The sequence below is a fragment of the Flavobacteriales bacterium genome (genome assembly GCA_025210295.1).
GTDB lineage: Bacteria > Bacteroidota > Bacteroidia > Flavobacteriales_D > Parvicellaceae > S010-51.
Genome location: JAOASC010000016.1, coordinates 1 through 57,671 on the forward strand (window position 1 = coordinate 1; position 57,671 = coordinate 57,671).

Below are 57,671 nucleotides of genomic sequence, written 5' to 3' on the forward strand. Positions count from 1 at the left end.
AAATAGAATAGGGGAGTAACAAAAAAAGACAACCATTTCTGATTGTCTTTTCTTCTTTTTAGTAGCGGGAGCTGGACTCGAACCACGTCCGCCTCAGGCTGATAAGAGCCCGACGAGTTAGTATTCTAATATTTTAAAATTCGTTTAAGGCAAAAGATAGTTGTCTATCAAAATAGAATAGGGTAATAACAAAAAAAGACAACCATTTCTGATTGTCTTTCTGTTCTTAGTAGCGGGAGCTGGACTCGAACCAACGACCTTCGGGTTATGAGCCCGACGAGCTACCACTGCTCCATCCCGCAATATGCGTGCAAAGATAATAAACTTTATTGAAAGACCAAGATAAAACTTATAAAATATCAGCTAATTTAAAGGTTTGGTCCAATCGAACTCCCTTTTCTGTATGTTTTACCGTACAAACTTCATTAACACTGTCATGTTCTAAAAATAAATAGTATCCCTCATCAGCAGCTTTATTTAAAAACCATTCTTTTTCAGACATTGTCAACAAAGGACGAGTATCATAGCCCATAACATAAGGAAGTGGAATATGTCCTGTACTAGGTAATAAATCGGCCATAAAAACAATCGTTTTTCCTTTATATTGAATCATCGGAATAATTTGACTTTCAGTATGCCCATCTGCAAAAAAAGCATCAACATTATTAAAAATGTTGTTGGTAATAGTATTGGTACGCTTAATAAAATCTAGCTGTCCACTTTCTTTTAAAGGTTGAATATTCTCCGTTAAAAAAGAAGCTTTTTCTCTAGGATTAGGTACTGTTGCCCACTCCCAATGTTTGTCATTACTCCAATAGGTAGCATTTTTAAATACAGGAGTAGCATGGGTTCTCTCTTGGTTGGCCCACTTAACAGCTCCACCACAATGATCAAAATGTAGATGAGTTAACAGTACGTCCGTAATATCGTCAAATGAAAAACCTTTAGAGTTTAGAGATTTTTCCAGAGAATCATCCCCAGAAAGGTGGTAATGACTAAAAAACTTTTCTGATTGTTTATCTCCAATTCCAGTATCTATAAGTATGAGTTTATTCCCATCTTCAATTAAAAGACTTCGCATACTCCATGTGCATAAGTTTTTCTCATCAGCAGGGTTTGTTTTTTCCCATAGTTGTTTAGGAACAACTCCAAACATAGCTCCGCCATCTAATTTAAAGTCTCCAGTGGGTATTGTATGTAATTTCATAATTTATAATTGTAAATCTTTAAATTTCTTTAATGCTAAATTAATACCATCAAACTCAGCATAAGTATAGTGGTTTAACCAATCACCTGTGTTAACATATACACAGCCCTCAGCTATTTGATGTTGAATGGGTAAATGGCGATGTCCAAAAAGGAAGAAATCGATGTGATTATTAGCCTGTAATTTTCTTTTACAATAAGCAATCAACCATTCTTTATCTTCGCCAAGAAACACTTGAGGCTCTTTTCCTTTTCTTCTACTAGCTTTTGACCAATTATTGGCAACCATAAAGCTAAAATTAGGATGAACTCTAGCAAACAACCACTGACTAATAGGATTGGCAAAAACTTTTTTGATAATCTTATATTTTCCGTCACCAGGACCTAATCCATCTCCATGTCCCAAGAAGAAAGTTTTTGACCCAAATTTAAAAACACCTTGTTTCCGATGAATTGTTACGCCTAATTCTTTTTCCAAATAATCAAACATCCACATGTCATGGTTCCCGATAAAGAAATGAACAGGGATACCGCTGTCTACGATATTTGCAATAGTACCTAAAAAACGGGTAAAGCCTTTAGGAACTGTATATTTATATTCAAACCAAAAATCAAAAATATCCCCCATTAGGTAGATGGCACTAGCATCTTTTTTGACCGTATTTAACCACAAAACTATTTTACGTTCTCTTTCTAAACTTTCTTTAAAATTAGGCGTGCCTAAATGAAAGTCTGAAGCAAAATATATTTTTGTAGGCTTCTGTTCCATAAATTAATAGATAGATGGATTATAGTTTTTAGGAAACTTGGCAGTGTAATTTAAGTAGTAGTCCTGAATTTTCTGCATATCGTTTTCAAAAGAATCTGTTAATTCTATCACCTTATTGATTCCAGATGTTTTCGTTTTATAATCTAAAAAACCGAGAAGAACTGGAACTTTAGCTTTTTTAGCAATATGATAAAAACCAGTCTTCCATTTTTCAACTCTTTTTCGAGTTCCCTCAGCAGGAACAATAAAAATAATTTCTTTTTCTTGAAGGAGGTTTGTTGCATAATCGACCATGTTCTTTCCATTTTTTCGGTCAACTCCAACAGCTCCTAAAGCTTTAAAAAAGAACCCAAAGATAGATTTCGTATAACTATCCTTGATAAGAAACTTAACATCAATACCAATTTTCCAAAAAGTAGCTAATGCAAAAAGGAAATCCCAATTAGAAGTATGAGGAGCAGCAACAAGTACCCCTTTTCTAATTCTAAATTCTTTTTTATAATCTGATTTCCAACCAAACAATTTTAATACAAAACTTCCTATTGTTTTTTTCATTAAGATAGTTTATCTAAAACTGTTTTTATTCTCTTTAATGCTTCTTTGAGTTCCTCATCGCTAGCAGCATAGGAGATTCTTACACATTTAGGAGCACCAAATGCACTACCACTAACCAAAGCAACCAATGCTTCATTTAAAATATATAGAGTTAAATCGTCAGCGTCATTGATCTTATATATCCCATTTGATTTGCCAAAGAAAGAACTAATATCAGGGAATAAATAAAAAGCTCCCTCAGGTACATTCGTAACGACACCATCAATAGTGTTGAGTCCTTCTAAAACTAAATCTCTTCTTCTTCTAAAAGCCTCTCGCATTTCAAAAGTAACAGATGGTTCAGCTGCTACAGCCGCTAATGCCGCTCTTTGTGAAATCCCTGAAGTTCCTGAAGTAATTTGACCTTGCATTTTTGTACAAGCATCAGCAATCCATTGTGGAGCGCCAATAAAACCTAAACGCCAGCCTGTCATCGCAAATGCTTTAGAGACACCGTTAATCGTAACCACTTGATTGTAGACTTCAGGTATTTGAGCTAAACTATAATGTTGCCCGATAAAATTAATGTGTTCGTATATTTCATCACTAATGACAATCATTTTCGGATGCTTAATAATAACATCAGAAAGTGCTCTTAATTCTTGCTCACTGTATAAAGATCCAGTAGGGTTACAAGGAGAACTATAAATCATTAAACGTGTTTTGGACGTAATGGCTTGAGACAGTTCATAAGGTGTGATTTTAAAATCATTTTCTATAGACGTTTCAATAAAAACAGGAACCCCTTCGGCTAATTTTACAATCTCTTCATAAGTCACCCAATAAGGAGCAGGAATGATGACTTCATCTCCTGGATTGATCAAACTTAATACGACATTAGCGATAGATTGTTTGGCACCAGTTGAAACAACAATTTGACTAGCTTTATAGTCTAAATTATTATCACGTTTAAACTTTTCAGAAATAGCCGCTCTCAAATCAGCATAGCCATTTACAGCCATATACTTAGTGTAATTTTGGTCGATAGCTTCTTTTGCAGCATCCTTAATAAATTCAGGAGTATCAAAATCTGGTTCACCTAAACTTAAACCGATAATATCTAATCCTTTTTCTTTTAATTCTCTGGTTTTTCTTGCCATGGCAAGCGTTGCAGATTCAGCTAATCTATTGAGTCTATTGGAAACCTCTTTCATAAAAATTTACTACGTGATATTTTAACTAATATGTTCTATCACAAATCTAATAATATTTTATAGAAATGTTGTAAGTTTATTAGATGATTAACGTCTATTTTAGTGAATTTTAAAAAGTATTACAATTATGAAAGTTTTAATTACAAATTTAGTTTTAACACTCTTATTCATATCTTGTTCACATGCCCAGACTGTAGAAGCTGATACTAATTTCATTCAAAAAACGGATAAAGAATGGAAAGCACTACTTACGCCGCAAGAATACAATATCCTCAGAGAAAAAGGGACAGAAAGACCATTTACAGGGTTATATAACAAACATTATAAAGAGGGAACGTATCATTGTAAGGCCTGTCAACATCCATTGTTTACTTCAACTACTAAATTTGATTCTGGTTCTGGATGGCCATCATATTACGATTATATAAAAGGTAATGTAGAGGAAGTACCTGATTATTCTCATGGAATGAATAGAGTAGAAGTGGTCTGTAATCAATGTAAAGGACACCTGGGGCATGTTTTTAAAGATGGTCCAAAACCTACAGGATTAAGGTATTGCATTAATTCTTTATCATTAACCTTTAAAGAAGAGTAAAGGTTTGCCAATATTATTGATGGTGATTGATTAGGTATTCAATAAATTCTTCTTGTTGATCAATAAAAACATTGTGGGAACAATTTTCGAGTATTTTTAAGTTTTCAGTACCCAAAATTTTGGAATGGCGTTTCAATTGTTTTTTAGAAAATAAACCATCTTCACTCCCATATAATCCTGTGATCATGTTCCCATTATTAATAAGCTGAGTTAATTCAGAAGAAAGGTCTAACATTGTATAGTTTTCATTTTTCCAAAAACCAACAACTGGAGGTTGCGTCATTTTCATAGCTGTAGGAAACAATATCGAATCTTGTTTAAACAGTTGATTAATAGCAACTGCTTGTTCTGTAGCTTGTGTAGGGGAATAAAAACCATTACGCATTGCAAACATAAAGCAATAGCCGCTATATTGAAGCGATGAGGGATCCATTTTCTGTAAAGCTTTTAGGTATTCAAGAGAAGAAGCATCTTTTTTCTGTTTAAATATTTTTTCTGAGGACTCGATAATTGATTGAAAAGTTTCTTGAAAAGAAATAGGAGCACCAACGAGTATTAAATGTTTAATTTTGGTAGGATACTTTAGGAGGTATTTTGTTCCCACAACCCCTCCAAAACTATGGCCAATTAATGTTACTTTTTTAAGTGAATAAGTCTCAATGATGCTGTTCAAATCCTCCACCGTTTGTTCAAATGTGAATTTCGCAGATGTATCAACGCTTCTTCCTTCACCACGACGATCGTATAGAACAACAAAGAAGCCTTTTTGAGCTAATTTCTCAGCGGTAGTACTTTCAAAATTTGCTGCATTATAACCAGGTCCTCCGTGGAGAAACAAAATAGGAGGGTTAGTTTGATTACCAAATGTCTTTATGTACATCTCTTGAGAAACAACACTAAGAGTGGTAACCAATAAAATGGTGAATAGAAAACAACGGTAGAACATGAACCTATTTTTGTTGTTGCTGTTGTAAACTTTTATTCCAAATACCGTTTAAGTAGTTGTGATAATATTTATATTCATTTTTAGCAAAAAAGATCAAGTTCCCAATTAAAGCTTCTGGTTGTTTATATCCACTTAAAATAGTTACTCTCACAAAGTTTTCATCTAAGATCACATAACTAGGATAGGACAGTTTTCCATCTAATAAAGAATGTGCAAACCAATGCGTTCTACCTCTAGCATTGGGATGTTTTTTATTGAATGTTGGATCCGAATTAACAAAGGTCATGTTATTAAAAATGATGGTATCTTTCGTTTCTGCATCAAACTTAACCGGATAATAATTGGCGTTCATATACTGTACAATTGTTGGATCTAAAAAAGTAGATTTGTCCATCTTTTTACACCAACCACACCAACCAGTATAGAGGTCTATAAATACTTTTTTCTTTATACTATCTTCGGCTCTTTGCGCGACCATTTCATCCCAAGACATCCAATTAATTGTAGCAGGTTGTGCATTGACAAGATAACCTACAGTAAATAATGTAATTGTTAATATAAACTTTTTCATTTTAATTCAATTTATAATTTTGCGTATCAATAATTTGACCAGAATTATCATATTCAACCCATTTCCCACTTTTCTCACCAGCAGTGTATTGACCTTCGATCCAAATTTTTCCATTTTTCTTGTAGCTGCTATAAGTTCCATCATATAAGCCTTTGTCACATTCATAAACTTCTTTTAGTTCACCTGTTTGGTAATAAAGTTTGTATTCATTGGTCAACGTATCATTCACAAAAAAAGCTTCTGCTTCAATAGCCCCATTAATATTGTATAAAGTTGCTTTTCCTTGCTTCCTCCCTAATTCATAGGTGGTGATTTCAGAAATTTCACCTGTCTCAAAATACATCCTTAAAATACCATCCATATAACCTTGGATGTATTCAGCTTCTGAGCGAAGTTGTCCATTCTCGTAATATAGCTGTGAAAAACCATCAACAATTCCTTTTTTCCAATGGCTATGTTCTTCAATATTTCCATTGTTAAACCACCATTTCCATTCACCTTCACGATTGTTATCTTCATAAAAACCCTGGGCTAATCGATTACCATTATTATGGAAAGAAATTGTAGGTCCATTAAGCTTATCATTGGTCCAATAACTAGAATCCTTAATTGAGCCATCTTCATACCAAGTGATCCATAATCCATCTTTTTGATTATTGTTTACAAGGAGACCTTGCTCTTTTTTTGCTCCATTATTATAATAATTAGTGGTAACATTGTCTTTACATGAGTACAAAATTACACTCGCACCTAAAAGAGAAATTAAAGCTTTCATAGTGTAAAGATATTATTTTTCTATTTAGGAAATTAATGCCCATAATTTTTTGTCATTTTTTTAGAGGGATATAGGCAACTAGCTATTATCTTTGGCGTCAATTAAAAAAGCTCAGAACGAAACCAATGCGTTATTTATTCATCCCAATATTACTCTCTTCTAGTTTTATTTCAGCTCAAATGTATGTTGGGACTGATGTCGCTGTAGCTGATGGAGGAATAATCAAAGTGCAGGGAAATTCATTGCATGTTGGAGGAAATGGATTGTTAGAAAATGCTGGTACAGTTGATGTTGCTCACAATTATATTAATAACGGAATATCGACTGGTTTTGCAACAAATACTGGAGAATATATTGTTGGAGGAAATTGGGAAAATAACAATGTTTTTACAGCAGATTTTTCATTGGTTCATCTTTACAATTCAGATAAGTTAATCACAGGGACTTCAATTACTGATTTTTACACCTTAAAACTTTCAGGCGGAAGTAAACTCATGACTATTGATGCTTCGGCTATAGTCTTAGATTTAGGAACAGATCATTTAATGACTGATGGTAATGTCATGTTGGTGAATAACCCAGATCCCACAGCTTTGATATACTCTTCTGGGTATGTTAGTAGCAGAGAAGATGGCCATTTACAACGTAAAACGAATTCAACAGCGACTTATTCTTTTCCACTGGGATCAGATTTAGGTGACTTTAGATTACGTCCAATAGATTTTATTCCCAATGATAATTTGGAAAATACATTTGGAGCGCGATTAGCAAATAATGACGCAACTATAGACGGCTATGACCTGGAAGAAAAATCAATACTTACCGGAAATTTAAATCCGTTATACTACCATCATATCTATCATAATTCGGGATCTTCAAATGTTGATGTAAGGTTTTATTATGATCCAGCTGAGGATGAAGTTACGGAGACTATAGCAAATTGGAATAATGAATGGAACATCGAAGATGGTGTCAGTAATGGCGGAGCTAATGGAGGTTATGAATCTTTATTATTAGCTAATTTTAATGATTTTAGTACCAAGCCATTTATTTTAGCCAATCAAAATGAATTGATTTATATTCCTAATGCATTTACACCTAATAGTGATGGAGCTAATGATCTTTTTACTGTTGCTTATGATGAAGAGAAACTATTAAAGTTTGCATTTTTTATTTTTGATAGATGGGGAAATCCAATCTTAGAAGAGCATCACCCTAATTTTACATGGGATGGAACATCAAAAGGACAGAAGTTACCAAGTGATGCTTATGTTTGGAAAATGGATTATCAACTAAAGGGAAGTACAGAAATAGTTGAGAAAATAGGTCATGTTTTCTTGCTTAAATAGCCAATTACACGTTTTCTTTTATATTTTTGTGTTACCAAAAGCAAAAATATGGGGTGGTTTTCCAAAAAAGAAACAAGTGCAGAAACAACTATTAATTGGAAACAATTAAATACCGAGCAACAACTCAAACAAATAATAGAAGAGTCCTATACTATTCCAGTAGCATTGTTTAAGCATAGTACACGGTGTTCTATCAGCAGTATGGCTAAGACTAGACTAGAAAGAGCTTGGGATTTAGAGCTAGATCAAATCTCGATTTACTATCTTGATCTACTTGCTTACAGAAACGTGTCTGATGCAATAGCTGCTACATTCGATGTCGCGCACCAATCTCCACAACTAATTTTAGTTAAAAATGGTAAAGTTGTTTACCATGCTTCCCATTCATCAATTGCCGTAGAAAAAATTAAAACATTACTATGAACAATAAATCATTTTTGACAACCTTTAGAATGATAGCAATATTAGAAGGTGTTTCGTATATTTTAATATTGTTAGTGGCTTATGTATTTAAAATACATGAGTGGGTTAGACCTATCGGAATGGCACATGGAGTATTATTCATTGCCTATGTTATTTTTACTTTTTTAGGAAAAATGATTGAACGCTGGTCTATAAAAGATACTGCTATTATATTTTTAGCATCTTTAATTCCATTGGGAACTTTTTACGTAGAAAAAAAATATTTGAAATAAATTAAATCATAAAATCAAAACATGTCAGACGATAAGAAAATAATATTTTCGATGGTGAATGTAAGTAAACATACACCACAAGGAAAACAGATACTAAAGGATATTTATTTATCTTTTTATTATGGTGCTAAGATTGGAATCTTGGGTCTAAATGGAGCTGGTAAATCTACTGTAATGAAAATTATTGCTGGACTTGACGAACAATATCAAGGGGAAGTTGTGTTCTCACCAGGATATTCAGTGGGATATTTACCACAGGAACCTAAACTAGACGAAAATAAAACAGTCAAAGAAATTGTTCAAGAAGGGACGCAAGAAATTGTTGATGTTCTAGCTGAATATGAGGAGATTAATAATAAGTTCATGGATGAGGAGATTATGAATGATCCTGATAAAATGAATGAGTTAATCGAACGTCAAGGTAAAGTTCAGGAGCGTATCGATCAATTAGATGCATGGGATTTAGATTCTAAATTAGAATTAGCGATGAATGCTCTAAGAACACCTGATGGAGATACGCCTATCAAGAATTTGTCTGGAGGTGAAAGAAGAAGAGTTGCTTTATGTAGATTATTATTGCAAGAACCAGATATCTTATTGTTAGATGAGCCTACCAACCACTTAGATGCAGAGTCTGTTCATTGGTTAGAACAACATTTATCTCAATATAAAGGAACAATTATCGCTGTAACACACGATAGGTATTTCTTAGATAATGTAGCAGGTTGGATTCTTGAATTAGATAGAGGAGAAGGGATTCCATATAAAGGAAATTATTCATCTTGGTTGGAGCAAAAGTCAAATCGATTAGCTAAAGAAGAAAAGCAAGAATCGAAAAGGCAAAAAGCATTAAAAAGGGAGTTAGAATGGGTGAGAAAAGGGCCAAAAGGAAGGCAAAGTAAAGGTAAAGCTCGTTTGAATAACTATGAAGCAATGATGTCTGAGGATATCAAAGAAAAAGAAGCTAAAATTGAAATTCCAATTCCGAACGGACCACGTTTAGGGAATGAAGTAATTGAAGCGATAAATGTAGCTAAAGGATATGACGATCGTTTATTGTATGAAAATCTAAACTTTAAATTACCACCAGCTGGTATAGTGGGGGTTATTGGGCCTAACGGTGCAGGTAAGACCACTTTGTTTAGAATGATTATGGGGGAAGAAACGCCTAACGAAGGAGAGTTTAAAATTGGTTCTACAGTAAAAATAGGTTACGTAGATCAAACTCATAAAGATGTTGACCCTAATAAATCAGTTTATGAAGTAATTAGTGGAGGAAACGAAATTATTGAAGTTGGTGGAAAATCAATTAATGCTAGAGCTTATGTTAGCCGATTTAATTTTAATGGTTCTGACCAACAGAAGAAAGTCGGAGTGTTATCTGGAGGTGAAAGAAACCGTTTGCACTTAGCTATGACGTTAAAGTCTGAAGCTAATGTATTACTTTTAGATGAGCCTACTAATGATATAGATGTCAATACATTAAGAGCGTTAGAAGAGGGGGTGGAAAGTTTTGCAGGATGCGCTGTAGTGATCTCTCACGATAGATGGTTTTTAGATCGTATATGTACTCATATTTTAGCCTTTGAGGGAGATTCTTCAGTTTATTTCTTTGAAGGAAGTTTCTCAGAATACGAAGAAAATAGAAAGAAAAGACTTGGTGATATCATCCCTCAAAAAGTGAAATATAAAAAGCTTGTAAGATAGGTTATAAGCCGTTAATTATGTTAAAAATAAAAGGTTGCATCTAAAAAATGCAGCCTTTTTTTTGTTAAAAAAGGTAACTTATTAACAAAAAAGTACAACAGCGATGAATAATCGTATATTTGGATAAAGGCAACGTAAAATAAAAAATCACGTCTTTTTATTGGAATTAATTTTATATATGAAAAACATTTATTGGGCTTTTCTGCTTTTAATTACCTTACTCCCTCAAATAATTTCAGCTCAACTTGTTGATTACGAGATACGTTTGGTTGAAATAATGGCTACAGCCGACAATACTGATGGACTAGGTTTAGATCAAGATCCTACATGGTATTTATGGTTTAAAGATAATGGAACAAATGGCTCTGCGATTACAGCATGGGTTCCTACAGGATGTATTCACTTGGAAGACAATACTTATGGCTCATGGTTTAATGGAACACCAAATGATGGACCTGCCTTACCTTATAGTTGGCAAGTTGTAACAGGGACCGATGCCTCTCAAATTCAAACAGAGATGGAAGGTTATGAAAAAGATTGCCCAGATAACTGTGATTACGAAGATGAATGTTACTGTATTTTTGGACTTTGTGCAGAAGATGATGACAATCATGATACGAGAGCCAATTCAGGTAACATTGATTTTCAATTAGATCCACCTTGCCAGTGGAATCAATACAGTATTTCCAATGATGATTATTATGCCAGAATTGAAATATACTGGACATTTACAGCATTAGATCCAGGAGAAATTGATGGAGAACAATATGTTTGTCTTGGAGGAGATCCAACAGAATTAGGCTCAGTTTTAGGTGGAGATGCTGCTCTATCTTCATGGGTAACTTATCAATGGCAAGAATCTGTCGGGTGTACAGGAGCTTTTGTAGATGTTTTAGGAGCGACTAATGCGACGTATGATCCGCCACTAGGAATATTACAAAATACTTGTTATAGAAGAAAAGTAGTCAGTGCCTGTGGCGAAGCAATTTCAAATGAACAAGTTGTTGGTATTGAAGTCCCATCTGTAGCTGCTACATCTGTTACAGCTGCACCAACTTTACTATGTGGACCTGGTGATGTAACACTCTCGGTTAATGGAGGATCGCTAGGGTCTAATGCCGATTGGTATTGGTACGATGATGACCCCAATTCAAATGGAAACTTATTGGGAACGGGAGATCCTTTTACCATAAATATTTCAACAACGTCAACTTTTTATGTTCGAGCTGAGGGAAATTGTTCAGTAACAAATTCAGTAAGTAAAGAAGTTGTGGTTGAATTACCTTCAAATGCGCCAACAGCATTAACACCATCCAATGCTACAATTTGTCAAGGAGAGACTGTAAATTTAAGTGCTACAGGAGGGGTTTTAGGAACCAATGCTTTGTATGCTTGGTATGATGTAGACCCATTAATAGGAAATCCATTGCCCATTCATACTAGTTCAATTCCAACATATACTGGACTTACACCAGCAACTACAACTACTTATTATGTAAGAATAGAAGGGTGTAACATAACCAATCATGCATTTACAACCGTTACAGTAAATGAACCTTCTACTGATCCAACTGGAGTGAACTCTAATAACACGACTGTTTGTCCTAATGATGTGGTAACACTTACTGTTAATGGAGGAAGTCTAGGGACAGGGGCAGATTGGTATTGGTATGAATCAGGTTGTGGAGCAGGGACTTCTATAGGTAGTGGAGCTACAATTAACGTAACGCCAACTGTTACGACCAATTATTTTGTGAGAGCTGAGGGAACTTGTGGTATGTCAAATTGTGCCAACATCACAATTGTTGTTGACGAGGAATCTACACCACCTGTTTCGATTGTGGCAACAGCTTCAACAATATGTCCAGGTGATGCAACGATATTATCCGTAGTAGGAGGAAGTTTAGGAACAGGAGCAGACTGGAACTGGTATAGTGGAGCTTGTGGTGGTTTATTAGTAGGGACAGGAACAACAATAAGTGTTAATCCAGGAGTAACGACAGATTACTTTGTAAGAGCAGAGGGAGCGTGTAATACTACTCCTTGCGTAGCAACTACAATTACCACCAAAACAAGTTCGACTGATGCAACTGGGATAACGGTTTCTGCTAATAATATTTGTTCTGGCACACCAATTACACTTGCAATAAATGGAGGAACACTAGGAACGGGAGCAACCTGGGAATGGTATACAAGTTCATGTGGAGGAATTTATTTAGGGAGTGGAAATACCATGACGGTTTCACCAACAGCAACAACAACTTATTATGTTCGAGCGGAGGGTGATTGTAATATGTCTGGATGTGTGAATACTACTGTGATTGTACAACCAAGCTCGGTTTTACCTACATCAATCACTGTGACAAATCCTACTGTATGTCCTGGAGGATCGACGGATTTAACAGTAGTAGGAGGACAATTAGTACCTGGAGATAACTGGACTTGGTATGAGGGAGGTTGTGGAGCAGGAACATCTATTGGAACAGGGAATACTATTAATGTTAGCCCAACTGGAATAACAGAGTATTATGTTAGAGGAGAAGGTACTTGTGGAGCAACCAACTGTGCAAGTGTTACGGTAAACACAAGTACAGTTTCTATAGAACCAACTTCAATTGTAGCAACGAATACAGCTTTATGTGCTGGACAATCAACAGTATTATCGGTATCGGGAGGAATGCTAGGTACCAATGCGACTTGGAATTGGTATTCAGGATCATGTGGTTTAGGACCAGTAGGAACGGGGAATTCCATTAGTGTTTCGCCTAGCGCAACAACGACTTATTTTGTTAGAGGAGAAGGAACCTGTGGGAACTCTATATGTACAGCTATTACTATTACAGTTGGAGCGGGGGTGCCTGATCCTGTGTCTGCGAACTTAACATTTGATAACCTATGTCCAGGTGAAACGACGACATTGTCTGTTACTGGGAATCCATTGCCTCCTGATTATACTTGGGTATGGTATACTGGAGCTTGTGGAGCTGTGCCGGTTGGAGTTGGGGAACAAATAGATGTAGAACCAACGTCTACAGAAACTTATTATGTTAGAGCAGTAGGAACTTGTGGAGCAACAGTTTGTGAAAGTGTAACTGTCAATGTTCAAAATGGAAGTATTCCTCCAACTGGAATAACGGTATCGAATAATGATTTTTGTGCTGGCGAACCAACAACACTAACTGTACAAGGAGGGAATTTAGTTGCTGGAGCAGATTGGGTTTGGTATGAAAACAGTTGTGGAGGTACACCTGTAGCTACAGGAAGTCCGGTTACATTATCCCCAACAAATTCTGTAACCTATTATGTTCGGTCAGAAGGTGGAGTTTGTGGAAATACGCCTTGTACAAGTGCATTTGTGAGTGTAATTGAAACAATTGTACATTGTAATCCTTTTGATACCATTTGTGGTATAGGCAATTCGTTTGCATTACAAGGAGGGGAGCCTGATGGTGGATTTTATTCTGGAAATGGTGTTGATGATGGCGTTTTTTATCCTGAACTTGCTGGAGAAGGAACACATACCATAACGTATACTTACACATCTCCACTAAACGGGTGTACACAATCAGTGGATAAAGAATTAGTGATAACACCATCCGAATTAACAGCTCGAATTAAGGTAGAAGAACTTCCTTGTTCACAAGGAGGTGTTACTTTAAGTGTTACCAGCCAAAATACGCAAGGTTTCTTAGATTATTTATGGTCAAATGGTTCTTATGAACCTGAAATTAACTTTGTAGAAGAAGGTGAATATTCTGTTGTAATAGAAGATAGTGAAGGATGTTTAGCTAAATCAGACGAAGTGGCTGTAACAAGTGAAATGGAATGTATTGAAATTCCTAATACGTTTACTCCTAATGCAGATGGTAAAAACGATACTTGGAATTTATATTTTGATGGATACGCCGAAGCTGAATTAACAGTTCTTTCTAAATGGGGAAGAGTCGTATTTACCTCCAATGAATTGGAAGTTCATTGGGATGGAAAATCTAATGGAGGAGCGGAATTGCCAGCGGGGGTATATTATTATGTTCTAAAACTGAATCGTGGGGACAAAAAACAAAATGGAGTAGTAACCTTATTAAGATAAACAGATGAGAAATTGGTTTTATACAATATTGGTTCTGGTTTTGTTGTCTAATACATTTTTTAGTCAACAGATTGTACTGAATAGTCAATACATGATTAATAGTTTAGTTTTAAATCCTGCAGCTGCTGGAACAAAGACCTATGCACCTTTAGTAATAGGAGCCAGAAGACAATGGATGGGGATTCGTGAAGCTCCTGTTTCACAACATATATCTTATCATAATTCCTTGAGTAAATATATTGGAGTAGGAGGAATCTTATTCAATGATGTGGCAGGTCCTAGTAGGAGATCAGGAGTTATGGGGATACTTTCCACTCAAGTAGAAACATCTAAATATACTCGAGTTTCTTTTGCCCTAGCTGGTTCTGTAAATCAATACATGATCAATAGAGATCAGTTAATTACTGAAGAAAGTGATGATAATACAGTGTTAAATTATACCTCTAACCGCTTAATCCCAGATTTAGGTTTTGGAATGAAGTGGTATGGAGACCGCTATCAAGTTGGTCTTTCTGGATTTAATATGATTCAAACGAATGTTGATTTAACGAATATTATCACACCAGTGACCAATAATTTAGAACGTACTTTTTATTTGAATGGAAGTTATATCATTCCTTTAGGAAAATATAGTCCTTTAGTCACGTTAGAACCTTCAGCAGTAGCTCGAGTTATGATTAATGCACCTTTTCAATTTGATGTAAACTTGAGGGCGATTTATAATAAACGCCTTTGGTTTGGAACGTCTTATCGTTTTAGAGAGTCTATAGTTGCAATGGTAGGTTTTTCTACTGCTAAACTCGGAATTAGTTATTCGTATGATTACAGTACATCTCGATTGATGGAGTTTAACTCTGGTTCCCATGAGATAATGATCACACTTAGAAGTAAGAATAAGAGAGGGAATTCAACAGCTGCTGGTAAAAAGTTTAGCTCGTATGATTGTCCAACCTTTTAAACAAAGGTAATCTGGAATAAAATTTGTAGCTTTAACATTATGAAAAAAACAATGTTCATATTGCTGTTTTCTTTGAGCTATATCTTAACGTTGGCACAAGCTGAGATTGCATTGGATAAGAAAACGTTTAAATTTCCCAAAACTAAAGAAGGTGTTGAATTAAAACATACTTATCAATTAACCAATGTTGGTGATGCACCTTTATTGCTTCAAAAATATGATGTTGCTTGCCCGTGTACTCATTTAGAGTTTCCAAAAACACCTGTTTTACCTAATCAAACGATAGAATTAGTCGTTACTTTTGATACTAAAGATAAAATTGGTTGGCAAGACAGAATAATAACTTTGTATTCTAATGCCGAAAACTCACCAACTAAGCTCCGGTTTAAGGTGATGGTTGATAACAAGAAATAAAAAGATTTATAAATGAAGATATTAATGGTTTGCTTAGGTAATATTTGTCGTTCTCCATTGGCAGAAGGTATATTACAACATAAAGCGAATGAAGCAGGATTAAAGCTAAAGGTCGATTCTGCAGGAACAATAGCCTTGCATGAAGGGGAATTACCAGATTCAAGATCAATTGCAACTGCTCATGAGCATGGTATTGATATTACCAATCAACGCTCTAGACCACTAAAGCAACAAGACTTTGATACATTTGATTTGATTTATGTAATGGATGCCTCTAACTATTCTGATGTTTTGGCTTTAGCTAAAGATGAGGAGCAAAGAACCAAAGTAAAGATGATTTTAAATGAAAGTTATCCTGGTGAGAATAGAAGAGTCCCAGATCCATATTATGGAGGTGATGAAGGGTTTGAAAACGTATATCAGTTATTGGATCAGGCTTGTTCAATAATTATAGATAACTTGAAAGAATAACTGATGAAAGGTACAGTTTACATGCTCCCTATGACATTGGGAGATTCTTCTATTGAGAGTGTAATTCCACAAGAAGTTCAAGAACGCATCAAAACGTTAAAATATTTTATTGTTGAAAACATTAAAACGACTCGCCGTTACTTGAAGAAAATTGATCAATCAATTGATATTGATGAATTGACATTTTTTGAATTGAATAAACATACTGACCACAGTGAAATTGCTGATTTTATTGTCCCAGCTTTAAATGGTAACGATATTGGGATGATCAGTGAAGCTGGTTGCCCTGGAATTGCAGATCCTGGTAGTGAAATTGCGCGTATAGCACATTTAAAAGGTATTGTTGTAAAACCATTGGTTGGACCTTCTTCTATTTTAATGGCTTTAATTTCAAGTGGAATGAATGGTCAAGAGTTTAGTTTTAATGGCTATTTACCTTTTGATAAATCTAAGCGCAGTAAAAAAATCAAAGATTTGGAACGATTGGCTCAACGTAATTTCACTCAGTTATTTATGGAAACCCCATTTCGAAATAATGCACTGTTGGAAGAGGTCTTAAAAAATTGTAATGGAGGTTTAAAATTATGTATTGCAGCCGATATCTCATTAGAAACAGAATTTATTAAAACTAAAACGATCGCTGAATGGAAGAAAAATATTCCAAATCTTAAAAAGCGACCTGTAATGTTTGTTTTAGGAAAATAAAACAATAGGGATTCTAAATGATAAAATACCTAATATTTATATTACTTTTTACTTTTTTTTATTCTTGTACTGTTAATAAGCATACAAGTAAAAGCATTTTTTTTGATGATAATTCATCTTTAGAAGAACTATTTGATGAGTTTCCTGTAGGAGCTCAAATAGCTATTGGGTATATAGAAAATGATTCAACAATTTTTAAAGGATATATTAAAAATAATAACAGAATCGATGCTGTAAACAATAAGGATGGAATATTTGAAATAGGTTCTATATCTAAAGTTTTTACTTCATTATTACTAGCTAAATCTTTAGAAAAAAATAAATTAAGTCTAAATGATAAAGTTCAAACTTTTTTTGAATTTGAATTAAATGCAGGCGATTTAGGTTTTAACCCTAACGAGATTACTTTATTACAGTTATCTAATCATACTTCAGGACTTCCTAGAGTACCTATTGATTTAGTTTTTGGAGTAGATGTTGACAGAACCAATCCTTATGCTAATTATGATTCGATTAAATTAGAAACACATCTAAAAACTAATTTTTATAGACAAAGTAAAGCTGGGAAAAAGTATGCATATTCAAACTTAGGAGCAGGACTTTTAGGTTATATTTTAGAAAAAACTTACAATAATTCATACGAGGATTTATTAAATAAGAACATTTTTAATGAATTAAAAATGAAAAATTCTTCAATTTATGTAAGAGATTCATCAATGCTAATTAAAGGGATCGATAATAATGGAACTGTAAATAATTGGGAGTTTAAGTCTTTAGTGGGAGCAGGAGGAATAAAATCTTCCGTATATGATATGTCACGCTTTATTAAAAATAATATTGAAACATCAGAGAGGGAATATGTTCTAATGAGAGAAAAAACCTTCTCAGTAAATAAAGGTATGGAAATGGGGCTAGGTTGGCATATACTTAAACGAAATGGTAAAGAATTATTATTTCATAATGGTGCAACTGGAGGGTATACTTCTTCACTAGTAATTGATATTAAAAATAAAAAAGGGATAATTATTTTATGTAATGTTTCACCTAATATTACATTAGGGAGATTAGATGAATTATCATTAAAATGGATAGATAAAAAATGACAAAAGCAGAAAAAGTACAGTATGTAATCGATGAACTGGAACGTCTATACCCAGAGGTCCCAATACCATTAGATCATACCGATGAATACACCTTATTAGTAGCAGTTTTACTTTCTGCTCAATGTACGGATGAAAGAGTGAATAAAATCACACCATTATTGTATGCTAAGGCCAACAATCCATTTGATATGGTAAAACTGGAGGTAGATGAAATTCGAGAAATTATCCGCCCTTGTGGTTTGTCTCCACGAAAATCAAAAGCCATTCATGAACTATCTCAAATTTTAATTGAAAAATATGATGGTGTTGTTCCAGATAATATGGAGTTGTTAGAAGAGTTACCTGGAGTAGGGCATAAAACAGCATCAGTAGTTATTTCTCAAGCTTTTGGAGTCCCTGCATTCCCTGTAGACACGCATATTCACCGTTTGATGTATCGTTGGAATTTAACAAATGGAAAAAATGTACAGCAGACCGAAAAAGATGCCAAACGTCTATTTCCTAAAGAAATATGGAATAAGCTACATTTACAAATCATCTTTTATGGAAGAGAATATTCTCCAGCCAGAAGTCCTAAAAAAGCAGTAGATTATATTACCATGAAAATTGGAAGAAAATCAGAGATTGATAAAATGAAGTAGGAGGTAGCCGAACTTTCATTGAGTTAAACCAAATGATAAGTATTAATATGTAATACGCTTATTTCTTAATAGGTTTGTTTAAACAAACAATTACTTAAATGAAACTATTAGAACAACTAATAATTGGTTTACTCATTTTTATCCTCAATGGCTGTTCAATTGAAAATAATGAGAGTGCAAAACAATTAATAATAGAAGATGAAGCATCTTTAAAGTATTACGAAGACCTTATAGACGAATATCAAGGTCACTTTTTAGAATATTCTTTACCTAATTCTCAAGCTAGAATTGAAGGTTTTGATTTATCAGCTCATTTAGATTCTATAAAGAATAGAATGGACACAATAGCGCAACAGTTTTATACTGTTGATAAGCTTACCTTATTAGAAAGGTATATCGACAATGATACAGATTATGTAAATATTATTGGGATGTTAGTCATTTGTCACGATTCTGAATTACCTAAAGGGCAACAAATCATACATAAATATCGAAAATGTAGTCAAATCACAAAGAAAAGATTAAGTATTGCAGATTGTGAACTCCTAGCAGATTTAGTAGAAACTTGGTTTTATTCTGAATAATACTTTTTAAAGTTTGATAAAGCTCTCTAATTGTTCAATATAATTTTGATACCCTAAATTTTGAGGAACACCATTTGTTCCATGATTAGCATTTGGGACTCTTTCAAAATGCCCATAAACACCGCTGTAATTCTGGTAAATGATTTCTCCATTTGAAATCTTTAAATAATCATCTAATTCACCATGAAATAAATAGAAAGGTTGTTGAACTTGTTTTATTTTCTCAGCATTATCGAACTCTAAAGTTGAAAAGAATTCAGCACTCACATTCATAACCGTAGCTTCTTCAGCTAGATTGGCAGCAGATGCCATTGGGGCTTCTAAAATCAACTTACTAGGTTTAAACTCTTCAAAATTAGCAGCCATTTCAGTTGCTGGAACACTCCCTAAACTAAAACCATAAAATACGACATGATTAGCAGTTACGCCTTGGGCTTTTAACCATCTTAAAACAGTTCGTGTATCTTCATATAATGTTGCTTCTGTTGATGAACCCTTTGAGAGTCCATAACCTCTATAGTCATAGGTTAATACTCCATAATTATTTTTTCCTCCAATGTTTGCCAATAATTTTGTTCTAGGCCAATAAGCATCCATGTGTTTTGACTGTCCATGGCTATATACAATGATTGTATCTGTTGCTATAGTGTTGAGATCACCAATATACAAGGCGTAAATTTCTGTAGAAGATGCTTCAGTGTCAAGTTGAGAGTTTAGTGTAAACAAATGTAAGTGGTCTTCAGGAATATTAAAACTAGATGGGATGTCATCCATATCAGATTCTCCCTCATAGTTTTCAAGTAAATAGGCTTCAATTTCTTCACCTCTAAAAACCATAGGGTCAAGTTTTGCACAAGCTCCAAAAACAGCAACTAACATCAAAAGATGGAATAAATAGTTAAGCTTAATCATAATTAGAAGAGTTTAGTTATTCCGAAATAAAGTCCCATAGCACCTTTGTTATTAGCAATACTTTGATAGGGTACAAATACATCATGACTATTCTGTCCAAGTCCTAACAATTTGTACTCAATATTGAATTGTAAGGCTTTACTTTTTAAGGTCAATCCAGCATGGGGATTAGGAAGCCATCTTTGTAGTTGCTCTAAATCATGGGCTCTTTTAGCTCTAAGTTCAAACCAATTAGAAAGCCCCAGATACCAGAAGTGATTTCTTTTTGAAAAGTTCCAATAAGCATTGAAGTCTATACTTGGCCAATACCTTGTTGTTCCTGTTCTTAAACTGGTAACAATCGTATTGTTCAAAGAACTTGATAGGGCAGGGAAGTGATCTTTTTGTTTAAATAAACGATACGTTACCCCTAAGTCGCTGTGGAAATTATTAAAAACCAAAGCAGTAGTATGCAAGCCTCCAAATGCAGTTAAATTTGAATCTATGCCATATCCATATACTACAGAAGACATTGGAGTAGGAATGACAGCTCCTCCAAAATTAATAAGTGGACCTCCAATACTGGCTCCAACTGCATGTTGCTTTTTTGCAAGAGGTTCTACAAATCGTGAACTAGAACAGGAAGCTTGAACTAGAATTATTGTTATTATAAAAAGGTAAAGAAAATGCTTCATTACGATTAAAAGTAATGAATATATATGAAAAAAGCACCTTAATATAAAATTAAGATGCTTTTTATTATTTTTTAACGAAACTACTATTTAGCTTCAGCTTTTTCCTTTTTTTCAGGTTTAGGTAAAAGAGTTTTTCTAGAAATTTTTAGTTTTCCATTTTTAGGATCTTTCCCAATCACTTTTACATCTAAAACGTCACCTGTTTTTAAGTAATCGTCAACCTTTTCAACTCTTTCCCAAGCAATTTCACTAACGTGAAGTAAGGCATCAATACCAGGTAAAATTTCAACAAATGCTCCAAAGGCAACAATGTTTTTAACTTTTCCTGAGTAAGTTTCTCCAACTTCAGCAGTAGGAGGGAAAGCAATTGCTTTTACTCTAGCCATTGCTTCATCTAAACCAGCTTTATCGTCAGAATAGATTTCAACCATTGCCATTTTATCATCATCAGGATCACCAATAGAGATCGTTGTATTGGTCTCGGCTTGGATTGCTTGAATCGTTTCTCCACCTTTTCCGATAATTCCTCCAACAACTTCATCTGGAACTAAGATTGTTTCAATTCTTGGAACATGTGGTTTATAATCAACTCTTGGCTCAGCAATTGTCTCTTTAATTTTGTTTAAGATATGTAATCTACCATCTCTAGCTTGATCCAATGCTTCTTCAAGCATTTTATAGTCAAGTCCTTCGATTTTGATATCCATTTGACAAGCTGTAATACCATCTTCAGTTCCTGTGACTTTAAAGTCCATATCTCCTAAGTGATCTTCATCTCCTAGAATATCTGATAAGACAACATAATCTTTGTTATCAGTAATTAATCCCATTGCAATTCCAGATACAGGCTTTTTCATTTTAACACCACCATCTAATAGTGCAATTGTACCAGCACAAACAGTAGCCATAGAAGAAGAACCATTTGATTCTAAAATTTCAGAAACTAAACGAATTGTATATGGATTATCTTTTTTCTCAGGTAACATTGGTTTTAATGCTCTTAACGCTAAGTTACCATGTCCAACCTCTCTACGGCTTACCCCTCTAATAGGTCTAGCTTCACCAGTTGAGAAAGGAGGGAAGTTGTAATGTAAAATAAAGTCTTCTTCAGTTTGAATAATTGGAGAATCTTTTCTTTGAACATCTAATTTACTTCCAAGAGTAAGTGTCATTAAAGCTTGTGTTTCTCCTCTTTGGAATAATGCAGAACCATGTGGGCTAGGCAAGTACCCTGCTTCAGACCAGATATGTCTAATCTCATTCATATCACGTCCATCTAAACGAATTTTTTCGTCTAACATGCAACGACGTACTGCTTCTTTTTGAGCTTTTTTGAAATATTGATTCACTAAGAATTTATTCTCACTGTAAAACTCTTCAGTAACAGTTGCTAAATAATCTTCTTTTACAGCTCCAAATAATTCTCCTCTTTTCTTTTTATCGTTTAACCCTTGTTTAGCGATATCATAACATCTTTGGAAAGAAAAATCAAAGATAGTTTTCTTTAATTCTTCATCACTTTTCTCATGTGAGTAAGCTCTTTTTTCTTGAGCTTTTTCAACAGCTTGAGTTAATTCATTTAATGCTTCACATTGTGTGATGATGGCTTTATGAGCGACTTTAATTGCTTCTAACATTTCTGCTTCAGAAACTTCTAACATTTCACCTTCAACCATTACAATGCTGTCTAAGCTTCCTGCTACCATTAAGTCGATGTCAGCACCTTTTAATTCTTCAAAAGTAGGGTTAATTAAGAACTCACCATCTTTTCTAGCAACTCTTACTTCTGAAACTGGTCCGTTAAATGGAATGTCAGAAACAGCTAATGCAGCAGCAGCAGCGAAACAAGCATATTGATCAGGCATGTTTTCTTTGTCAGAAGACATTAACTGAATCATGATTTGAGTATCAGCGTGATAATCGTCTGGGAACAATGGTCTTAAAGCTCTATCGACTAGACGCATTGTTAATATTTCTTCATCTGTAGGGCGTGCCTCTCTTTTTAAGAATCCTCCTGGAAATCTTCCTGTAGAAGCAAATTTTTCTCTATAATCTACCGTCAATGGTAAAAAATCTAAATCTTCTTGTGCGTCTTTGTTAGAAACAACTGTTGCTAAAAGCATCGTGTCTCCAACTCTTACAACTACTGAACCATCAGCTTGTTTAGCTAATTTTCCAGATTCAATGGTAATCTCCTTTCCGTTACCTAAATTAATTGTTTTGTTGATAATATTCATCTTTTGTTTTGTTTATAAAATGCCGTATTGCACTTTATTTGCTTATTTTTCGTAAATATAAAAAAAAGGACTGATGTATAGTGTACAAAAGTCCTTTTTTAAGTTGATTAGTCCATAGATATTATCTACGTAATCCTAATTCTTTAACAATCGCTCTATAACGATTGATGTCTTTCTTTTTTAAGTAATCTAAGTGATTTCTTCTTTTACCTACTAAAGCAATTAGTGCTCTTTGCGTAGCGAAATCCTTTCTATTCTTTTTTAAGTGCTCTGTTAAGTGAGCAATTCTGAATGTGAACATAGCGATTTGAGCTTCTGAGCTTCCTGTGTTGTTTTCGCTACCTCCAAATTTTTTGAAGAATTCAATCTTCTTTTCTGCTGTTAAATACATCTTGCAATACTTTTTTAGTGATTGTTATGCTAAAGTCACTTTGACTTTTCGGACGGCAAAGATATAAAGAATATCTGAATTGCCTAATTTTTAAACATTTTTATTACTAAAGATAATTTTTCTTTTAATTCTCTTCTGTCAATAATGAAGTCTAAGAAGCCGTGTTCCAATAGAAACTCTGCTCTTTGGAAGCCTTCTGGTAAATCTTTTCCAATAGTTTCTTTGACAACTCTTGGTCCAGCAAAAGCAATTAATGCTCCAGGTTCTCCAATATTGATATCTCCTAACATCGCAAACGAGGCAGTAATTCCACCAGTAGTCGGGTCAGTGAGATAAGAAATATATGGTAATTTAGCTTCTGACAACTTGGTTAATTTAGCAGAAGTTTTAGCCATTTGCATTAAAGAAAAACCTGCTTCCATCATTCTTGCACCTCCAGATTTTGAAATCATCATAAAAGGGCATTTCTTTTCAATAGCCTTATCGATAGCTCTTGCAATTTTTTCTCCAACTACCGATCCCATAGATCCACCAATAAAAGCAAAGTCCATTGCTGCTACTACTAATGGTTCTCCGTTTATTTTTCCAAATCCTGTAGATACGGCATCTTTTAAACTCGATTTCTTTTGAGCACTTGCAATTCGATCAGTATATTTTTTAGTGTCCTCAAAAGATAGTGGATCTCCAGATTCTAAATCTGTGTCTAACTCTTGATATTTATTGTCATCAAAAATAATCTCGAAATAATCTGCTGAACCAATTCTAGTGTGAAACCCCTCATTTGGAGTTACATAAGCGTTTTCTTTTAAAGCTTTTGTTTCAATTATTTCACCTCCTGGAGTTTTATACCAATACCCATCAGGAGCTTCCTTTTTCTCTGTAGTAGGAGTAACTACTCCTTTATCTTTTCTTTTAAACCAAGCCATTCTTTTCTAATTCAATTAATAATTCGAATCAATTAATTTTTCTTATGCAATAGAAATACTTTCGTCTAAATATACATCTTGAATTGCATTCAATAAGGCTACCCCTTCATTCATTGGTTTCTGGAAAGCTTTTCTTCCTGAAATCAACCCTTGTCCACCAGCTCTTTTGTTGATAACAGCTGTAGCAACTGCTTGTTCTAAATCAGACTGTCCATCTCCTGTAGATGCTCCACCAGAGTTGATTAATCCTTGACGTCCCATGTAACAGTTTGCAACTTGATATCTACACAAATCAATTGGATGGTCAGTAGTTAGTTCAGTATAAACCTTAGGGTGTGTTTTTCCGAAGTTAACAGCATTCCAACCGCCATTGTTTTCAGGTAATTTCTGCTTGATAATATCTGCTTGAATCGTTACCCCTAAGTGGTTAGCTTGTGCAGTAATATCAGTAGCTACATGATAATCTGTTCCATCTTTTTTGAAATCAGAATTTCTTAGGTAACACCATAAAATGGTTGCCATTCCCAACTCATGTGCTCTTTCAAAAGCTTGAGCAACTTCAATGATTTGACGATTACTATCTTCAGAACCAAAATAAATAGTAGCTCCAACTGCTGCAGCTCCTAAGTTCCAAGCTTCATCTACACTTCCATACATAATTTGCTGGAAAGTATTTGGGTAAGTTAGTAGTTCGTTGTGGTTTAACTTTACAATAAAAGGAATTTTATGTGCATACGTTCTGCTTACAGATGCCAATACACCAAAAGTTGATGCTACAGCATTACAACCTCCTTCAATCGCTAACTTAACAATGTTTTCAGAGTCAAAATAAATAGGATTAGGTGCGAATGATGCTCCAGCTGAATGCTCAATCCCTTGATCAACTGGTAAAATAGATACATACCCCGTATTAGCTAATCTCCCGTGACTGTAGATCGCTTCTAGATTTCTTAATACCTGAGGGTTTCTATTTGATTGACTAAAAACTCTATTTACAAAATCTCCTCCTGGTAAATGTAAAAGGTCTTTACTAATTGTTGTACATTCGTGATTAAGCAAGTTATCTGCATTTGCTCCTAAAATCTCTACTGTTTTAGACATAGTATTTTTCAAATTATTTGATTTCGAACTACAAATCTAAAAAAAAACAAGTGCTTCTACTATTTTTTAAACTTTTTCTCTTTTCTTTTTGTAAACATTTCTACTTTGAAAATTGAGATGACTCAGTATAAAATAAAAAAGCGATTATCATTTAATAATCGCTTTGAAGTAGTTCTTTATGCCTAGAGTACCAAATTCTTATCTTTATTGTAAGTGATACTATAAACGTATTTAATCTTTTTTGTTTCTCTTGGATTTATCGTTGTATTCCATGTTAAAAATCCTTTATGTTGATTATAGTTTGCTTTTCCTTTATTAATCAAATTGACTTTGATCTCTTCAACATTGGTTAATGGAATTTGATCCATTATTGTTAATTTAACATGTGAGCTTTTCATACTCTTTACCGTAATTTGATAGGTTAATGTTGATTCTTTTTCGTTTGACAATTTCTTAATTTTTTCTTCATTGGAAATTTTCTTTTGTTCAACAATAATTCTTCGATCTCTTCCTAATGCCAACTCTAAGGTATCTGTCATCGTTGAAGGAGAAATTCTTGTTTGACCAACATAAGTTCCATCATAATAGATGTTTGCTACTGCTGGTAATAGGTTGAGATCTTCCCACCCTGTTAATTTTGCCATTAAAAATGCTTCTCTTTCTTTTTTGGGAACTGCAAAATATTCAAACTCAGCATCTATTTCATCCGAATTAACAGCCATTAAATGTTCTTTTCCATCTGAGGGAATAGAATAGGGGAGTTTTAACTCAAACTCTACCATAGCCATATTGTTACTCATTTGTGTAAAGTTTGAGATATGTTTTGCTTCTACTTCATCTGAAAGCTCGTCTACATTCGCAATTGATGGCATAGCCGCAGTTTCCTTGTTGACCGAAACGTCATCTAATGAATAATTAAACGCTCCTCTTTGAATTGGTCTATAATAGCTAATATACCAAGGGGCTAACACTGGTTTATTGTTATTCCTGTTTGGATTAATAGTAGACAATGTTACATTAACGTTGTCCCAGTTAATCCCTGTATTTTGATAAACTTTCGCCTTGTAAGTTAATTTCACAGGAGCATTAACTTGATCTGCTCTTAAATCATAAGATGGAGACCACCCTGCATTGGAAGTATTATAACTTATTTCGAGAGATCCTGAAGTAGCTACATCACAAGAAACAGTTACAATAATTTGATAGATTGGTGACAACGATTCTTGTTGTTGTGGCTTTAAGTGATTTTTCCAATTATTTAATGTGTTTAACCTGTTCGTTAATTGAGTACGAATAGCCGTTTCTTTTTCTATGCTTTTTTCAGTTTGCAAAATCAGCTGATTGATCTCAATTAATTTTTCGCGTAAATAAACTAAGGCATCTTTTAAAAGAGGAATTGAATCATTTTGATTTTGTCCTTTTATAACTCCACTAGATAATAAAATGTTTTTTTCACTATTGTACACCTCTAATGAAGCTCGATACTGTTTTAACTTCCAATTTGATCGACTTAATGAATCGTTAACCTGTTTAATTTCTCGTTGAGTTTTAGCAGGAATAGTGGAGGGCACTTCTATTTTTTTAGGAACTGGATAAAACACATTATGACTAACATCAAGAATCACAAAGTTTCCTCTCCCTTTAGCCTGAATACTGTTGGTGTTAAAGTTTTTTGTAATCCCCTCAAATACTAATTTTGTAATTCCTTTTTCTAAACTAAACCGTCCTTTTCTTTTTATCTGTGCTCCTTGTAAGAATACTGTTACTTCTTTAACTTTTGAACGAACTTTTTTTTCTGTCTCAGCCCCAAAAACAATCGTTGAGACTAAAATAGTAATCGCTAAAATCAAACTCTTATTTATCATCTTGTATGTGGTTTTTTAATTATTTGATAGCTAATACAAGTGAATAAAAAGAAGGTTCAAAAAAAAGCGGTAGAAATTAAATCTCTACCGCTTTTCAAATTACTTTTACTATTTATTATTATTGCTTGATCACTTTAAATGTCGTTTTTTCATCTGTATCGCCAATGATCCTAACATAATAGATCCCATTGGCATATAGCGATAAATCAATTGGGTTATTGTTAACAAATTTCATAGCTTCTAATTTTACACCAGCAACATTATAGATTTCAATTTCTTTGATGTTTATTTCTGATGAATTGATAGTTACCATTCCTTCTGTAGGGTTAGGATATAACGTGATATGATTTTGTAAATCCTTTTCATTGATTGAAACAAACTCTCCATCAACAACAAGCATTACACATTCAATATTATTGTTTTCATTGGATTCATTAATGGCATTATTGTCATCTGCAACAAATAAAATATAATAAGTCCCTGATTCCGTATTGATAGGAATAACTAAACTTTCTGTTTCATTACTTGAATTAAGATCACTCCCAATATTAGAGACATCATCTCCTAATAAAACATCATCTGGACTTAAATTACAATCCGTTGATAAGTAATAATTTAATTCTGACGATGGTAAATTATTAGCAGTTTGGTTACCACTATAGTTTTGATTAGAAGAAACATCAACTGCTTCACCTGCAACGATACTATCTGTATTGGTTGTTACATTACTTAAACTAATGTCATTAGTCCCCGTTGCTCCACTTACTGTAATTTGAACGCACGAGACATTATTCGTCTCGTCACTTTCAGTGATATCCTGACCATTATCACCAGCAAATAAAATAAAGTAAGTTCCAGGTGCAGTAGTAACAGGTATTGATAGGTTGATCATTTCATTACTCGATGGATTATCGACTCCTAAATCTGATACACTTCCTCCAAGATACATATCGTCATTACTTAAAGTACAATCAGTTGATAAATAATAATCCATATCAACGCTATTTAGATCAGTGGTATACAAGCTCCCTGTATAAGTATGCTGTGCAATAGCAGTTAAAATATCTCCTGCGTTAACATTGATTGGTGTAACCGAAGGATTATTGACCACAACATCTTCATTATTACCAGTTTGAGCTTGACAATTAACGACTAAATCATAGCTACTACCGCTTCCATCATCAGAGTCTACGACAATATAGTAAGTTTGTCCTGCAACGACATTGGTTAATGTTGCTGAATCTTGAAATACAACTCCAGAACAATCTGAAGCATCACAACTTTCTAATATAAATACATCTAAGTCGCCTGTGAAGTTGCTTACTACAGCTGTGATAGAACCATTACTTAATGGAGTAATGGTATGCACTCTCTCTGGACCAGTTTGATTAGAATTATTACATCCATAAGTTGAAACGTTTGAAGTCGCTGTAGAACTTGTCCCGTTATAAGTCACACCACAAGTTAATGCTATAGCATTGTTACAATCTAAGATACTTGGTGCCGGAGGACAATTGACAACCAGGTCGTAGGCACTTCCACTTCCGTCATCAGCATCTACAACAATGTAATAGGTTTGTCCAGCTATGGCATTGGTGACTACAGCAGAATCACTATATACAGTACCTAAACAATCATTAGGATCACAACTTCCCAAAATATATACATCTAAATCGCCTGTATAACTACTTAAATGAGCAGTTAGTTTCCCACTATGAGCTGGGGTAATGGTATGTACTCTTTCTGGACCAGTTTCTGTCCAAGAGTTACACCCATAAGTTGTAATTGCATTGGGAGCGTTTGAAGAAGAACCAGAATAGGTTACTCCGCAAGTTAGAGGAGTGGCATTATTACAATCTAACACAGGAGGAACAGTTGTCATTCCAGTATAATACTGTGGGTTATAACCACTACTAATTAATGAAGAGACATTATATGTCCATGCAAAAACCTTCCAAAATCCAGAGCTTCCTCCTTGGCCAGTACCCGAACCTGATTCGATTGTAGAATAAGAGCCATTATTATTAATTGCAACAACAAGTCTTACATGAGATCCTGGTTTATTTACAAAATCACCAGGAACAATATCATTATAACTGTTATGATGACCAAACAAAGCATTGGTATTTAACATTGTCGTAGAGTAATGCGTATTTAAGTTATAACATCTAGAGGTAAAACCTGAACAATCAACTCCAACAGAACAATTTGGTTCAGCACCATAACCATAACTTGTTTTACTGTCTCCAGCAGATTTACCATTACTAATACCTAAATCAAATCCTGCTAAAGTACTGTTACCTCCCCAACAATAGGGTAGAGCAGTATGATTTCCTGCTGTATACCAGTTTACTGCACTAACGACTTTATTTCCACATGATACACTGTTCCAATCATTAGCTGATGTCCCTGTCCAATTGTGATTAAGGTAACTGTTCGCATTGGCAATGACTTGACCTGAAGTTTGAGAAAAAGAATAGAATGAAACAAGGGATAGTAAATAGGTGGCAAACAGTTTATTCATAGTGCATAGTTTTAATTGTCAATCCTTTATCATTAATAACAAGATAAGCTATTAAGTCATCATGTATTTTTAAGTCATTTTTCACGTAGGTGTAGGTATTATTAGGGAGTTCAATTATTTTAGAGGTAAATTGATTTTTACTTGACATTAACTGCCTTGTAGCAGTGATTGATGGGGAATAAGTAATAACATCAACAATACAAAAATAGTCTTGAGAATTTTCGCCAAATAACATAATAGAGCCAATCTCATGATTATACTTAGCCTGAACATTTATACTATCGTTTTGAGGTTGTGTTCTAATTTCAAAAGAATATGCAGATGTTTTTTGTACCCACAATTCTTCATTATCCATGGTCAGTAACGATTTTGAATGTTGAAATCCTTTTTTATCCTTGGTTAACTGATAACTTGAACCATCTGCCATTAACACGTTGATAGAATTATCAAAATTAATGAGTTTATCATATAAAGTAACATTAGCAATATTATGATTAAACTCGTTAACTATTCTTTTATCTTTAATGACATAAAATTTACTCAAACATAAAACATATAAATAGTCTCTATCTACAATGATATCAAGAGGTGTATCATGGATTTCAAGACTTATAATTGTGTCTTCAGTGATATATTTTACTAAGTTTTTGTCATAGCTTCCAGCTAAAATCAATTCATCATGAAAAGGATCAACTTCAAAAGCTGTAAAGACATAATAACCTCCCTCTAGAATTTTAAGAGGTTCTATTTTAAGGTCGTCCCAACTGTAAGCAATAGAAGAGGGGAATGGTCGACTTTCAGCTTTATGAACAACCGCTTTCTCAAGGGAGACTTGTTCCTCATTTTTTTGTTTTTTAATAGCTACAGGAGCTGCTTTTTCTGAAGTTGAAATTTTATCTGACGAGGATAACAAGTTCGTTGAAAAAACGCCTAACGTAATTAACAATAGAACAACGATGCTTATTACTAATCGTTTTTTCATTGTTTTATAACTTTAAATGTTGTTTTCTCATTCTCAGACCCTACAATTCTCACATAATAAATCCCATTGGCATATGGTGATAAATCAATTTTTTCATTATTGACCAACTCAACATCTTTTAATTTAAGTCCATTGCTATTATAAATTTCAATTTCTTGAATATTTACTTCTGAAGAGTTAATGGTAATCACACCTTCAGTAGGGTTAGGATATAACGTGATATGATTTTGTAAATCCTTTTCATTGATTGAAACAAATTCTCCATCAACAACAAGCATTACACATTCAATATTGTTGTTTTCATTGGATTCATTAATGGCATTGTTGTCATCTGCAACAAATAAAATATAATAAGTCCCTGATTCCGTATTGATAGGAATGACTAAACTTTCTGTTTCATTACTAGAGGTATTGTCACTTCCAATGTTAGACACATCATCTCCTAATAAAACATCATCTGGACTTAAATTACAATCCGTTGATAAGTAATAATTTAATTCTGACGATGGTAAATTATTAGAAGTTTGATTTCCATTATAGTTCTGATCAGAAGAAACATCAATAGCTTCACCTGCAACAATACTGTCTGTATTGGTTGTTACATTACTTAAACTAACATCATTATTTCCTGCTGCACCATTTACGGTTACCTGAACACAAGAGACATTATTCGTCTCATCATTTTCAGTGACATGCTGTCCGTTATCACCAGCAAATAAAACAAAATAAGTTCCAGGGGCAGTATTAACAGGGATAGAAAGGTTGACTATTTCATTACTCGATGGATTGTCTACCCCTAAATTGGAAATACTTCCTCCAAGGTAAACATCATCATTACTTAAATTACAATCTGTTGATAAGTAGTAATCCATATTCACTTGATTAAGGTCAGTAGTATATAAATCGCCACTATATGTATGGTCTGAATTGGCGGTAACTACACCTCCAGCATTAACTGTTTGAGGAGTTACAGTTGCGTTAAACACAACAACATCTTCATTATTTCCACTTTGTCCTTGGCAATTCACGACTAAATCATAACTACTACCGCTTCCGTTATCAGAATCTACCACAATATAGTAAGTCTGTCCTGCAACTACATTTGCTAAGATTGCTGAATCTTGGAATACAATTCCAGAGCAATCAGAAGCATCGCAACTCTCTAATATAAATACATCCAAGTCTCCAGTAAAATTACTAACTACAGCACTAATAGATCCATTACTTAATGGGGTAATCGTATGTACTCTTTCTGGTCCGGTTTGGTTGGAGTTATTACATCCATAAGTAGATATATTTGAAGGTGCTGTAGAGGCTGGTCCAGAATAAGTAACACCACATGTAAGAGGAACAGCATTTGAACAATTTAAAGTATTTGGACAATCGACAGTTAATTCATAAGAGCTCCCACTACCATCTGCTGCATCAACAACTACATAATAGGTTTGACCAGCGACAGCATTAGTATATGTTGCTGTATTAAATGTAATAGAACCTAAACAATCACTTGGATCACAACTACCTAGTATATAAACATCTAAATTACCTGTATAGTTCTCTACAATAGCAGAAATAGTACCATTCATTGACGGTGTAATTGTATGTACTCTTTCAGGGCCTGTAGAATTAATTGTAGGGGCACAACCGTAGGTAGAAGCATTAGAAGTAGCTGTAGAGGCTGCTCCAAAATAAGTAACACCACATGTAAGAGGAATAGCATTTGAACAATCCAAGTTATTAACAGCAGGAGGGCAATTTACAACTAAATCATAAGAACTACCACTTCCATCATCTGCATCAACTACAATATAATAGGTTTGACCAGCGACAGCATTTGCGTATGTCGCTGCTGCTCCTGTTACAGTTCCTAAACAATCACTTGGATCACAGCTACCTAAAATATAAACATCTAAATCTCCTGTGAAATTTGAAATTGAAGCTGTTAACGTTCCACTTGTAGTTGGAGTAATCGTATGTACTCTTTCTGGTCCTGTTTCTGTCCATGAATTACAACCGTATGTATATATATTTGACACAGCATTTGAACTAGAGCCACTATAAGTTACACCACATGTTAAAGGAACAGCATTGCTACAGTCTAGAGTAGGAGGGGTAGACCCAGTACAACTTATTCCTAGTTCATTAACAAAAACATCCACATAAGCTTGAGCAAACGCATCTCTATAGGTATTATCTTGAAGTTTAGCTGCATCAGCACTATTAGACCCAAAACCTATTTCACTTAAACAATTAACAGCATTTACATTATTTAGCACTCCTAAATGAAAGTTAAGATAAGAATCGTCTTCAACTGATCTTCTGTTGGTAAAACTTCCTGCTCCAACTATTGCTGCTTGAACTCTATCAGAAAATGTTTGACAAGCCGAATTAGAAGATGGCCCTTGGTTACACCAAAATGTTTCTGTACCATTTGCTGAAGCAGGTCCACCATTTGTGTGTAAACTGATAAAGCGATCTGCCCCCCAATTGTTCGACATAATTTCTCTTTGACTTAAACTAGGAAAGTCCCCAGGAGCACTTGATGTTCTTGTTAGATGAGAAGTGACACCTGAACAGTTGTTATCTAAAAGAGTTTTTAGCTTACTACCTACAGACATTGCTGTTTCTATTTCTAAAGGAAGCCTTTGATTAGAAGTACAGTTTTGAGTTCCGTCTGCACAATATCCATGTCCAGGATCAATTACAATTGTTTGACCTTGAATAAAAATGGGTAGAATTATCAATAAAGTATAAATTAATTTCATTTTCGTTCTTTATTTAATTATTTATTTAAATACATTGAGAATAAACCTCTATTTATATCGTCAGTGTATAGAATCTCATTATTACTTTTGAATACAGGCCACATTTCAAAAGCATTTTCAGTAGCAGTAATTTGACGAGTAATTCCTTTATTTATATCAAACATTAATAATTCTGATCCAGTAATTGTGTGACCATCAGATGATTCGTCCATAAAGCCAATTAAATAGTTAGAATCAGGACTCCAACTTGTTGCAATACCTCTACCGAAATTTCGAATAAACTGACCATCAGTCGAAAACAATAGTACATCAGCACTCCTATGAACTGCTATATACTTGTTGTTAGGAGAAATTAAAATTTTATAGTAATTCCCTTTTTCAGTGGTGATAGGCCATGTTTTATCTTTCCACTTAGCTTCAACAGCAAGTGTATATTCATTTAAATAATAAATGGTATCAGAGATACTTAAACTTCTTAATTCAATGTGTCTAGGATAATTCTGATATTCTTTTATCTCTTTTGTATTTACATTCATACTTTTTACAATAATCCTGTAATCTTTCGTTTTTTCTTTGTAATAAATTAAATCCCCATCTTTTGACCAACCAATATTGTTTCCTACTCCAGATTTCTCTAATAGTATTGCAGGAGTATGATTTATTGTCTTTTGGTAATATAAAGCATCTCCTTTGGCATTGGTATAGATCACCCCTTCTCCTTGAGGATTAAAAAGAGGTTGAGTGAATTCCCCTTGAATGATCTTTTTAACATTATCTGGTACAATAGGCTTTACAGGCGATGCATGAATACACGACTTATGATCTTTTTTTACCAATTCGCTGGCAAATTGTTCTTTGGAAGATTTATCGTTAAGTCTTGATGTAGCAACATCTGTTTGACTTTTTATGAGGGCTGGGAGTAAAATCAATGAAAGATGGGTGAATATTCTTTTCATATTATTTTATTTTGGTTATTTAATTTCAAGTGAAAATAAGCCTTTGTTTAATTTATCAGCATAAACAATGATGTTTTTAGTTTTAAATGTTGGCCACATTTCCAATGCGTTAGTTGTTGATGTTATTGGTTCTGGGGTTGCTTTGGTAAGGTCAAATTTTATTATTTCAGAATTATTGATGGAATGACCATCAGTTGAATGATCTAAAAAACCTATTAGATAGTCAGAATCAGGACTCCAATCGGTAGCTATTCCTGTCCCTAAATTACTAATAAACTCACCATTCGTAGAGAATAATAAAACATCAGTATTAAAGTGAATAGCTAAATATTTATTATTTGGAGAGGTTAATATATTATAATAATTTCCGCTTTTATTTTTATCAGAAATATTCCATTCTTTATTGTCGTATTTGGCTTTAACTGCTAAAGTTTTACTGTCTATATAATATATCGTGTCAGATATCGTTAAACTTTCTAAATCTGTTAGAGGCGGGTAACCCTCTATTGTTTTTATTTCTTTAGTATTAATATTAATGCTTTTTATGGCTATTTTATAATCTGGAGTCTTTTCCTTGAAGTACACTAAATTTCCATCTCTTGACCAAGCTATATTGTTTCCTACAGATCTTTTTTCTAATAGAACTTCAGCTGCTGTATTTTTATCTTTTTGATAATAAAGTTTTCCTTTATCATCTGTATACAGAACAGCTTGACCTTTACAAAGTATAGGTGCTGTACATAAGCCTTCTACAATTTGAGTCCTTTTTTCTAAAACCTTTTTTGATTCTAATAAACGATTATCCTGTTCAAGGGAAGCTACCGTTTTTTCGGTTTCAATAGGTGTTTTTTCTATTTGCGGTTCGTCAGTATGTGAATCTGAAGCACATGATCCAGTAATTATTGTTAATAATGCAAGAGGTATTATTATTCTTTTGTTTTTCATTATTTACTTCAATACTTTAATAGCAACTCGCTAATTAATAGAATGTTGTAAATATACAAAAGTTTTCAAATTAACCTAATACCTATAAATAAGTAGGCATTATTGTTGAAAATAGCTATAGATATAGGGGATATAAATAAAACAAGCAATACTGATAGCTGTGAAAAAAGCACAAAAAACTGCACCTGCTGCTAGGTCTTTGATCCAGCCAATTTTGGTATGGTACTCAGGATGAATAAAATCTGCTATTCTTTCAATTGCTGTATTTAAAGCTTCTGCGGTAAATATCAAGCCAAATACTAAGAATTGAAACATCCATTCATATTTGTTAATACCAACCCAAAAACCTATTCCTAAGAAAATAATAAAAAAAGCAAATTGAACCATTACACTATGTTCTGATTTAAAAAATGCAACAGCACCTTTAAATGCAGTAACACCGCCTTTTAATCGACCTTTAAAAAATCCCCCATCATTATTCATAACATCTTTTTTCAAATCTTTTACAAAGTTATGCAATCACTTGCTGTATTTAGGGGATATTGAATAAGCTTCTTTACATAACATTGTTAAAAAAACTATTTAGATAAAGCTATTTTAACTTTTCTTTTCTTAATTTTCTCTTTCGTTACGCGTTTTAAAACTTGCTGAACTTTATTGGCTTTTATCGCTGCATAAGAAAATTGATCAAACACTTCTATTTTTCCTAATTCATCTTTTTTAAGCATTCCTTTTTTCATAAAAAAGCCTACTAAATCAATTTTGTTGATTTTATCTTTTTTACCACCTCCAACATAAATAGTCTTCCATTCTGTTGCTGGAGGGATAATGATTTCTTCTTCTAATTTTTTGAACGCTACTTCGGTGTTGATGTATTCTGGAATATTTTCCAATTCAGAAAGCACAAGAAATGCAGCTCCTTTCTCATGCATTCTCGCAGTTCGACCATTTCTATGGATATAAGCATCTTCCTTTGGAGGAAGTTGATAATGAACGACATTTTGTATCTCTGGAATATCAAGTCCTCTAGCTGCTAAATCTGTAGTGATTAATAGAGTAGAAGTACCATTTCTAAATTTCACTAATGCTCTTTCTCTTTCATTTTGATTCAAGCCTCCATGAAATACACTATTTTCTATTTCGTTTTTAGAAAGCAATTTTGAAATTCGATCTACAGCCTCTCGATGGTTACAGAACACTAGCGTTAAATCATTTTGAAAAGTACAAACTAATTCAAATAATACTTGAAGTTTATCGTTTTCTTCAGCTCTTACTTCAAATAGCGACAACCCTTTTACCTTTTGTTGAGCTGAAAAATCTACGATTTGACATTCTTTAGCTCCGACAAAATGAGGGACACTTCCTATTGCTGTAGCAGAAGTTAAATAACGTTGTTTAATATTTACTAGTCGTTTAATGATGGCTTTCATTTCTTCTTGAAAACCAAATTCTAAGGCTTTATCAAACTCGTCTAAAATCAAAGTTTGAATTGTTTTAGGATCAAAGTTTTTTCGATTTAAATGGTCGTCAATTCTACCAGGAGTCCCTACTAAAACAGCTGGTGGTTCTGAAAAATTATTCCGCTCAGTTTTAATCGCATGCCCTCCATAAACAGCATTTACCTTAAAACCTGTTTTCATTGATTTAAACACTTGCTCAATTTGTAAGGCTAACTCCCTTGAAGGAACAATAATTAGTGCTTGAACACCTTCCAATTTGGGGTTTAAACGTTCTAATAAAGGAAATAAGAAAGCAAAAGTTTTACCACTTCCAGTAGGAGATAAGAGCATTAAGTTTTGATGTGATCTTGCATTGGTAATAAAAGCTTCCTGCATTTTATTCAATTGATCAAAAGGAAGTTGGTTAAGTGTTTTCTTTTGGAATGTTGTTAACTTCATTTGCTATTAATTATCGTTACCTATAAATATACAAAAAACGGTAACCTATATGATTACCGTTTTTATAAAATTATTTAGATTCAAAATTATTTGAATTTTCTCATTCTTAAACTTTCTGGAGTTACTTCTAACAATTCGTCTTCTTTAATATACTCCATTGCTTCTTCTAAAGAAAAATCTACTTTTGGAGCAATTTTTACACCATCATCACTTCCTGATTTACGCATGTTTGTTAATTGCTTACCTTTTATTAGGTTGATCTCTAAATCGTTATCTCTAGAGTTTTCTCCAATAACTTGTCCTTTGTAAATCGTTTCACCTGGATCTACAAAGAAACGCCCTCTGTCTTGTAAACGGTCAATAGCAAAAGCAGTAGTTTTACCTTGTTCCATTGAAATAAGAGAACCTTTTAAACGCGACGGGATACCATCTTTATAAACATCAAATTTATTAAAACGGTGCGTCATAATTGCCGTACCAGCAGTAGCAGTTAAGATGTTATTTCTTAAACCAATAATTCCTCGAGAAGGAATGTAAAACTCTAAATGTTGTAAATCACCTTTAGGTTCCATGACCAACATGTCGCCTTTTTTCATGGTAACGAGCTCAATTGCTTTTCCAGAATACTCTTCAGGAACATCAATCACTAAAGTTTCGTATGGTTCCATTTTTACACCATCTATCTCTTTGGTGATTACTTGTGGTTGTCCAACTTGCAACTCATAACCTTCACGGCGCATAGTTTCAATTAGTACTGATAAGTGAAGAATTCCACGACCATAAACACTAAAACGATCTTCTGAGTCTCCATCAACAATTCTTAAAGCTAAGTTTTTCTCTAACTCTGCATATAAACGGTCTCTTAAATGACGAGAAGTAACAAATTTTCCTTCTTTACCAAAGAAAGGGGAGTTGTTAATCATAAATAACATACTCATTGTTGGTTCATCAACAGAAATACGTGGTAAAGCTTCTGGGTTTTCTAAATCTGCAATCGTATCTCCAATTTCAAAACCTTCAATTCCTACTATAGCACAGATTTCACCAGCTCTAACTGTTTTAACTTGAGCTTTTCCTAATCCCTCAAAAACGTGTAATTCTTTAATTCTAACTTTTTTAGTAGTCCCGTCTGCTTTACATAAAGCGTAATCTTTTCCTACTTCTAAATCTCCTCTAAAAATTCTTCCAATAGCGATTCTCCCTGTAAATGCAGAATAATCTAATGAAGTTACTTGCATTTGTGGTGTACCTTCATTGTAAGGAGCTTCTGGAACTTTGTCTAATACAACATCTAAAAGTGGTGTTATATTGTCTGTTGGCTTCTGCCAATCTGTACTCATCCAACCTTGTTTAGAAGAACCGTATAACGTTTCAAACTCTAATTGTTTATCATTCGCTTCTAAGTTGAACATTAAATCAAAAACCTCTTCATGTACTTCATCAGGACGACAGTTTTCTTTATCCACCTTATTGACAACTAAAATAGGCATTAACCCTAATTCTAATGCTTTACCCAAAACAAATCGAGTTTGAGGCATTGCACCTTCAAAAGCATCTACCAATAAGATAACACCATCGGCCATTTTTAATACACGTTCAACCTCACCTCCAAAGTCAGCGTGGCCAGGAGTATCGATGATATTAATTTTAGTTCCTTTATAAGTAACAGAAACATTTTTAGAAAGAATCGTAATTCCTCTTTCTCTCTCTAAATCATTGTTATCTAAGATTAAGTCTTTTTGTTCTTTTCTTTGATCTAAGATTTGAGCCTCATGTATAATTTTATCTACCAATGTAGTTTTTCCATGATCGACATGGGCAATAATCGCAATGTTTCTAATAGATTCCATCTGTGTTTTTGATTTTAAAGCGGCAAAGGTATTATTTTGATTGGGATAATTGACTAAATTTTAAGTTTTATTATCTTTAAGAAAAAATTAAGCTTTAAATGATGTAACGCTTATTATGAAGATCATACTCATTTTTATTGTTGGTTTAATAGGGACAATTTATTTTTACAATAAGGTTAGTGACCAAAAGAAGACGAATGACTGGTTCATTGTTGAAGCCCAAATTCTTGAAATAGAAACCGCTGAATCTACAGGAATTACTCATGATGTAAGAGTGGAATACACCCATTATAATATTTTATATGAATATACCTTTAATGCTGTTCGCTATCAAAGCTATCAAATTTCTTTAGATGGGATGGGGAGGCAGCGAACAAGTGAGGTCAATAGTTTGTTTAAAGAAAAGAACTGGAAAGAAGGCAATAAGACTTTTGCTTTTATTAATCCCATGGATTTTACTGATTCAGTACTATTGCAAAGTTCTACAGGGGTAAGTAAGGATAACTGGATAGGGTTGGTGCTGTTTGGTGTATTTATGGTACTAGGCGGAATTAATATTTTATTGATGGCTTTTTAAACTTGGTATTATGTTGAAGTCTTTGAAATATTTCGTCATTTTTTTTCTCGCTACTGCTTTCTTTTATTATAGATGGGGAGTAGAAACACAATTAGTAGACTGGAAAGAAACACCAGCGAGTATACTAGCTGTTTCTCCAGTGCAACAAAAAATAGATTATATCTATTATGTGGATGGAGTAGTACTCAGAAACAATGTACTATCTATTGATGATTCAGATGTAGAAACATTTGTTGATCGTTGTATAAAACATTCTTTAATAAAAGGGAATAAAGTCATTTGCTATTACAACCCAAAGCAAATAAAGGAAGCCGTAATAGTCAATGAAAGTAAAGCAATTACAGCTTGGACTTGGATTGGTTTAGTTGTTTTTATAGTTTTGTCCCTCATTCAGGTCTATTATATTATTGATAAAGCATTAGACCTTTCCAAAAAGAATAAAAAATAAAAATATGGCAAGTTTAGATATAGTAAGTAAAATTGATACTCAAACTTTAGATAATGCAATTAACTCAGCAAAACGAGAATTACAGAATCGTTATGACTTTAAAGGTTCTAACGCAAGTATAGAATTGGATAAAAAAACATTTGTCTTGCATTTACATGCTGAAACAGATATGAAAATGGATCAATTAGAAACGATGGTCATTAATGCATTAGTTAAAAATAAAATTGATCCTACTTCAATGGATTTTGGAAAAGAGAAGTATGCTGCGGGAAAAACATTAAAAAAAGATATCCTCGTAAAACAGGGGATAGATAGAGAAACTGCTAAAAAAATTGTTAAAAGTATAAAAGGAACAAAGTTAAAGGTTCAGCCCTCTGTAATGGACGAGCAGGTTCGTGTTACTGGTAAGAAAATTGATGATTTACAAGCAGTAATTGCGCATTGTAGAAAAGAATCGTTTGGAGTTCCACTTCAGTTTGTGAACTTTAAGTAAAGGAGTGCTATTGCTATAAAAACTAAAAAGGCTGATTGAAATCACAATCAGCCTTTTTAGTTTTAGTTTAGAAACTGTTTATGCCAACTATTTTTGGCTGGAGTTTCCCATTTAGTAATAAAATCTTCTTTCGTTTCAATAAGGTTATTAAACACAATAGTTTCTGCTGTTATTGTTCCGTTTTTTGCTAACTCTTTAAACGCATTAAAACTTATACTTTTTACAGTTTCGTCATGCTTATAAGCTGTAACCATTCTATCTGTTAACGTTATGCCTAATTGAATTTCGATTTGTCTCATCAAGCGCACTTGCGCATCTTTGGCTCTTCCACATAAACTTTCTCCACAATCATCTGCTGTAATGAGAACAAATTGATTATAAAAAATATCAATAGAAGCTGGAATTGTATTACCATGACTTTCCCATGAATAAATAAAATCTTCACCTATTGCCAACACTGCTTCTTTTTGTTGTTCAGTTAACGGCTCTTTTGCTTGGTATACCCATACTTTAGCCGTATGAGCCAATTCGTTGAATGTCTTTTTCATATTAATATAAAATCTCTTTACAAAGATACTTTAATTTTAATAACCTACAGTTTCTATTTGTTGATCTGTCATTGCCGACATAAATAAAAACATATTGGCTCTATTTTGTTCTGCATGCATTAATTCTTTAAAGGTTTTATCCTGTTTTGAGTTAACTTTTATTAAATCAAATTTCGTCATTTTTTTATAGGCAAAATCCATCCATGAACTAACAATAGCATCACTATAACTTTGGATATAAAATTTGATTAATTCTTCTCTTGGAACATCTTTAATTCGAATTGGAATTAAGTCCTCCATTGCATTTGCAATATCTTCAATTTGATTGAATCGTTCTTCTGTTAAAGGGACGTATTTCTCTTGAGATAGTGTAATAACTTCACTCGTCTTTTCTTGTGCTATACCATTAAAACCTATTACTGCTATACCTAGAATTACTATTATTTTTTTCATAATCATAACTTTTACAACAGTGTAAGATAGGTATTTTTTTGTTTAAAAAAGTTAAAGAACCTTTAAATAAATAGCTTCTTCTATTTAGAATCCTCTTAAAATTGTATTTTCGTGCTCGATTATAATTCAATAAAAAAGATATGAGTTCAGGATTTTTTGCTTTGTTTGATGATATTGCTACTTTGATGGATGATGTAGCAACAATGACAAAAGTATCAGCAGAACATACTGCTGGAATACTAGGAGATGATTTAGCTGTGAATGCAGAAAAGGCCTCTGGATTTGTTTCTTCTCGTGAACTGCCTGTTTTATGGGCAATAACTAAGGGGGCACTTTTGAATAAAATTATTATTTTACCTGTTGCGTTTTTATTGAGTGCTTTCTTACCTCCTGTTATTAAAGGTATTCTATTATTGGGAGGTGTATATTTAGCTTTTGAAGGAGCAGAGAAGGTCTATCATTCTTTTTTTCATAAAAAAGAAGATAAACACCAAGAAGTTGAGTTAAAAAAAGTAACTAAAGAAGAAGCTTTAGAACTTGAAAAAACAAAAGTAAAATCTGCTATTTTAACTGACTTTATTTTATCTGTAGAAATTATCATTATTGCATTGGGAACCGTAACAGGAGAGGAGTTGACTATACAAATTATTGTGGTTTCAATCATTGCATTATTGGCTACAGTTGGTGTATATGGTATCGTTGCTTTAATTGTAAGAATGGACGATGCTGGTTATGCGATGATTAAAAGAAACCCTGATAATACCAGTTTTGGTCATAAATTTGGGAAAGGTTTAATTAAGGCACTACCCAAAGTAATTGGTGGTTTAACCATTATTGGAACAATTGCTTTGTTCTTAGTTTCTGGTGGTATTTTTGTTCATAATATTGCGTATGTTCATCACCTTTTACCGACTTCTGTACCATCCATGTTAAGTGAATTTGTCGTAGGTATTATTGTTGGTTTAATCAGTATTACATTATTTAAAAGTATTAAAGGAATTGTTAACAAAGTAAAAGCTTAATTTATGTCAACTACACTAATTATTGGAGCTAGTAATAATCCTAGCCGCTATAGTTATAAAGCAGCTCATGCTTTAACAAACAAAGGTTTTTCTATCATACCATTTGGAGTAAAAAGGGGAGAAGTAGCAGGAGTAAAAATAGAAAATGATTGGGATACAAACTGGGCTGTTGATACGATCACCTTATATATCAATCCTCAATTACAAAATGAATATCAACAAGCTATTCTAGATTTAAAACCTCGAAGAGTTATTTTTAATCCTGGTACTGAGAATTCTAACTTTTACCCTTTATTGGAAAAACATGGAATTGCTTATGAAGAAGCTTGTACATTGGTTTTATTAAGTATAGATCAATATTAAAGATGACGACTTATTATCTAGGAATGGCAAAATCTTCTTTAAATTTAAAAGGAGCAAAGTCACAAAAACTAGAACTTGATTTGTTACGTTTAATTTACCTTATTAAAACGAAAGAAAAAGAGCGTATAGTCGGTTTCTTAATGGTGTATGATGAAGCGATTAAAGCACGATGTTTATTATGGATAAAAAAATATGAAGCACTAGACCTTATCGATAATAACTTGCTATTTATTGATACATTCTATAAAAGCGATGAGAAATCAGCAACCATTGAATTTGTAAAGATCCTTGAGGAGGAAAAAGCAAATAATAAAAAAGCAATTACCGGTAACAACCCCGAAGCTGCTATGGCAAATAAGGGAAGAAAAATCATAGAAAAAGCGTTACATCAATTTATGGCTAAAATAATTGGGATTCCCCAAAAGGTTAACGCTATTGATGAAGACCAAATAGAATTTGACATTAGTTGGGACGGTTACTATACTCATCCTAATCCCCCAGAAACTCATTAATGTCTCGTCTGTCTTTTTTGGTTGGACGTCCTTTTATTCCTAAATATTTATTGAGACGATTGTGTTCTTCTATACTTTTGAGAAAGTCTAAATCTTCCTGTGGAGTAATTTCTTTTATTAAATCAGGAACTAATTTTGCCCCAACACGAGATTTTGGAATATCTAAAACTTTATAAACTCTCCAAATAGGGTTTGCTTTTACACTAAAAGTATTTCCTATTTTAATCACTTTAGATCCTTTAACAAACTGATCATTCAGCATTACATTTTCATTACTACACATTTTTGAAGAAATACTTCTCGTTTTTGCCAACCTTACTGCCCAAATGTATTTATCAATTCTCATCTTACAAAGATAAATATGTCAACGAACTTTACAAAAATGTTTCATTTTTAGAACATTTGTATGGTTTTAACGCGCAAATGTGTCAGATTTGAAACATTTTTTGATACCTTAGCGTAAAAGAAAGCAAAGGTTAAGAAGATGGATTGGCAAAATAGTTCGCACGAACAAATATATCGTAAAATAGGAGAGCAGTTAAAATTGATGCGTAAAGTTTATGGTTTTTCACAAGAACAATTGGCAGAAGAAACTGGCTTAGGTCGAACAACAATTATAAGAATTGAAAAAGGGGAAGTAATCACATTAGATTCTATCATAAGGATCTTTAGTGTTTTTTCTATTTTGGAACGGTTTGACCAATTATTTACAGCTCCTGAATTATCTCCCATGCAACTTTTTTTTAAAAGTAAGAAGAAATGAGCATACTCATCAACGATAATTTAATCGAAGTACACTTATTTGGTTCGCTTTTAGGGGTGCTTTTTTGGGATGAAAAAACCAATACGACAACGTTTGAGTTTAACCAAAACTATCCACATACAGCTGTCGTTTCTGCTCCAATCTCAATGCCATATCCTATGAATAGGCAAACAATATATGGTCCTTTTTATTATCGTTTGGGTGATACCTTTGAGGGGCTTCCTCCAATGATTGCAGATAGTTTACCAGATGCTTATGGGAAGCAAGTCATCACCAAATACTTAAGAGAGAATGGGCTAGAGGAGGAGGTTACTCCAATACGTTTATTAAGTTATGTAGGTATCAGAGGAATGGGAGCTTTAGAGTTTTTACCTAATTATCGATCAGAAGATTATCAACAAGGAATCATAGAAACTGATTTAACCTTATTGTCGGAATTATCGAATTCAATTGTAGAAAATAGAGATGGGAGCTTTAAGGTTCCTAAACATCAATTACAACAGATTTTTCAAGTAGGAAGTTCTGCTGGAGGAGCACGAGCAAAAGCGATTGTTTCCTATAATTTTAAAACCAATGAATTTGCTTATTCTTATACACATCAAACTGACTTTACACCTATAATGGTGAAGTTTGACAGTCTAGATCAGGCAGGAAACAGTTATGATTACGGACGGGTTGAATACATCTATCATAAAATGGCTGTAAAAGCTGGTATTCAAATGACAGAATGTGGTTATTTTAGAGATGGGCAACAATCTCATTTTTATACTAGAAGATTTGATCGAACACGAACAGGAGAGAAGTTACATCTACAAACTTTAGCGGCTATTTCTGGTAAAAACCCTAGAGAATTGCATGATTATGAATTGGTATATAAAACCATATTAAAATTAGGGTTAACATACAAAGATTTAGAACAGCAATTTAGACGAATGGTTTTTAATTTTTATGCAGCTAACGATGATTGTCATTTAAAAAACATTGCGTTTTTGATGGATCAAAATGGTCATTGGAAATTATCTCCAGGGTATGACATTACTTTTCCTTATGATTACAATAAAGTTTGGCAACGAACTCAACCCATTTCAATTAATGGTAAAATTAAAGCTTCAGAAATTTCTAATGAAGATTTTTTACAGATAGCTAAAGAATTTGGAATTAAGTACCCACAACAAATTATTAATGAAATTCGTGAGGCTGTATTAAGTTTTGAAAATTTGGCTAAAAAATACAAACTCCCAGAAAATAAATTCTACGCGATTAAAAAGCACTTTAGGTTATAATATTTATTTGCGCCATAATTTCAATAAAATTAAATAAAGTGACCTAAGGATTAAATACGTGATTTTTTTACGATTTATTATTTTACAATTTTCAATAAAAGAGGGTATCTATATAATGTAGGTTTCAAGTTTAAAACAATTCTATTTAACATAATATAAATTATAGGACATATGTATTTCATCCATTAGATAGCTATAATGATATTATGTAAAATATCCCAGAATATGCAGTCTGTTAAATAAACATCCGTCTGGGGGTCATTAAACATTTGGCTTTTTGGCTTTTGCATTAAATAAAAAACATTCGTCCATTTGTAGCTATAATTAGCCGTTATGTAAAATTGCCGCGCCCAACCGCTTTATTGTTTTTAAAAAATTAAACGCTTTATGGCATTTATTTTTAAACTCAATTTGCCACCGCTTGGCCAACCAAAAAAACTAGCTTTTGCTTCTTGTTTAAAATTCGCGTATTCGATAAAATGTTCGCAAGATTTTTTTCTACGACATTCTCGTAAACTTTCCACAAGAGTATAAAATTTTCCCTGGCTGAAATCCACGCACTAAAATTTCTATACGTTCGTACATTATTTGTCTCAAAGGTAAAGTTCCTTCTATTGAATATGGTAGCAAATATTGAAAATTCATCCTTTTCAATATTTATCATTTCCCTCAGTAACCATCTTTATCAAATCATTGGATTCTTCTTCAATCCATTGTTTCTTAATAATCAATTGCTCAATAAGTTTAATGGCACTTTTAGAATAATAGGTTTTATCTAAACCTGAAAAACTTCGGTTATAATACCAATCACTTTTGTGGTTTTTTGAATAAACACTCTTCTTTTTGTCAATTGCAGAAGGATAAAGTAGTTTAATTTGAGGTATTTTTTCTCGAATTCGTTGATAGATGTCTAACCCATGATAGTCCCAATCACACGAATAATAGATGGGATAATCTATAGATGGTAAATAATCTAATTTTTTAATATTATTTCCTCCCACATACCATAACCATATATTATGTTCTCTGGCAATGTCAGGATATAAGAGAAAATCTAAATTTTCGCATAACACAATTAACTTTGGATTTTTACAATCTAATACTGTCCTATATTGCAAATCTTTTGGATCAACACCAACAAACTGTTCCAAATCAAGAATTTGAAGTATTGCTTTCTCAAGTGATGAATCAGGAACTAAATATTTAGCATCTTCATCAAAAAAATGATTAGAAAACTTTTTCCTACTATATTTTTGTTCTAAAATCTCCTCCTTTTGATTGGCGATAAGCATGAGAACCCTTATGTCTCTTTCTTTATAATTTGATTGAGGTTTTAAGAAAGAGTATTGATTAAAGAAGTCAAGATATTTTTGAAAATTATTTTTGAAACGTTCTTGATAAAAAGAATCAAATTTTGAAGTAGGAACTAAAACCTTAGTATTAGCAATCTTATGATCAATGACTCCTTTTTCTTCAAAAAGAAACTTAATATAAGGATGCTTCTGAATTTTGGCTCTTGTAAACCTTTTGTGATACAGATCATTTAAAGCTTTTAGCTCTCGCCAAGATAAATTTTCACTCAACATCTTTTCCCGATTTCTGGTAAATAAATGATTCAATATCTTCTTCTACGATTTCATCACTAAAGATTCCCAAAGGAGGAACATAAGTGGAGTCGTTAGCTAAGTTGTTCTCACTCATCAAGTAGATGTACTGCCCTCCTTCTTCAATTTCTCCAGCTGTCTCAATGGACATAGAAATAATTTGATATTTTTCTTTTTTTGCCAATTCGTGAAGCATGTTATAATTGTTGCCTAAGCCTTCAGCTTCATCAATGGGCATTACTTGAATTCCTTTTCTATTCTTAGTTTCGATTAATGATAATCTTGCCAAACCAAGTAAGGCATTGGCAGTATAAGTTTGCCCTTGACTCCCAGCATTGCTTTCCCCACTCTCTAGTTTGATATCAAAGTCCAAATCGAAATAGGATTTTGGGTTTAAAATATCTTCTATTTTTGCTTTTGAAGTGCCCCCTTCATTTCGAAAAGCAATAAGCATCATTTTGTTGATATCTATCTCTTTTCTTAAATCTTCAAAAAGCCCAATATTTGTTCTAACTTCTGCTAATTTTTCATCTAGTTGTTTACGAAATGGGTTCATCCATTTAGCAGGAAAATCCATTGCAGTTTTATACTTCAATGATGCTTTGTTATTTCCTGTAATAGCGTGGTTTTGCTTTTTGAGATAATTGTCTATTAACTGGATTTTTTCTAGATATTGATTATAAGTATTATAAACTTCTGTTAACACTCGTTTTAAAATCTCCACTTTTCTGGAACCTATCTCCTGAACGGATTTCATTAAAACACTTAATCGTTTGGCTATTTTATCATCAACTTTACTAAACTCAATTTTAGAATTTGGAAAAACGGTTGGTAACAGTTTATGAGCTAGCATTCCCACCGAGTAATCTATTAATTGAGATTGATCTTCGATGGTTTCTTTTATGGTGTCATATCTTTCTTGAAATTTTGTTTCAAGTTTCTGATACTGCTCTTTCAGATTATTTTGTCCTTCATCTGGGTTATGGTCTACTTGTTTAGACTCTGTGAAATCAAAATCTTTTTGAAAGATACTCAAATAATCGTTTTTAGCTTCTTGTAATTTGGATTTAGCATTAATCTTCAACCTTTTCGAATTATTCTTCTTATTCTCCTTTTCATGTAGTTTAATTTTTATATCAGCTTTTAGGGCTATGACCTTGTTCAAACTTGGCTCTAAAGGAAACATTTCTTTATATAAATCTTCCATTACAGATTCCTTAGTATAATCTTTGATTTTGGAATTAAGTTCTTCTAACTGTATTTTTCTTTTATCAATCAATTGATCAGCACTCTCATTGCTAAGTTGACTTTTTTCAAAATGCGTTAGAATAACTTGAATTTGCTCATTGATTTGCTCTTTCTTTTTTTCTACTGACTTCCCTTTTGACCTTATAGAAATATAACTAGACTCAACCTTCTTATAATTTTGAACTACACTATCTTTTCTTTGATACAGAGTAAGGTATTCTTCAAATTCTTTCTGATTAATTCTAAATTCAGAGTCAAATTGAAAAGTTTCTATTTCATCTTTATTAGAAAATAATTGAACGGCTTCTTCTAATCCTGCAAATTCAAACAATACTTTTTTAAGCGTTTCAGCTTCTTGTTTTTCATTTTCAAACTCTGATAATTCTTGCTTAACACTACTATTAATACTAGAAAGTTGATTGAGTAACTTTTTAGCATCTGTTCCACTCAAATACTGTTTGGGAACATAACTGATATATTCATGAACTCCATCCAAATTAATCCAAAAACCATCTTTAGAATCATCTTTTATTACTTTTAAATTATCAAATAGTTCTTTCGGGAATGGCAAATATCTATTAGTAGTTTTCGATATAGGTTTTTCTCTAGGTAAGGACTGAAAATGTACCAATACGCTTTCAGCCTCAGAAGAAATAGGTAGATTTAGATTATCTTTAGCCCACATCGCTAACGAATTTTCATTTTTCTCATCAGAAAAAACGGCTAAAGCTTTTAGTTCTTCAATCCGATTATTACGTTCAATTATTTCATCTTCAAATCTTAATGAAGTCTGCTTAAAAGCTTTTAACCAACCCGATTTTTCAAAAGCATCCAATTGATTCTTATTTCCCAAATACTGAATAAAACGTTGTAGTGTTTCCTTTTCCTTTATTTTATCTTGTTGTTCTTTATAAATTTGCTTTAACTGCTCGACATTATGATACTTTTTAAGCCATTCATTCATCTTGTCAATCTTCTTCTTTTCATCTGAAGCTAACTCAAACTGTTTTTTTGGATGGATAATTTTATCTAAGTAAGCCTCCTCAGAAGATTGAATATCTTTTAAATCGGAAAGTAAAGATTTGAGATTCTCAAGTTCAGTTATTTCTAATTCTGTCTCTTTTTTGTTGATTAAAAGCCATTTCGAATAACTCTTACGATAAGTTTGTTTAGTTTTTTTATGGTTTACAGTACTTTCATCCAAATTCAGTTTCCAAAACCAATTTTTAGCAGTATGATATTCTAATTGTTTATCGGTAAAATTCTTGTGAATCTCTAAAATACTTTTAACCTGTTTCTGTTTTATATCAATCAGTTGTATTTCCTTTGTATAACGTTCTTGTTCATGAAATTCATTTTGAATACCTGCAACTTCGTCTTTATATTTCTGCATGATTTTATCCTGTTCCGTATCTCCAAATAGAAATTTTTTCAAAGAATGAGTATCCTTTTTAAAGCCTTTCCCCCTTGAAAAAGAACGTAGTATACTTGCATAACTTTCTAAGGTTTTGTCATGATTAAAATCTAAAGAAATTAAACCATTATCAAATAATAATTGATGATAAACCTTCCAATTAAAACGCTTTAATCTTGCTTTGGTAAACTGCTCTTGCAAAGTTTCTATCCGTTGTATCATATTGCCAAGCAATAGATCCTTATAATATAGAGGACTTGAAAGAGGTGTTAGATTACTTTCCCAATCGTAACTATCTTGAATAATAAAGGGGTCGGCCTTGTTGCTAGAGCTTTCTATAAAAACTCCGATAACAAGATATTTATCTTCCGTAACTTCTATATTCAAAAAAGAATACGCCAAACCGTGTTGTTTACCTTTCGGTTTTATAACCATTCCTTTAACATCTCGTTCTTTGTTGCTTTCAGTCGAGGATTTAAAAAGTTTAGATCCAACTAAAATAAGTTGAAACATATCGGCAACCATGCTTTTACCACTACCACTTTCTCCACTAAAATCAGTACGTAAAGGATGAAAAATATAATCGCAGTTGAAATGCTGCTTAATACCAATGGTAGATAGGCTATGAACTCTTGGATAATTATTTTGCATTTTGGCTTTGGACTAGTAATTGGTCTATATTATTGATTTGACTTTGATAAAGAGTTCTTAATCGCTCAAATGAAGGAAGTGGTTTAAATCGATTCTTTACTTTATTATCTTCCCATTCAATCCACCCTAAATGGTTAAAAGTGTCAAATGCTTTTTTTATCAAGTCAATAATTTTTTCTTCATTGAAGTCACTGCTATTAACACTTCTTGAACTAACAATTAATTTGAATAGAGCTTCTTTTTCATCATCATACTCAGAAATTAAAGTAGAAGTAAAATCATCAACAGTATCTAATTCTATATTACCATCTATTTTATACAACTTAAAGAACAACATTCCAATAAGAATAGCTTCTGTATCTAAATAATCTCTAGCAGAAGTTGGGACTGCTCCTCGACTCCCTTCTTCAAAATCAATAAAAAAGTAGTGATTAAAATCATTACCCTCTTTGCTCAAAACTACCCTAAACAACTCATGATAATATAATTTTAAACTATCGAAGTTACGTTCTATGAACCGAAAAAGCTCTCCTGGTTTTGGGTAGTCTCTTTGTATATGAATACCACTTCTCAAGGCATAATCCAACTTAGCAAACACTTGTTCTGCTTTATTGTCGTATAAGAAACTAATACGGCTTACTTCTTCTGTACTATCATCTCCCATAAGCTTAGATTTTGAATTCCTTCATCTGATTGTTTTTCTTTTTTTATATTAACGACATATTTTTGTTCGTAAAAACTCTTTTTCAATACCTGTTGTGCTGTTTTTACAGCAATACCAAGCTTCTCTTCTTCTTTGAAAACCTTGAAGAAAAATGGCGAAAATTTTAGTTTTTCTGATTGCTCTAACTCTTGCATAACTACTTTTGTCCAATACTTAATTCGATCTTTCTCATGCTTCCATTTTAGTGCTTTAGTCAAAAGCTTCTTTTTACCCTCATGATTGATCTTTCTTACGGAAACAGCTTGTGCAGTTTTTGGACTTATATCTTTTTCAGAGATGATTGTAAATTTAGGTTCAAATTCACGATTATATACTCTTTTTCGAGGAATGCCTTTCGGAAGGTTAAGGTTTCTTTGGGATGACTTGGAATGTTTCAATAAATAATTCAAAAAATGTTCAGTTTTTCGATCAAAGTCTCTTTGATTAAAATCGTAAATAAATTCTCGTATCCGTGGTTTAATCTTGTCTATACGTTGACTTACCTGCTCTAATTGAGAACGAACATGATTATTAAACTCTCTTACTCTTCGAATGTCAGATATATTATCGGTCTGTCCTTCTTCTTGAAGCATATTAGTTAGAACTTCATCAATATCATAGGTGCCTCGAAATGCTTTTGAGAGCTCAACAGCTTGCTCTTTTATTACATCCAGTTTAGCTTCTATTGATTGAATGAAATTAATTATATCATTTTTCTCTTCTTCACTTTTGATAAGTTTCTTAAACTCATCTACCGATTCGTTAACTTGTTGATCTAAAATTTCAATCTGCTCTCCCAATTGGATATGACGTTCATTAAAATGATCTTCTACCCACAATTTGAAATTACCTTGATCTACCGATTCTTTTAAACGATTATATAAATCATCAAACCAACGCTTAATTTTAGCAGGACTATATCCTTCTATCAGTCTTTTTTGCGTACGCTTACAGAATTCTAATCCGTATGGTTTTAAGCGATAAGCTTTATTGGCTTTATCTCGCCAAATAAAATAATCTTGAAGTCTTAATATAATAGAGTTATTCCTTTCGTATTCATTTCTTTGGCTTTGTTTGCCTAAATCTTTTAAGGTTTGATTTATCGTTCTTATAAAATCATTTTCATTAAAGTTCCCCTCCTCAAACTGTTCATAAAGAGACAACAAAATCAATCCATCCGTTTTTTTCGGAATAATTTGATCATAATAATCTCTTGCTTCTTTATATAAATTAAAGCCATCCATTTCGTTATATACTTAAATAGTCTATATATTTTATAGAAGTTTTAAAATTCTTAAAAGATTTATAATTATGGATTTTAATTTCTTTAATTTTCATATATAAACAATTTTTATCTTACAATAAAAACTATAAAACAATATTATAACTTGAGATAATACTTAAAAAATTATAACTCAAAATATAGAACTCTAAATATATTAAATTTTAACAAGCAAAAGCTTACGGAATCCCGTAATTATTTGAAATTTAATACAGAATATTCCCATTCCATACACATTTTGCTTCCACTCTTCTGCCCTAGCTGCAAAAAGAGTAGTCTTATAATGTTTTGCGTTATGTAACTTTGCTTTGGTAAAAAGCGAAGTTCCTTTCTTAAATTTTCTTTGATTTTTTTCTTCTCCAAAAGTTTTTTTTAAAATGTAATGGAATACTTAACATTTAGCTATAATTTGTAATTAAGGTTGTTTTATATCCAATATATATGTGGTTGGTTATTATAAATTATGATTACCAAAGGTATTTTTCGAAGCAAAAAAACGAAACATCTTGAAACGTTTTTCAAAAGTACATTCTTTGAGTTTTGCAGGACAATCCAGAATATCTTCTAATTCTTGAAAATTAGTTCTTAAATATTCGCCTGGACTAGAGTATTTTAACCCCAGTAAGACTCTATTAAATGTCTTATATTCTGAATCGCCTAATATATCATAAATCAATTTTGATTCATTATCAAGTTGAATTGATTTCTTTTTCTTTTTCTTAAATAACATATACTATGTTACAAAATTTTAAAACATTTAATAGAAATAACGATGAAAACATTGAAAAAATACCATAAGAATATAATGAGGTATTATATTTTAAGTTTATTTATACAACCATCTCTATTTCCTTATTCTCTTCTTGCTCTTGCATCATCATTTTGTAATGTTCAATATGATTCGTTTTGTCAAAAATGGCCTTAAAAACCTTTTTATAATTCTCAATGGTTTCATCTTGATACTCAATATATAAATCATCATTTACACTATGGGAACCATCATTTACCCAACTTATTAAAGCCCTACAAATATCTTTTTCTTCTTTCGTGTCAAACTTCCCAACAAGCTTATCATCTCGATATTTTCCGAGTACCCTGAAATAGTTTTCTATAATTCTTCTCATTGTATTTTGAACCGATACAAGTGTACTTTCTTCTTTTAATTCTTTCCAAAGTAATTCGTAAGATGAATATATTGGATTGTCTTGCCCAAAAGATTGAATAGACGTTTTTTTATTCTTCTTTCTTAACAACCAGTAATTAGTGTTGTTTAATTTGTTTTTTCTGCCATCAATAAACGAAACTTCTTTATGGAAAAACACATTGTGAGTTAATAAAATAACCTGAAGGATATTCCCTTTATTTTTTCTTATGTCTTTTAATATACTTTTAATCAGAGTGCTTACAACATATAGAACATTACTGTCTAAACTTGAAATAGGGTCATCAATTACAAGTATTTTGTCTTCGGAGGTTTTTCCTTCTTCTAAAGAACCTTTAGCTATCTGTAAGAAGTATAAAAAAGTAATGAATGTTATCTCACCTTCACTTAGTGTAGATTCAGCTGGTGATCCATCTTCTCTTTGTATTTCATAGTGATTATCTTCTTTTGGGGAGGGAACTATTGTGAAACTTTGAAAACCATATGTTTTTAACGTATTGTTGATTTGAATTACTGTTGGCTCAGAACTAGTAACATTTAAACTTAACTGATTTATTTCAATTTTAAGTAATCTGTGTTTCTCCTTAAAACCATCATACTGTTTCTGAATCCCTTCAATAGCTTTAGTTAAAACATCTTGTTCTTTAGCATAATTATCCAGCTCTGCTTTGTTATCTTCTACAAGGTATTTCCAAATAGAATTAATCAAATCATCTCTTTGATTGGCGTAATCTAAAACGATTTTATTATGACTTTCGATTGACTTATTAGCTTCTGTCAATAATGAGTTTAAACTACCTAATTGCTCTTTAATAGTTTGCAAATTAATTTCCCTACTAGGCTCAGATAATTTGTTCTGAAGGTGCTCTTTGTTTGCAGTAAACTCACTAATCAAAGTTTTTAAATTAGCTGAAAACAAACTGATATTTAGCTTTGTTTTATTGTTCTCTTTTTCGTCTTTTTCTATTTGGTTTAATTGATTTACAATCGTTGCAGCCTCTCTTAGATATTCGTCATTAAAATCTTTAATTTTTTTTAGATTGTTCGTGAAATTTTCATCAAAAAAATCATCTAGTTGCTTTTTAAAATTTTCAGTAATAGTTTCTTCTTGACAGAATGGGCAAGTTTTATCGGTTTCTTCCAAATACTCTTTCCCTTTTATAATCCAATCGTTTATGTTTAATTTTTGTATAAGGTTAGCGATTTCAACATCTGCTTTTCCAATTATTTTTTTCTGCCATATTTTATCTTCTTCTATTTCTACAAGCTTATCGAATTGCACAATTGTAAAAGACTCTATATGTTTAGGTCTTTCTCCAAAAATAGTTTGAGACTTTGTTTTTAGAACATCTAAATCTAAAATGGGGTGATTGTTGTTTTTGAATTCTTTAATGAATCTGTTATAAAAAGCATCTTTACTTCTCATTGAGCCAACAAAAGCTTCTTTAAAATGAGTTTTACGCTTTTGGTAAATATTTTTCCAAATGCTCTCTTTAAATTTTGAGCTTTTTTCAGCCTTTTCTTCATTATACTTATCCAATGAAGCTTTACGTTTTACATATTGCTCTTTTATATTTTTGAGTTCTTCTTTTTTTGTATTGATTACACCAATTTCCTCTTTTGAGGCTTTTCCTAAAGTAAAAACACCATTAAGATTACCTTTTCCAAAATAATCTTCTCTGAATTTTTTATTGTAAACAAGCGTTTCTAGCTCCGAATCATTTTTCCATTTCTTAGTACAATCAGAAAAGTTCAAACTAGAGGAATCGTATAAAAAATTTGATAGAGTGGTTTTTCCAGTACCATTTGAGCCATAGATGAAATTGATTTCCTTTAAATCATTAATTTCAACAGGATCAACATAAGTAGCAATGTTATGAAGTTTAATATTTGTAATCATTTTATGATTATTTATTTGTTATCTTGACACAATAAGCCATAACAACACCTGTTCGTTCAAGCAAATCGTGAAAATCACATTCTAACTCAGATGGAATTTTATCCTGACTAATAGAAGTGATTTCTTTATCTAATACAGCAATATCAACATCTTTCCCAAATTCTATTGCCCATTTTTCAAAATATTTTTCAATCTTTTTTTTAGTATCACTCTTCCAATTATTAATCATTTCAGGGTTTTGAGTAATTGAAACCCCATTAGTTTGTTTTACAAACAGTTGGTAGCAACCATCAAGTGTGTTTTCATGATTCCCTTTAATATCTTTCTTTGTTACTAATTCACTAAGCCGTTCAAAATCTTTTTTAATACCACCCCAAGAAGTATTTATAGATTTTATCTCAATCGCATATTTAGTTTGCAGTTCAAAATTTTTAGTCTCTTCAAAAACAGTAATATCAACAAAGCCTTTACGGCTTACTTTCCCCTCTATTTTTTTATCAGGGATGTACATACTAAAAATATCATCCCCCTCAATTCTATTAGCTTCTATACAATTTGATTCTACTAATTTTGTGTTAGCCTCTAAAACAATTTTCAAGTTTGGAGAGCTATTTTTCTCAATCATTTCTTTTATGCTTCTTGCTACCTCAATCGTAATATGGTATTCTCTTAAATTTTTGAGTAAAACATTCCAATCAAAAGCAAAATACTGAGTTTGAGTATATGCTTTTTTTATACCTTCGAGCATATAGTCTTCTAGCCTTTTATTACTTTTCATTATTTGATTTTATTAATTTTAGTCCACTTTTTGGCCATAAATAGCATGCATATTTAGTAGTGAACTTTCTCTCAAAGATATCAAAAATAACAGTACAACTAGAGACGTAAGTGTTTAACATAAACTAATAGGTTTTAAGACTAATTCGTCTAACACAATTATAAGTTGGCTATTAGCTATCTTGAGGCTTTTTATAAATTGTGTGCCAGCAAAAAAAGAAAACAAGTATATGTGATGATTTGTTTATAATGTATTTTCAAGGTATCATGATAAGATGTTTGTAAAGGGGCCAAAGTTGTATTCGGATGATGTTGCTGTCTCTTTTTTTACAATAAAAAAACTCCTTTTTTGGGGCTTCAAAAACAAAAAGAAAGTATTTATTTTATCTTTATAGATGAAACACAACTTTTCAATGATAATTATTCCTTAATATACTATAATTAACTAATAAAATTAGATGCATAAAGTTTTTTTGTATTGTATTAGCCATGATAAAAGACTTACCAAAGAATTACTCTCTTTTAACAAGAAATTTTGATGGTATTGAATAGGTTAATTCTTTTAGCTCCTTTCCATTTTCAATGGGACAGAAAATCACAAATCTCTCATCTTCAAGTATTACTTCATCTTCTAATAAGATACCCACAGGATAATTATCATCCGTAATATTAGGAAATTCAACTCTTACCTTATCCCCTTTTTTCCATTTCGGATTTTCAGCTATTGTAAATTCTTGTTTGGTTGTTCTAGTATCAGTTTCACTCTTTGTTAAGCTATGCATATTAGCCACTCGAATTCCTTTTACAAGCTCTCTTTTCTTGTTAAACAGCGGATCAATTATAGGTACCATTTCACAAGAAAAAAACTCTCTCATATAACTATCGAATTCCAAATCACTTTTTATTATTTTCAATTCTAATGAATCGAGATCAAATTCAATATCAAGATTGTTCCAAGTCTCTACAATTGAAAGAAAGACTAGAGGATCTGAGATCATTGGTATTAAATTCCCTATGTTAAAAATTGACTCATCTTCACGATCTCTTACGATACAAATAGGAGCGTAAAAATTAATGTGTTCATGAATTTTTTCTAAAAGTTTACTATACCTTGC

54 protein-coding genes and 1 tRNA gene (1 of these 55 running past the window's edge) are annotated in these 57,671 nt (G+C 32.6%); 21 read left to right on the forward strand and 34 right to left on the reverse strand.

Annotation, left to right across the window (positions count from 1 at the left end; all coding sequences use genetic code 11):
- Nucleotides 1–230: 230 nt before the first annotated feature.
- From N4A35_02605 to N4A35_02625, 5 genes are all read right to left on the reverse strand, one after another.
- Nucleotides 231–302: transfer RNA gene (locus N4A35_02605), tRNA-Met, on the reverse strand.
- 47 nt (nt 303–349) lie between these two features.
- Nucleotides 350–1,207 carry an MBL fold metallo-hydrolase gene (locus tag N4A35_02610; protein MCT4580282.1) on the reverse strand — a complete coding sequence of 286 codons (858 nt, stop codon included), beginning with the start codon at nt 1,205–1,207 and terminating at the stop codon, nt 350–352.
- A 3-nt stretch (nt 1,208–1,210) separates the two neighbouring features.
- Nucleotides 1,211–1,975 (reverse strand): UDP-2,3-diacylglucosamine diphosphatase, encoded by a 765-nt coding sequence (locus N4A35_02615; protein ID MCT4580283.1) that lies wholly within the window; start codon nt 1,973–1,975, stop codon nt 1,211–1,213.
- Between the two features lie 3 nt (nt 1,976–1,978).
- Nucleotides 1,979–2,530, reverse strand: a complete 552-nt coding sequence (locus N4A35_02620) for a 1-acyl-sn-glycerol-3-phosphate acyltransferase (GenBank protein ID MCT4580284.1) — start codon at nt 2,528–2,530, stop codon at nt 1,979–1,981.
- Nucleotides 2,530–3,723: a pyridoxal phosphate-dependent aminotransferase gene (locus N4A35_02625; GenBank protein MCT4580285.1), complete on the reverse strand. Its 1,194-nt coding sequence runs from the start codon at nt 3,721–3,723 to the stop codon at nt 2,530–2,532. Before N4A35_02625 ends, N4A35_02620 begins: the two co-directional genes overlap by 1 nt.
- Before the next feature lie 127 nt (nt 3,724–3,850).
- On the opposite strand from N4A35_02625, the gene msrB reads away from it, so the two are divergent.
- The gene (gene msrB / locus N4A35_02630) at nt 3,851–4,318 is read left to right on the forward strand and encodes a peptide-methionine (R)-S-oxide reductase MsrB (protein ID MCT4580286.1); all 468 of its coding nucleotides are present in this window, start codon (nt 3,851–3,853) and stop codon (nt 4,316–4,318) included.
- 13 nt (nt 4,319–4,331) lie between these two features.
- Here the strand turns inward: msrB and N4A35_02635 are convergent, their stop codons facing one another.
- The 3 genes from N4A35_02635 to N4A35_02645 all read right to left on the reverse strand — a co-directional run bounded on the left by N4A35_02635 (nt 4,332) and on the right by N4A35_02645 (nt 6,610).
- Nucleotides 4,332–5,198 (reverse strand): alpha/beta hydrolase, encoded by an 867-nt coding sequence (locus N4A35_02635; protein ID MCT4580287.1) that lies wholly within the window; start codon nt 5,196–5,198, stop codon nt 4,332–4,334.
- Nucleotides 5,199–5,268: 70 nt separating this feature from the next.
- Complete coding sequence (locus N4A35_02640; GenBank protein MCT4580288.1) at nt 5,269–5,835, reverse strand: DUF255 domain-containing protein; 567 nt, start codon at nt 5,833–5,835, stop codon at nt 5,269–5,271.
- A 1-nt stretch (nt 5,836) separates the two neighbouring features.
- Nucleotides 5,837–6,610, reverse strand: a complete 774-nt coding sequence (locus N4A35_02645) for a toxin-antitoxin system YwqK family antitoxin (GenBank protein MCT4580289.1) — start codon at nt 6,608–6,610, stop codon at nt 5,837–5,839.
- A gap of 125 nt (nt 6,611–6,735) precedes the next feature.
- Here N4A35_02645 and N4A35_02650 point away from each other — a divergent pair, with 125 nt between their 5' ends.
- The 12 genes from N4A35_02650 to N4A35_02705 all read left to right on the forward strand — a co-directional run bounded on the left by N4A35_02650 (nt 6,736) and on the right by N4A35_02705 (nt 19,327).
- Nucleotides 6,736–7,959, forward strand: coding sequence for a gliding motility-associated C-terminal domain-containing protein (locus N4A35_02650; GenBank protein ID MCT4580290.1), 1,224 nt, complete (start codon nt 6,736–6,738; stop codon nt 7,957–7,959).
- 48 nt (nt 7,960–8,007) lie between these two features.
- On the forward strand, nt 8,008–8,382 hold the full coding sequence (ytxJ, locus tag N4A35_02655) for a bacillithiol system redox-active protein YtxJ (GenBank protein MCT4580291.1): 375 nt from the start codon (nt 8,008–8,010) through the stop codon (nt 8,380–8,382).
- Nucleotides 8,379–8,654: a DUF3817 domain-containing protein gene (locus N4A35_02660; protein MCT4580292.1), complete on the forward strand. Its 276-nt coding sequence runs from the start codon at nt 8,379–8,381 to the stop codon at nt 8,652–8,654. Before ytxJ ends, N4A35_02660 begins: the two co-directional genes overlap by 4 nt.
- A 21-nt stretch (nt 8,655–8,675) precedes the next feature.
- Nucleotides 8,676–10,361 (forward strand): energy-dependent translational throttle protein EttA, encoded by a 1,686-nt coding sequence (gene ettA / locus N4A35_02665; GenBank protein MCT4580293.1) that lies wholly within the window; start codon nt 8,676–8,678, stop codon nt 10,359–10,361.
- 178 nt (nt 10,362–10,539) lie between these two features.
- The gene (locus N4A35_02670) at nt 10,540–14,451 is read left to right on the forward strand and encodes a gliding motility-associated C-terminal domain-containing protein (GenBank protein MCT4580294.1); all 3,912 of its coding nucleotides are present in this window, start codon (nt 10,540–10,542) and stop codon (nt 14,449–14,451) included.
- Between the two features lie 4 nt (nt 14,452–14,455).
- Entirely contained in the window at nt 14,456–15,409 is a 954-nt protein-coding gene (locus tag N4A35_02675; protein MCT4580295.1) for a type IX secretion system membrane protein PorP/SprF, read from the forward strand.
- Nucleotides 15,410–15,448: 39 nt separating this feature from the next.
- Entirely contained in the window at nt 15,449–15,823 is a 375-nt protein-coding gene (locus N4A35_02680) for a DUF1573 domain-containing protein (protein MCT4580296.1), read from the forward strand.
- 12 nt (nt 15,824–15,835) lie between these two features.
- Complete coding sequence (locus tag N4A35_02685; GenBank protein ID MCT4580297.1) at nt 15,836–16,294, forward strand: low molecular weight phosphotyrosine protein phosphatase; 459 nt, start codon at nt 15,836–15,838, stop codon at nt 16,292–16,294.
- Between the two features lie 3 nt (nt 16,295–16,297).
- Nucleotides 16,298–16,999: an SAM-dependent methyltransferase gene (locus tag N4A35_02690; GenBank protein ID MCT4580298.1), complete on the forward strand. Its 702-nt coding sequence runs from the start codon at nt 16,298–16,300 to the stop codon at nt 16,997–16,999.
- A 17-nt stretch (nt 17,000–17,016) separates the two neighbouring features.
- A complete protein-coding gene (locus N4A35_02695; protein ID MCT4580299.1) occupies nt 17,017–18,102 on the forward strand; it encodes a beta-lactamase family protein in 1,086 nt (361 codons plus the stop codon).
- Nucleotides 18,099–18,743, forward strand: coding sequence for an endonuclease III (gene nth / locus N4A35_02700; GenBank protein ID MCT4580300.1), 645 nt, complete (start codon nt 18,099–18,101; stop codon nt 18,741–18,743). The genes N4A35_02695 and nth overlap by 4 nt, the downstream gene beginning before the upstream one ends.
- Before the next feature lie 98 nt (nt 18,744–18,841).
- Nucleotides 18,842–19,327, forward strand: a complete 486-nt coding sequence (locus N4A35_02705; protein MCT4580301.1) for a hypothetical protein — start codon at nt 18,842–18,844, stop codon at nt 19,325–19,327.
- 6 nt (nt 19,328–19,333) lie between these two features.
- Here the strand turns inward: N4A35_02705 and N4A35_02710 are convergent, their stop codons facing one another.
- The 15 genes from N4A35_02710 to typA all read right to left on the reverse strand — a co-directional run bounded on the left by N4A35_02710 (nt 19,334) and on the right by typA (nt 39,353).
- Nucleotides 19,334–20,239 (reverse strand): alpha/beta hydrolase, encoded by a 906-nt coding sequence (locus N4A35_02710; protein ID MCT4580302.1) that lies wholly within the window; start codon nt 20,237–20,239, stop codon nt 19,334–19,336.
- A 2-nt stretch (nt 20,240–20,241) separates the two neighbouring features.
- A complete protein-coding gene (locus N4A35_02715) occupies nt 20,242–20,913 on the reverse strand; it encodes a hypothetical protein (protein MCT4580303.1) in 672 nt (223 codons plus the stop codon).
- An 83-nt stretch (nt 20,914–20,996) separates the two neighbouring features.
- Complete coding sequence (locus N4A35_02720; GenBank protein ID MCT4580304.1) at nt 20,997–23,150, reverse strand: polyribonucleotide nucleotidyltransferase; 2,154 nt, start codon at nt 23,148–23,150, stop codon at nt 20,997–20,999.
- A 121-nt stretch (nt 23,151–23,271) separates the two neighbouring features.
- Nucleotides 23,272–23,541 carry a 30S ribosomal protein S15 gene (rpsO, locus tag N4A35_02725; protein ID MCT4580305.1) on the reverse strand — a complete coding sequence of 90 codons (270 nt, stop codon included), beginning with the start codon at nt 23,539–23,541 and terminating at the stop codon, nt 23,272–23,274.
- A gap of 83 nt (nt 23,542–23,624) precedes the next feature.
- Nucleotides 23,625–24,467 (reverse strand): acetyl-CoA carboxylase, carboxyltransferase subunit beta, encoded by an 843-nt coding sequence (gene accD / locus N4A35_02730; protein MCT4580306.1) that lies wholly within the window; start codon nt 24,465–24,467, stop codon nt 23,625–23,627.
- Between the two features lie 42 nt (nt 24,468–24,509).
- Nucleotides 24,510–25,568, reverse strand: a complete 1,059-nt coding sequence (locus N4A35_02735) for a class I fructose-bisphosphate aldolase (protein ID MCT4580307.1) — start codon at nt 25,566–25,568, stop codon at nt 24,510–24,512.
- A 182-nt stretch (nt 25,569–25,750) separates the two neighbouring features.
- A complete protein-coding gene (locus tag N4A35_02740; GenBank protein MCT4580308.1) occupies nt 25,751–27,433 on the reverse strand; it encodes a DUF4139 domain-containing protein in 1,683 nt (560 codons plus the stop codon).
- A gap of 118 nt (nt 27,434–27,551) precedes the next feature.
- Entirely contained in the window at nt 27,552–29,957 is a 2,406-nt protein-coding gene (locus N4A35_02745) for a T9SS type A sorting domain-containing protein (GenBank protein MCT4580309.1), read from the reverse strand.
- Complete coding sequence (locus N4A35_02750; protein MCT4580310.1) at nt 29,950–30,939, reverse strand: hypothetical protein; 990 nt, start codon at nt 30,937–30,939, stop codon at nt 29,950–29,952. Before N4A35_02750 ends, N4A35_02745 begins: the two co-directional genes overlap by 8 nt.
- On the reverse strand, nt 30,936–33,704 hold the full coding sequence (locus tag N4A35_02755; GenBank protein MCT4580311.1) for an N-acetylmuramoyl-L-alanine amidase: 2,769 nt from the start codon (nt 33,702–33,704) through the stop codon (nt 30,936–30,938). Before N4A35_02755 ends, N4A35_02750 begins: the two co-directional genes overlap by 4 nt.
- 17 nt (nt 33,705–33,721) lie before the next feature.
- Nucleotides 33,722–34,660: a hypothetical protein gene (locus N4A35_02760; protein MCT4580312.1), complete on the reverse strand. Its 939-nt coding sequence runs from the start codon at nt 34,658–34,660 to the stop codon at nt 33,722–33,724.
- 15 nt (nt 34,661–34,675) lie between these two features.
- Nucleotides 34,676–35,605 (reverse strand): hypothetical protein, encoded by a 930-nt coding sequence (locus N4A35_02765; protein ID MCT4580313.1) that lies wholly within the window; start codon nt 35,603–35,605, stop codon nt 34,676–34,678.
- A 99-nt stretch (nt 35,606–35,704) separates the two neighbouring features.
- Nucleotides 35,705–36,088: a diacylglycerol kinase family protein gene (locus N4A35_02770; GenBank protein MCT4580314.1), complete on the reverse strand. Its 384-nt coding sequence runs from the start codon at nt 36,086–36,088 to the stop codon at nt 35,705–35,707.
- A 95-nt stretch (nt 36,089–36,183) separates the two neighbouring features.
- Nucleotides 36,184–37,503 (reverse strand): DEAD/DEAH box helicase, encoded by a 1,320-nt coding sequence (locus tag N4A35_02775; protein MCT4580315.1) that lies wholly within the window; start codon nt 37,501–37,503, stop codon nt 36,184–36,186.
- A gap of 86 nt (nt 37,504–37,589) precedes the next feature.
- Nucleotides 37,590–39,353 (reverse strand): translational GTPase TypA, encoded by a 1,764-nt coding sequence (gene typA, locus N4A35_02780; protein MCT4580316.1) that lies wholly within the window; start codon nt 39,351–39,353, stop codon nt 37,590–37,592.
- Nucleotides 39,354–39,468: 115 nt separating this feature from the next.
- Here typA and N4A35_02785 point away from each other — a divergent pair, with 115 nt between their 5' ends.
- From N4A35_02785 to N4A35_02795, 3 genes are read left to right on the forward strand one after another with little or no spacing between them, the layout of a single operon-like run.
- The gene (locus N4A35_02785) at nt 39,469–39,930 is read left to right on the forward strand and encodes a DUF3592 domain-containing protein (GenBank protein MCT4580317.1); all 462 of its coding nucleotides are present in this window, start codon (nt 39,469–39,471) and stop codon (nt 39,928–39,930) included.
- A gap of 10 nt (nt 39,931–39,940) precedes the next feature.
- Nucleotides 39,941–40,378, forward strand: coding sequence for a hypothetical protein (locus tag N4A35_02790; protein MCT4580318.1), 438 nt, complete (start codon nt 39,941–39,943; stop codon nt 40,376–40,378).
- A 4-nt stretch (nt 40,379–40,382) separates the two neighbouring features.
- On the forward strand, nt 40,383–40,871 hold the full coding sequence (locus N4A35_02795) for a YajQ family cyclic di-GMP-binding protein (GenBank protein MCT4580319.1): 489 nt from the start codon (nt 40,383–40,385) through the stop codon (nt 40,869–40,871).
- A gap of 62 nt (nt 40,872–40,933) precedes the next feature.
- Here N4A35_02795 and N4A35_02800 read toward each other — a convergent pair whose 3' ends face one another.
- Together N4A35_02800 and N4A35_02805 are read right to left on the reverse strand one after the other, a co-directional pair.
- Entirely contained in the window at nt 40,934–41,419 is a 486-nt protein-coding gene (locus tag N4A35_02800) for a hypothetical protein (protein MCT4580320.1), read from the reverse strand.
- A 36-nt stretch (nt 41,420–41,455) separates the two neighbouring features.
- Nucleotides 41,456–41,872, reverse strand: a complete 417-nt coding sequence (locus N4A35_02805; protein ID MCT4580321.1) for a hypothetical protein — start codon at nt 41,870–41,872, stop codon at nt 41,456–41,458.
- Between the two features lie 140 nt (nt 41,873–42,012).
- Between N4A35_02805 and N4A35_02810 the strand changes: the two genes are divergently transcribed.
- Genes N4A35_02810 through N4A35_02820 form a run of 3 tightly spaced genes read left to right on the forward strand, consistent with a single transcriptional unit; the run spans nt 42,013 to nt 43,769 of the window.
- Complete coding sequence (locus N4A35_02810) at nt 42,013–42,894, forward strand: DUF808 domain-containing protein (protein MCT4580322.1); 882 nt, start codon at nt 42,013–42,015, stop codon at nt 42,892–42,894.
- A gap of 3 nt (nt 42,895–42,897) precedes the next feature.
- The gene (locus N4A35_02815; GenBank protein MCT4580323.1) at nt 42,898–43,257 is read left to right on the forward strand and encodes a CoA-binding protein; all 360 of its coding nucleotides are present in this window, start codon (nt 42,898–42,900) and stop codon (nt 43,255–43,257) included.
- Between the two features lie 2 nt (nt 43,258–43,259).
- Complete coding sequence (locus tag N4A35_02820) at nt 43,260–43,769, forward strand: hypothetical protein (protein MCT4580324.1); 510 nt, start codon at nt 43,260–43,262, stop codon at nt 43,767–43,769.
- Here the strand turns inward: N4A35_02820 and N4A35_02825 are convergent.
- Nucleotides 43,747–44,115 carry an RNA-binding S4 domain-containing protein gene (locus tag N4A35_02825; protein ID MCT4580325.1) on the reverse strand — a complete coding sequence of 123 codons (369 nt, stop codon included), beginning with the start codon at nt 44,113–44,115 and terminating at the stop codon, nt 43,747–43,749. The two genes, N4A35_02820 and N4A35_02825, sit on opposite strands and share 23 nt — an antisense overlap.
- Nucleotides 44,116–44,253: 138 nt before the next feature.
- Here N4A35_02825 and N4A35_02830 point away from each other — a divergent pair, with 138 nt between their 5' ends.
- Together N4A35_02830 and N4A35_02835 are read left to right on the forward strand one after the other, a co-directional pair.
- The gene (locus N4A35_02830) at nt 44,254–44,532 is read left to right on the forward strand and encodes a helix-turn-helix domain-containing protein (protein ID MCT4580326.1); all 279 of its coding nucleotides are present in this window, start codon (nt 44,254–44,256) and stop codon (nt 44,530–44,532) included.
- Nucleotides 44,529–45,815 carry a type II toxin-antitoxin system HipA family toxin gene (locus tag N4A35_02835; protein MCT4580327.1) on the forward strand — a complete coding sequence of 429 codons (1,287 nt, stop codon included), beginning with the start codon at nt 44,529–44,531 and terminating at the stop codon, nt 45,813–45,815. The genes N4A35_02830 and N4A35_02835 overlap by 4 nt, the downstream gene beginning before the upstream one ends.
- A 650-nt stretch (nt 45,816–46,465) precedes the next feature.
- Here the strand turns inward: N4A35_02835 and N4A35_02840 are convergent.
- The 8 genes from N4A35_02840 to N4A35_02875 form a co-directional block, all read right to left on the reverse strand.
- Nucleotides 46,466–47,401 carry a DUF2220 domain-containing protein gene (locus tag N4A35_02840; protein ID MCT4580328.1) on the reverse strand — a complete coding sequence of 312 codons (936 nt, stop codon included), beginning with the start codon at nt 47,399–47,401 and terminating at the stop codon, nt 46,466–46,468.
- A complete protein-coding gene (locus tag N4A35_02845; protein ID MCT4580329.1) occupies nt 47,391–50,732 on the reverse strand; it encodes a hypothetical protein in 3,342 nt (1,113 codons plus the stop codon). The genes N4A35_02840 and N4A35_02845 overlap by 11 nt, the downstream gene beginning before the upstream one ends.
- Nucleotides 50,722–51,396 carry a hypothetical protein gene (locus tag N4A35_02850; GenBank protein MCT4580330.1) on the reverse strand — a complete coding sequence of 225 codons (675 nt, stop codon included), beginning with the start codon at nt 51,394–51,396 and terminating at the stop codon, nt 50,722–50,724. Before N4A35_02850 ends, N4A35_02845 begins: the two co-directional genes overlap by 11 nt.
- On the reverse strand, nt 51,369–52,679 hold the full coding sequence (locus tag N4A35_02855; protein ID MCT4580331.1) for a hypothetical protein: 1,311 nt from the start codon (nt 52,677–52,679) through the stop codon (nt 51,369–51,371). The genes N4A35_02850 and N4A35_02855 overlap by 28 nt, the downstream gene beginning before the upstream one ends.
- A 492-nt stretch (nt 52,680–53,171) precedes the next feature.
- Complete coding sequence (locus N4A35_02860) at nt 53,172–53,447, reverse strand: hypothetical protein (protein ID MCT4580332.1); 276 nt, start codon at nt 53,445–53,447, stop codon at nt 53,172–53,174.
- Nucleotides 53,448–53,547: 100 nt separating this feature from the next.
- Nucleotides 53,548–55,779: an AAA family ATPase gene (locus tag N4A35_02865; protein MCT4580333.1), complete on the reverse strand. Its 2,232-nt coding sequence runs from the start codon at nt 55,777–55,779 to the stop codon at nt 53,548–53,550.
- 7 nt (nt 55,780–55,786) lie between these two features.
- A complete protein-coding gene (locus N4A35_02870; GenBank protein MCT4580334.1) occupies nt 55,787–56,557 on the reverse strand; it encodes a hypothetical protein in 771 nt (256 codons plus the stop codon).
- 511 nt (nt 56,558–57,068) lie between these two features.
- Nucleotides 57,069–57,671 carry the 3' portion of a hypothetical protein gene (locus N4A35_02875; protein ID MCT4580335.1) on the reverse strand. 1,710 nt of this gene lie beyond the right edge of the window, so the window shows 603 of its 2,313 coding nt (coding positions 1,711–2,313); the start codon falls outside the window, past its right edge — the gene reads right to left on this strand; the stop codon is at nt 57,069–57,071.

Excerpts from the sequence above, each read along its gene's own strand:
- N4A35_02610 (MCT4580282.1), bottom strand. The coding sequence starts at position 1,207 with ATGAAATTACATACAATACCCACTGGAGACTTTAAATTAGATGGCGGA.
- N4A35_02615 (MCT4580283.1), bottom strand. The coding sequence starts at position 1,975 with ATGGAACAGAAGCCTACAAAAATATATTTTGCTTCAGACTTTCATTTA.
- N4A35_02620 (MCT4580284.1), bottom strand. The coding sequence starts at position 2,530 with ATGAAAAAAACAATAGGAAGTTTTGTATTAAAATTGTTTGGTTGGAAA.
- N4A35_02625 (MCT4580285.1), bottom strand. The coding sequence starts at position 3,723 with ATGAAAGAGGTTTCCAATAGACTCAATAGATTAGCTGAATCTGCAACG.
- msrB (MCT4580286.1), top strand. The coding sequence starts at position 3,851 with ATGAAAGTTTTAATTACAAATTTAGTTTTAACACTCTTATTCATATCT.
- N4A35_02635 (MCT4580287.1), bottom strand. The coding sequence starts at position 5,198 with ATGTACATAAAGACATTTGGTAATCAAACTAACCCTCCTATTTTGTTT.
- N4A35_02640 (MCT4580288.1), bottom strand. The coding sequence starts at position 5,835 with ATGAAAAAGTTTATATTAACAATTACATTATTTACTGTAGGTTATCTT.
- N4A35_02645 (MCT4580289.1), bottom strand. The coding sequence starts at position 6,610 with ATGAAAGCTTTAATTTCTCTTTTAGGTGCGAGTGTAATTTTGTACTCA.
- N4A35_02650 (MCT4580290.1), top strand. The coding sequence starts at position 6,736 with ATGCGTTATTTATTCATCCCAATATTACTCTCTTCTAGTTTTATTTCA.
- ytxJ (MCT4580291.1), top strand. The coding sequence starts at position 8,008 with ATGGGGTGGTTTTCCAAAAAAGAAACAAGTGCAGAAACAACTATTAAT.
- N4A35_02660 (MCT4580292.1), top strand. The coding sequence starts at position 8,379 with ATGAACAATAAATCATTTTTGACAACCTTTAGAATGATAGCAATATTA.
- ettA (MCT4580293.1), top strand. The coding sequence starts at position 8,676 with ATGTCAGACGATAAGAAAATAATATTTTCGATGGTGAATGTAAGTAAA.
- N4A35_02670 (MCT4580294.1), top strand. The coding sequence starts at position 10,540 with ATGAAAAACATTTATTGGGCTTTTCTGCTTTTAATTACCTTACTCCCT.
- N4A35_02675 (MCT4580295.1), top strand. The coding sequence starts at position 14,456 with ATGAGAAATTGGTTTTATACAATATTGGTTCTGGTTTTGTTGTCTAAT.
- N4A35_02680 (MCT4580296.1), top strand. The coding sequence starts at position 15,449 with ATGAAAAAAACAATGTTCATATTGCTGTTTTCTTTGAGCTATATCTTA.
- N4A35_02685 (MCT4580297.1), top strand. The coding sequence starts at position 15,836 with ATGAAGATATTAATGGTTTGCTTAGGTAATATTTGTCGTTCTCCATTG.
- N4A35_02690 (MCT4580298.1), top strand. The coding sequence starts at position 16,298 with ATGAAAGGTACAGTTTACATGCTCCCTATGACATTGGGAGATTCTTCT.
- N4A35_02695 (MCT4580299.1), top strand. The coding sequence starts at position 17,017 with ATGATAAAATACCTAATATTTATATTACTTTTTACTTTTTTTTATTCT.
- nth (MCT4580300.1), top strand. The coding sequence starts at position 18,099 with ATGACAAAAGCAGAAAAAGTACAGTATGTAATCGATGAACTGGAACGT.
- N4A35_02705 (MCT4580301.1), top strand. The coding sequence starts at position 18,842 with ATGAAACTATTAGAACAACTAATAATTGGTTTACTCATTTTTATCCTC.
- N4A35_02710 (MCT4580302.1), bottom strand. The coding sequence starts at position 20,239 with ATGATTAAGCTTAACTATTTATTCCATCTTTTGATGTTAGTTGCTGTT.
- N4A35_02715 (MCT4580303.1), bottom strand. The coding sequence starts at position 20,913 with ATGAAGCATTTTCTTTACCTTTTTATAATAACAATAATTCTAGTTCAA.
- N4A35_02720 (MCT4580304.1), bottom strand. The coding sequence starts at position 23,150 with ATGAATATTATCAACAAAACAATTAATTTAGGTAACGGAAAGGAGATT.
- rpsO (MCT4580305.1), bottom strand. The coding sequence starts at position 23,541 with ATGTATTTAACAGCAGAAAAGAAGATTGAATTCTTCAAAAAATTTGGA.
- accD (MCT4580306.1), bottom strand. The coding sequence starts at position 24,467 with ATGGCTTGGTTTAAAAGAAAAGATAAAGGAGTAGTTACTCCTACTACA.
- N4A35_02735 (MCT4580307.1), bottom strand. The coding sequence starts at position 25,568 with ATGTCTAAAACAGTAGAGATTTTAGGAGCAAATGCAGATAACTTGCTT.
- N4A35_02740 (MCT4580308.1), bottom strand. The coding sequence starts at position 27,433 with ATGATAAATAAGAGTTTGATTTTAGCGATTACTATTTTAGTCTCAACG.
- N4A35_02745 (MCT4580309.1), bottom strand. The coding sequence starts at position 29,957 with ATGAATAAACTGTTTGCCACCTATTTACTATCCCTTGTTTCATTCTAT.
- N4A35_02750 (MCT4580310.1), bottom strand. The coding sequence starts at position 30,939 with ATGAAAAAACGATTAGTAATAAGCATCGTTGTTCTATTGTTAATTACG.
- N4A35_02755 (MCT4580311.1), bottom strand. The coding sequence starts at position 33,704 with ATGAAATTAATTTATACTTTATTGATAATTCTACCCATTTTTATTCAA.
- N4A35_02760 (MCT4580312.1), bottom strand. The coding sequence starts at position 34,660 with ATGAAAAGAATATTCACCCATCTTTCATTGATTTTACTCCCAGCCCTC.
- N4A35_02765 (MCT4580313.1), bottom strand. The coding sequence starts at position 35,605 with ATGAAAAACAAAAGAATAATAATACCTCTTGCATTATTAACAATAATT.
- N4A35_02770 (MCT4580314.1), bottom strand. The coding sequence starts at position 36,088 with ATGAATAATGATGGGGGATTTTTTAAAGGTCGATTAAAAGGCGGTGTT.
- N4A35_02775 (MCT4580315.1), bottom strand. The coding sequence starts at position 37,503 with ATGAAGTTAACAACATTCCAAAAGAAAACACTTAACCAACTTCCTTTT.
- typA (MCT4580316.1), bottom strand. The coding sequence starts at position 39,353 with ATGGAATCTATTAGAAACATTGCGATTATTGCCCATGTCGATCATGGA.
- N4A35_02785 (MCT4580317.1), top strand. The coding sequence starts at position 39,469 with ATGAAGATCATACTCATTTTTATTGTTGGTTTAATAGGGACAATTTAT.
- N4A35_02790 (MCT4580318.1), top strand. The coding sequence starts at position 39,941 with ATGTTGAAGTCTTTGAAATATTTCGTCATTTTTTTTCTCGCTACTGCT.
- N4A35_02795 (MCT4580319.1), top strand. The coding sequence starts at position 40,383 with ATGGCAAGTTTAGATATAGTAAGTAAAATTGATACTCAAACTTTAGAT.
- N4A35_02800 (MCT4580320.1), bottom strand. The coding sequence starts at position 41,419 with ATGAAAAAGACATTCAACGAATTGGCTCATACGGCTAAAGTATGGGTA.
- N4A35_02805 (MCT4580321.1), bottom strand. The coding sequence starts at position 41,872 with ATGAAAAAAATAATAGTAATTCTAGGTATAGCAGTAATAGGTTTTAAT.
- N4A35_02810 (MCT4580322.1), top strand. The coding sequence starts at position 42,013 with ATGAGTTCAGGATTTTTTGCTTTGTTTGATGATATTGCTACTTTGATG.
- N4A35_02815 (MCT4580323.1), top strand. The coding sequence starts at position 42,898 with ATGTCAACTACACTAATTATTGGAGCTAGTAATAATCCTAGCCGCTAT.
- N4A35_02820 (MCT4580324.1), top strand. The coding sequence starts at position 43,260 with ATGACGACTTATTATCTAGGAATGGCAAAATCTTCTTTAAATTTAAAA.
- N4A35_02825 (MCT4580325.1), bottom strand. The coding sequence starts at position 44,115 with ATGAGAATTGATAAATACATTTGGGCAGTAAGGTTGGCAAAAACGAGA.
- N4A35_02830 (MCT4580326.1), top strand. The coding sequence starts at position 44,254 with ATGGATTGGCAAAATAGTTCGCACGAACAAATATATCGTAAAATAGGA.
- N4A35_02835 (MCT4580327.1), top strand. The coding sequence starts at position 44,529 with ATGAGCATACTCATCAACGATAATTTAATCGAAGTACACTTATTTGGT.
- N4A35_02840 (MCT4580328.1), bottom strand. The coding sequence starts at position 47,401 with ATGTTGAGTGAAAATTTATCTTGGCGAGAGCTAAAAGCTTTAAATGAT.
- N4A35_02845 (MCT4580329.1), bottom strand. The coding sequence starts at position 50,732 with ATGCAAAATAATTATCCAAGAGTTCATAGCCTATCTACCATTGGTATT.
- N4A35_02850 (MCT4580330.1), bottom strand. The coding sequence starts at position 51,396 with ATGGGAGATGATAGTACAGAAGAAGTAAGCCGTATTAGTTTCTTATAC.
- N4A35_02855 (MCT4580331.1), bottom strand. The coding sequence starts at position 52,679 with ATGGATGGCTTTAATTTATATAAAGAAGCAAGAGATTATTATGATCAA.
- N4A35_02860 (MCT4580332.1), bottom strand. The coding sequence starts at position 53,447 with ATGTTATTTAAGAAAAAGAAAAAGAAATCAATTCAACTTGATAATGAA.
- N4A35_02865 (MCT4580333.1), bottom strand. The coding sequence starts at position 55,779 with ATGATTACAAATATTAAACTTCATAACATTGCTACTTATGTTGATCCT.
- N4A35_02870 (MCT4580334.1), bottom strand. The coding sequence starts at position 56,557 with ATGAAAAGTAATAAAAGGCTAGAAGACTATATGCTCGAAGGTATAAAA.